Here is a 56252-nt window from a genome sequence, read left to right as displayed (position 1 = left end):
CCGTAAAAATGTTGGAACAACGCGGCTATCAAGTTCACGATGTTGAAGCCGATAGCCGTCGAGGTCAGCCTGTATTGGATATTGAGGCTTTTAAAGATGGCCGTGAGTACGACATTGTTTTGTCTTACCCTGATTTGAAAATTATTAAAGAACGCATCGATTATTAATATTTCGATATAAAGTGGATTGTCGTAGGGCTTTTGGTCCTGCGACAGTTTGCTATTTAGGCATTTAAAGAATGTAAACGGCATGTAAATTATCTAAAATAAATGAACTAAATATGTTTTTTATTTTCCATGTAGTTCAAAGTGTTTGATGTTGGGAGTCATAATATGAGTTTGAATGATTGGAAGGAAGATGGTCAGCCGAAGCAGATAGGCGACCAAGAACAACCTTTAAACGACGGCGCAGCTGCCGAATCCCAACAGGATGGTGATTTTTGGGATCACAATCAAAACAGTGTTGTTGAAAACGAAGTTGAGGTTGTGGCTGACGCGGTAGAAATTCAGGAAGCGGTAGAAGGTCAGGAAGTAGTTGAACATCCTGAGATGCCGTCTGAAAAAAACGAGAAGAAGGCCAAACGTAAAAAAGACAAGGCGAAGAAGAAAAAAGATAAAGCCGAGGATTTAAATGCGTCTGATCTGTTGGGTACGAATAAGGGCGTGGAAACCATGTTCCGCAACGCCGTACGCTCGGAGATGGAATTGTTGGCGCTGGCGGCAACTAAAGCGAACATTATGATTTCGCTGAATGGTTTTATTGTTTCTGCACTGATGATTTCGGGCGCGTTTATTTTTTCATCATCGCCCGAGTTTTTGATTCCGGCCAGTACGTTTATGATTACTGCCGCAGCGTCTATCGTGTTTGCATTGCTTTCTGCTTCGCCGGAACGTATCGGCAAAATGCAGGCGGCGCGTACATGGTTGAAGGATTTTGTCCGTGGACGTTCTAAGCTGCGGGATTTGAAAACCCGTCTCAGCAGTACCGAAACGCGCTTTTTTGGCGGCAGCCAACCCAATATTTTGATTTATGAAGACCGTGTAAAACTGCAAAAAGATCAATATTGGGAAATGATGCAGGAGATTATGGGCGACCGTAAACAAATCTATCAAAAGATGAGCGATCATCTTTATTGGCTTGGTTTGTTGGCAGATAAACAGTTTAAATACATTAACTTATCTTATGCGGTGTTCCGCTGGGGCTTGCTGGCTTCGTTGGCGGCATTTATCGGCGTGAAAACATTGCCGTCATTGCTGACGCCTCCGGCCAACAATGCGGCAGAGCTGCGTTCGCTGGGTATCAATATGTTTAACGGAGTATTTGAGCCTTCTGCCGTACAACAGCTCCCGGATGGTAAGTTGCTGATCGCGGAAGACGAACCCAACCATGCGTTCAGTATCATCAGCATTGATAAAACCGGCAGGTTTGTGGAAGACGAGGCATTGGATACACGCGTGATTACCGGTTTCAAACGTCGTCTCAGCGATTTGGAGGCTTTGGCTCGCGACGATGAAGGCTTTATCTACGCACTGACTTCACACTCGCGCACCCGTAAAGGCAACCGCTCGCCTGACCGCGAACACCTGATGCGCTTTAAAATCCAAGACGGCAACGTGTTGGGGCTGACCAGCTACGACAATCTGACGCAGGTTTTGGAAACCGATCACAAGCTGCATGATTTGATTCGCGAGCGAACCAAGGCAGAAGTTTCTTTTGAAGAAATCAATATTGAGGGCATGGCGTTTGATCCGGTGAAAAAACGTCTTGTTTTGGGATTCCGTGATCCTGAGTTCAACAACATGGCTTTGGTTGCGTTTATCAGCAATCCGAAAGATGTGTTTGAGCACAATGCCAAGCCTGAGTTTGATGAAGTGGCCGTGATTGATATTGATGGCGGCGGTATCCGTTCCCTCAACTATGATCCTGTGTTGAAAACTTACGTGATTGCCAATGAAGTGAAGGATGAGAATGGACAGAAATTCTCGCAACTGTGGACTTGGAGCGGTAATCCGACCGATGAACCGCAAAAAATCTCTCTGCCTAATCTGCAACACATCACCAACGTTGAGGCCGTCGATTCGATTACCGTTAACGGCAAGCCGCAGATGATTCTGATGGGCGATGAAGGCAATGCTTCGCAGAAAATTACTGCCAAGTATATGTTGGTAGATTACAGTCAACTGGGTAAACAGTAAGTTATCTTGGCTACTGGATAAAAGGCCGTCTGAAACCATAAACTTTATGGTTTCAGACGGCCTTTTTGTTTTCATTAAAACGAGGAGATGGGTTTAAATACTCTAATCAACGGTGATTAACCCAAGAATGCGGACAGGTTTCAGACGGCCTTCAAGCCATTGATGACACGTTTGTAACAGGTATAAACCAATGCCGCGCAGGCCAGCCACATAAGGATATAGAAAGTCGAATGGAAGCTACCGTCGATTGCATACCATACGGCCAATGCACCGATAAAGAATGCGCGGTCACTTTTGCCGAATGGCCCGTCATAACGACGGCCGTTGCCATGGACTTGTCCCAAAACGCCGCAAAACTCAGTCATTGCCGCCAGACAAATAAACAGGGCGATTTGCACGCCGCCGAAGGGAACGATAAAGGCAAAAGGCAGATACAAAGCAGCATCGGCGGCAATATCGGTGATTTCATTCAAATAACCGCCTAATGCCGATTGCTGGCCGAACTCCCGTGCCAGCATGCCGTCCATTGCATTCAGCGCCATGCGGACAAACAACCAAATCGGCAAAAGCCAGAATAATGTGGATACACCTGCAAACAATGCTAAAAGCAAACCAATCAAAATAGAAACGGCGCAGGCAAACAGAGTAACCTGATTGGCAGTAATGCCTTTTTGATAAAGTCGCTTAACAATGGGGCGCAAAAGGTTTTGGAATTTTGGTTTCAGGGCGTAGATGCTCATAATTATGCTATATAAAAGAAAATGAAGTGCCGTGATTATAGATGAAATCCGTTATAATCCGTCAATCTTCGAATCACGCGGTTCGCAAACCTCCCGCGTTAACAAAACTAGGAATTTACTATGGAAAAACAGCAGGCCCTCGTTATTTTTTCGGGCGGGCAGGATTCAACAACCTGCCTGATTCAGACAATTCAAACATATGGATGTGAAAATGTGCAGGCCATCACTTTTCAATATGGGCAACGCCACGCCATCGAATTGGAGCGAGCGCGTTGGATTGCCCAAGATTTGGGTGTGAAGCAGACGGTACTCGATTTGAGCCTGATGCAACAAATTACACACAATGCCTTGATGGATGATACGGCATACATTGAAACAGCTCCAGACGGCCTGCCCAATACATTTGTAGATGGACGCAATGCTTTGTTTTTGCTTTACGCCGCTATTTACGCCAAAGGGCAGGGAATACGCCATATCATTGCCGGCGTGTGCGAAACCGATTTTTCGGGTTATCCCGACTGTCGCGATGTGTTCGTCAAGTCGATGAATGTCACGCTGAATCTGGCCATGGATTACGCTTTTCAAATTCACACGCCCTTGATGTATTTAACCAAAGCGCAAACATGGGCATTGGCGGATGAAATGGGTGCGTTGGATTATATCTGCGAGCATACGCATACCTGTTATAACGGCGTGGTCGGTGGTTGTCATGAATGCCCAAGCTGTATTTTGCGCGAGCGCGGTTTGTCGGAATATTTGGAAAGTAAAAAGGCCGTCTGAATTAAGAGAGCATATATTTTCAATATCCAGTTGTACGAAAAGGCCGTCTGAAAAATTCATTTCAGACGGCCTTTGGCTATGTATTTTGTTCTGCTTAGAACAACAAATCTACCGGTTCGCTGCTTGCCGGAGCATCTTTCACAGGAGAAGAGGCTGGGGCAGTAGCCGGTTCGGAAGCGGCTTTAGGCGCGGAAGCAGGAGCATCGGCCGGAGTGGTTGCCGGTTTGGCAGCAGGTTTTGCCGGTTTCACCGGAGTCGGACGAACGCTTTGTTTCGGTTCGGATGCTGCCTTGTTTGTATCGTCGGTAGCATCGACTTCGATTTCAGTTCCTTGAGGCAATACCACATCTTTAGCAGGAGCCGGTTTCGGCATGACTTTAGGTTTGCTGTAAGCATCCGTGCCGCTGGTCCATGCCAAAGACTTCAAAGGCGATTTGAGTTTCACACCTTTGGCGCAGGTCAGACAGTTTGCTGCGCCGGTGCGTCCTTTCAGGATTGCATCCACACGTGCGGCAGGAATGGTTTTGCCGTGCGCTTTTGCCCAGGCGGCAATGCTTTTTTTCAGGGCAGCCGTATCAAGGTTTTTCTTGTCGTATGGGTCACGATAGGCAGCCAGCCACAAGTTTTGGTTGGCATCTTCGTTCAGGCTTGCCATTTGGTAGATAACGGAGGCAGGAGAACCTGTTGCGATGGTTTTGGCGAATTCCAATGCGTCAGGCGATTTCATGCGCACGCAACCATGGCTGCGGACGCCGGGTACGCTGGCAGGGGCATTGGTGCCGTGAATGCCAAGGCTTAATTTAGGGTCGCCAAGACGGACAAATACGGGGCCCAGCGGATTATTTGGACCAGCCGGTACGCTTTTTACGCCGTCATTGCGTTCTTTTTGAATGGATTTAGGGATATGCCAAACTGGGTTGTAGGCTTTTGCGCCGATTTTATGTTCGCCCAGATTGGTTTGGGTCATGGCTTTGCCGACGGCAACAGGATAAATTTTGCTCAGTTTGCCGTTGTCGTAGAGGAACAAACGCTGTTGCGTAATATTGATAACGACGTGTTGTCCGGAAGAGGCGGGGGAGACGTCTGGAATAAGCGTGTTTGCAGCAGCGGCTGAAGTTAAAAGGGCGGCTGTCAGGCCGAATAGTATTTTTTTCATGTCGTCTTTTTTTGTAGGGTTTGAAATGAAAGTTTTTGGCGCATGATACCTGAAACTCTGTGTTTTTGTGAGAAAATATGCGCTTTCGGTATTGGAAGACAGTTAAATGGTCGGGGAGCGGCTGAGTGACGGAAACGGTATGGGTGTGAAAGAACAGTATCAAGAAACGGAAGTTTTTTCTTTGGATTATGAGGGCAGGGGTGTTGCCAGAGTTGATGGGAAGGCCGTATTTATCGGCGGTGCGCTGCCTGGAGAGCGTGTAACGTTTGTCATACATAAAGAGAAAAAGCAGTTTGCCGAGGCTCAAGTTGAAAAGGTTTTGAAGGCTTCTTCCGAACGTGTCGAGCCCGCATGTTGCTATTTTGATACATGTGGTGGCTGTTCGCTTCAACATGTTTCTTTCGGAGCGCAAGTTGCATTAAAGCAACGGATTTTGGAAGAACAGTTGGAACGGATAGGTAAGGTCAAGCCGGAGATAATTTTACCTCCCTTATATGGTTACTCCTGGTATTATCGCGATAGAGCACGTTTAAGTGTTTCGGTGGATAAGCAAGGCCGTCTGAAACTCGGTTTTCAGGCCAAAAAAAGCCATGATGTCGTCAATATCCGCCATTGCCATATTTTGCCTAAGCATGTGTCCGATAGATTGCCTGATGTCCGCAATTTGCTGCAAAAGCTGCATGATGACGGTGTAAAAGTGAAATTTGTTGAGTTTTATTGCGGGAAAAATGTGACGGTACTCAACATTCGTTTCGTAAATCAACCGTTTGAACAAATATTAAGCGAATTGTGTAATTGGTTTGATAAGATATTGTCGGGTGCTGAAAAGGCATGGCAAATATGGTTGCAGGATCATGCCGAGTCCTTGCCGTTTTACCCTGAGAACGCGCCTGCCCTGAACTATACTTTTGCTCAATTTGATGTGGAAATGCCTTATAAGCCTGGTGATTTTACGCAGATTAATGCGCAGCTGAACGAAGTGATGGTGGCAAGGGCTGTCAGACTTTTAAACCCTCAAAAAGGGGAGCGGATTGCCGATCTGTTTTGCGGTTTGGGCAATTTCAGTTTGCCGCTGGCAAAAAGTGGCGCATCGGTTGTCGGTATTGAAGGTGCCGATTATCTGGTAGATAGGGCAAGGGAAAATACTCGTCTGAATCGTTGTGCCGAGAATATGACGTTTTCTGTTGCAGACTTATTCGATACCGATGAAAAGACTGTTGAGTCGTGGGGGCGATTTGACAAGATGTTGCTGGATCCGCCGAGAAACGGGGCTTATGCTGTTGTCAAATCGCTACACAAGCCGTTTTTGCCTCAGAAGATAGTGTATGTTTCGTGTAATCCATCAACATTTGCACGAGATGCCGGTGTCTTGGTTGATAAGGGCTATAAGTTTAAGGCGTCAGGAATCATGAATATGTTTGCGCAAACCTCGCATGTTGAATCCATCGGTGTGTTTGAGTTGTAAATTGGTATCAAGTCCTTTATGTGAGTAGGGTTTTTAATGTAAAAATGAGTGCATTCATGTTATCATCATTCGTTTGGGGAATTAATAACGTTGAAGTTGCGTGTAAAGCAACAGATGTTAATAAATGCAGTTTGCAGCACAAGACCGGGAGGTGTTCTTGAACTATCAACTTTTAACTATTTTTTTGCTGGTGCTTTTTTTGCTGGTGTTGGTTTTTGTTCGTCATAAACAAAGTAACAATTCAGATAAACAAAGCGCACATGCATCAAAAAGCGGCCGTACGTCTGCTGCTCATACAGCCTCCTCTGAGGATGGAAACGACTGGATTGAGAAAGTCAACCAGACAGTTTCCAATGCGGATAATCAAGACTGGGAATGGGGTGGAAGCGGCTCAAACGATGCAACAGCTTCTGTTTCCGCACAAGAAGTCGATCCGTTGACCGAATATCAGGTTTATAAACAGTTCGGCTATGAGAGCAAAGCAGCGGAGTCTTTGGCCGGTTATCTCAATACTTTGGAAGACGGTGCTCCGGAAAAGCTGGTTCATGAATTAATCGGTTTGAATCTGCGTGTCGGCAATATCGACATGCTGGCGGATACGCTTGAGCGTCATAGTGCCTCCCTTTCTGAAGACAGCATAGCCGAATACCTGAAAGCCGGTCTGGCTTTGGATTCTACTAACCTGCGCCTGCGTGTTTTTGCCGAGCATCATCTTGGTTGGAATATGCAGGAAGTGGACCGTCAAATTGGCGAACAAAGCGGTTTGGAAGTTGCTTCCGACGAGCATATTGCCTTTGAGAACGACTCGGTTGAGCGCATTGTCGTTCCAGGCATGGGCAAACGTGCGCCTATCGTATTAGGCAAGAAAGATTTTGGCGAAATCAGCCCTGAAGAGATGGGCGCGGTTATTGGTTTTGCCAAACCGGAGCGTAGTGCAAAAATCTTGAAAGACAAGATTAGCTACGAGACTGCTTTGCATCAATACAACAAAGCAATCCAAACTTCTGCGAAGCCCGCTGGTCTCATTATCGATGCCTTGCGTCTGGATTATCAGAATGAAGAAGTAGGGCAGTTTGCCAAGCATCTGTGGAAGCTTTACCACTCTTTGGGTCAATATGGCCGTCAAGTAAAAGAACGTATGCTTGGTTGGGGTTATAACCTTGGTTATCACGAAATTTTTGATGATTTGGAAAAAGGGCCGTCTGAACAGCAAATTAAAGAGATTGGCTTGAAACGCGGTTACATTCAGCCAAGTTCTTTGCAGATGAAAGCCAAATATCGTGAGTTGGTTCAAAAAGACTCTTCAGTTATCAGCGCCAGCTCTTCACCAGCTGATGAGGCTCTGAAAGAAGTGGAATCTTTGTTGGCTTATGGTCAATTGGATTTGGCCATCGGTACTTTGGAACAGGCTGTTTTGCAGTATCCTCAAGAATCGCAGTTGTACATTATCTTGTTTGATTTGTACGAACGCGTTGAAGATTGGGGACGTTTAGAACAATTTCTGCGCTTGTTGCGTGAGCGTGTTGTCAGCCTGCCTGAAGAGGTTGTCTTGGCAATGAGCCGTCTCTTGCAACGAATGAACCAATATTCAAAAAAATAAGATAATCGTAGAAAGTACGAGTGATGAATAATCATTTACCAAAAATTAAAACCATACGGGTTATGTTACAGGAGATGGGCGAGCAACAGCAGGCGGTATTCCGTATGGCATTTAAAATGCACAATACGACGAATTACGTCATCGTTTCCCCTGACTCTGATGAAAAACCGGATTTGGTATTGGTTGATACCGATACTCCGGCAGGTTTAGAAGCTTGGAAAGAGTCGAAGAAAACTTATCCGGAAGTACCTGTGGCTATGTTTTCTTCCGAGTTGCCGACAGTAACGACTCCTTATTTGGCTAAGCCGGTCAAATTCGATACCTTGTTTCCTGTTTTGCGCAGCCTGGCTCAAGGCGGCAATGTTTTTGAGCCGTCTGAACAACAAGCGGCTGAAGAGAATAAAAGACAATCAAATTCAGATGGCACAAGAAAAGCAACCATTCGCCGATTTAATCCAAATAAAGGCTTGTTGGGCGCGCTAAAATTTGCCAGTCAAGGACACCAAGATATTGCTGTCTTGCATGAAGGCAAGCCGATATTAATCGTGTTTCCTAGCATCCAGCGAGTACTGTTGACAGTCAGTGCCAACGAGTTGGAGAAATTGTGTAAGAACGATAACTTGGCTGTCGTGTGTAAGGCTGTTCCTGATAATCCTCAATGGAAAGAAAAAGCCAAAGTCACCATTATGTCATGCTTGTGGCAAATGGCTATTTGGACTGCATCAGGCCGTCTGATTTATCCGATGACGCCGCAAACTGTCTTTACACTCAAGCGGTGGCCAAACTTAACCCGTTTGGCACATGTTCCAGAATCTATGCGTTTGTCGGCATTTCTGACGAAAACGTCTGTTAATCTGAACATCCTCTATAAAGTCATGCCTTTAGAAATGCCTGATATTTTGAACTATTTATCGGCAACATATATGACAGGCTTTTTGGCGACAGATACAGAGTTTGCAACTGATGCGAACAATACGCCTTCATTGAACGAACAGATTGATGTGAATAGCAAAGACGTACCTGAAACAGCAATGAGCAAAGAGGCTCAAAAAATTGCCGGTCCGTCGAAAGAACAACCTCGCGGCCTGTTGCAACGCCTGATGCGTAAGTTGCTGGGTAAATCGTAAAGGACACGTCATGAAAGAAAATAAAATTATCTTTACCGGTCCTGTTGGCGTAGGTAAAACCACTGCAATTTCAGCTTTATCTGATGAACCTCCGGTTCAAACCGATGCATCCGCATCCGATATTACACTTGTCCGTAAGGGGTACACGACTGTGGCGATGGACTACGGTGTCATTCATTTGGATGAGGAAACTAAGGTTCACCTGTATGGTACACCTGGTCAGGAGCGTTTTAATTTCATGTGGGAAATTCTGAGCCAAGGCAGTATGGGCTTGGTGCTTCTTTTGGATAATACAAGAAGCAATCCATTGAAAGACTTGCAATTCTTCTTGGATGCATTCCGGGAGTTGCTGAAAAAAGCGCCTCTGGTTGTAGGGGTGACGAAGATGGATATCCGATCCTTACCAAGCGTGGATGTTTATCAAAAATATTTAGCACAGAATAATTTTAATGTACCGGTTTTTGAGATTGATGCGCGTCGAAAAGACGATGTAAGACAATTGGTTACTGCCATGTTGTTCTCAATTGACCCCGGATTAGAGGTATAAGATGGAAGCGACACTCTCTTTACAAGCAAATTTATATCCTAAGATTACACCGGCGGGTGCGTATTATGCTGTTTCAAGTGATACGCCCAGTGCCAGCAGAACTTTATTGTATGGTCTGTTGCGTGCAGAGCCGTCTGAAACCATCAGCAGCGAAAAAATCTTGGCGTGGGCGGATACCAGCGACATCAATACCGCTTTGAATCTGCTGTACCGTCTCCAACGCTTGGAATTCTTGTATGGTGATGAGGAAATCAGCACAGACGATATCCATTTGACTGACGAGCAATTGCCTACATTGTTGGAACAGTTGTCTAGTTCTGGCAAAGCTTTATTGGCTGATGAAAACGGTTTGTATTTTGCCAATGCCAATTTTCATCACGAGGCTGCGGAAGAGTTGGGCCTTTTGGCGAGCGAAGTGGCCAAAATGGAAGACAATCACCGTCTTTTGATTCGCAATAACCTGCATATCAATAATAGCGCATGGGGTATTTGTGATCCATCAGGCCAAAGTGAATTGACCTTTTTCCCTCTGTATATTGGCATGACCAAGCTGATTTTGGTAATTGGTGGAATGCCTGACTTAAATAAAGAGGCTTTTGTTACTTTGGTTAAAGTGCTGTACCACCGATACGGCAGCCGTTGATTTTTGCCTGACCGATATTTATTTTAGAATGGAGCGACTATGCAACAACTATTAATCTCTGTATTAAGCGATTTGAACAATACCTCTGCTGATATCACTGCTTCTGCAGTTATTTCTACAGACGGCCTGCCGATCGCAACCATGCTGCCTTCCCACCTGAATGCAGACCGTGTAGGCGCGATGTCGGCAACGCTTTTGGCATTGGGCAATCGTTCCGTGCGTGAGTTGGCTTGCGGTGAGTTGGATCAGGTAATGGTTAAAGGTAAAAACGGCTATATTCTGTTGAGCCAAGCAGGTGAAAATGCAGTGTTGGCATTGATGGCAAAAGAAAGCGGTAAATTGGGCTTGATTTTGTTAGATGCGAAACGTGCAGCCAAACAAATTGCTGAAATCTTATAAAAGTTTTATAAATTAAAAAGATATAAAAATAGGGGCTGTACTAGATAACTAGGGAAATCTAATTTTAGGTTAGAATAATCCCTATGAGAAGAAGCCGTTTAAGTCAGTACAAACAAAACAAACTGATTGAGCTGTTTATTGCAGGTGTTACCGCACGCACAGCAGCGCAATTAGTCAGTGTTAATAAAAACACATCAGCCTATTACTTTCATCGTTTACGTGTACTAATTTTTCATAACAGCCCGCATCTGGAAATGTTTGATGGCGAAGTAGAAGTTGATGAAAGCTATTTTGGCGGGCAGCGCAAAGGCAAACGCGGTCGCGGTGCAGCCGGCAAAGTGGCTGTATTCGGACTTCTGAAGCGCAACGGCAAGGTTTACACCGTTGCTGTGCCCAATACACAAACTGCCACTTTATTGCCGATGATACGTGAGCAAGTAAAGCCTGACAGTATTGTTTATACTGATTGTTACAAAAGCTATGACGTACTTGATGTGAGTGAGTTTAGCCACTTTCGCATTAATCACAGCACACATTTTGCTGATCGACAAAATCACATCAACGGAATTGAGAACTTTTGGAATCAGGCAAAACGCCACTTACGTAAGTTTAACGGCATTCCCAAAGAGCATTTTGAGCTGTATTTGAAGGAATGTGAATGGCGTTTTAACCATGGTGAAATAAAAGTTCAAATTTCTATTTTAAAACAATTAGTAAAGCAGAATTTATTCTGGTTATCTAGTACAGCCCCTAAAAATATTTTTGTTTTTATATAGATTGTTGCTTGACAGATTTCTGATATTTTCTATATAATTCCATCTTTAATTCCCCGATAGCTCAGTCGGTAGAGCGACGGACTGTTAATCCGCAGGTCCCTGGTTCGAGCCCAGGTCGGGGAGCCAAATTTTAAAACCACCATGTTGCATGGTGGTTTTTATTTTATCTATTTATTAGTATTTTTAACATATTGATAATGCGTGGTGAGATGGTTGTACTTAATGCTTCAATTTTCAGACGGCCTACCAGCATATTTAAATATCTCATTTATTTTTTAAGCTATACATAATATTTATAGAAAAATAATATCTTATTGTTATCTATGGAAAACTCACATACATTACATTCTTCATCACGCTTTCGGTTCGCATTAAAAAATGCGGCATGGCACTTGTTGATTAGTCTGATTTTGGCAGGATTGGCCGCTTTGTTGGTATTTGGAGTTTGGTATCCTTATCCGTATGCCGAGCTGACAGGTGGATTGGCTTTATATAAACTGGTCATTTCAGTAGATATTGTTTGCGGCCCGTTGCTGACTTTGATTCTTGCCAGTCCGAGCAAGAAACTTAAAGAAAGGATTGTTGATTTTTCCTTAATCGGCATGATTCAGCTGGCTGCTTTAATTTATGGTTTGTACAGTGTATCTTTGGCGCGTCCAGTGGTTGCCGCATTTGAAACCGATAGAATAAATGTGGTAACTGCTGCAGAAATTGATGTAAATGATTTGAGCCATGCCCCGAAGGATTTGCAGGATTTATCTTGGTTTGGCGCGCGTCGTGTTGGGTTGCGTGAAGCAACGGGTCCGGATGAAGCTAACCAAAGTCTTGATTTGTCTTTGAAAGGTGTTGAACCGAGTATGAGGCCTTCTTGGTGGTTGCCAGATTCGCAGCAGGAACGTGAGAAAATTCGTAAGGCAATGAAACCGTTATTTGTCTTGGCAAAAGCCCGTGGCATGAGTGAGGAGTCAATTTTTAAACAGGCTTCGCTGGAAAACGATGGAAAAGAATTGTATTTCTTGCCATTTACCAGTGCGCGCAGTAAAGAATGGGTTGTGATATTGAATGATCAGGCAGATTTCTTGGGTTATGCGCCGATTGATGGTTTTATCAAGTAAGAAAAGGCCGTCTGAAAGCTGGTAAGTGATGGTATAGGCTGTTTTTAAAAGAAAATATGCTGCCAGACTTTGCCTTTCTTTCGTCAAACTGATAAACTGTTTGCCATTATTTTTGACCGAGGCATAAATTTTTCATGAAAGACGCAGAGCAGAGTAGTTGTTATACCGCTTCTTTCCCTTTATTTATGTCCGAACTTTGGCAGTCTGTCCGTTTTAAGCGGAACGGCTGCCTTTTTGTATTTTAAAGGAACACAATCATTATGGATTTCAGTTGGTTGGCAGAGCCGCATACTTGGATAGGCTTTGCCACGCTTCTGGTTTTGGAAGTTGTTTTAGGTATTGATAACCTTGTTTTCGTAGCGATTTTGGCAAACAAGGTTAAATCGTCGCAACGTGATAGGGCGAGGATAACGGGCTTGGGTTTGGCCGTTGTTATTCGGATTTTCATGCTGGGCTTTATGGCGCACATCATGACGCTGACGCGTCCTTTGTTTGAGTTGGGCGGTCTGGAGATTTCCGGTAAAGACATGATTATGTTTGCCGGCGGTATTTTCCTGCTTTATAAAGCGACTACCGAGCTGCACGAACGACTTGAAGGACACAATCAATTTGCTGTTGCTGAAGGGCAGAAGAAGCATTCTGCTTTTTGGGGCGTTGTGGCGCAAATCTTGATTTTGGATGCGGTTTTCTCTATCGATTCTGTTATTACGGCAGTGGCGATGGTGGATCATATTGTGGTGGCAATGGGTGCGGTTGTTGTGGCGATGACGGTGATGATTTCTGCCAGCAAACCGTTGACTGCTTTTGTCGACAAGCATCCGACCGTCGTGATGTTGTGTTTGGGTTTCTTGTTGATGATTGGTTTCAGTCTGATTGCGGAAGCCTTCCATTTCCATATTCCGAAAGGCTATTTGTATGCGGCGATCGGTTTCTCAATTTTGATCGAACTGTTTAATCAGGTTTCGCAAAAGAATGCCCGCAAAAATGACTACATCAGCACTTCTTGGCGTAAGCGTACTGCTGAAAATGTGTTGGGCATGATGGGTATCCGCGAAAGCATTTTGGCAAAAGCAGGCGATAATGGCGGCGATGACGAGCATTTTGAAGAAAACGAAAAATCCATGATTCGCAGCGTGCTGACTTTGGCGGAGCGTCCGATTATGGGCGTGATGATTCCGCGTCGGGAAATTGAGAAATTGGATATTTCCCAAAGTCGGGAAGAACAAAATACGCAGTTGAAAAATACGCCGTATAGCCGTTTGTTGGTTGTCGGTAAGGCGGGTGTAGATGAGCCTTTGGGCTATATCAGTAAAAAAGATTTGCTGAACCAACTGCTTGAATCGGGTGAAATCAATATTCAGACGGCCTTGCGTCAACCATTGATTTTGCCGGACAGTACGACGGCGTTGAATGCGATTGAATTGTTCCGTCAAAGCAGCGCGGATTATGCGTTGGTGGTGGATGAATTTGGCGCGGTGTTGGGCATGGTGACCATGAAAGATTTGTTGGAAACCATCGCTGGTGAATTCCCCGAGGAATTCGAGCGTGAGGAAGAAGAAGCTGCTCCGGCCAGTCAGGATGAAACGCTGTCTGTGGATGGTGCATTGGAGTATGTGGAATTGGCTTCTCAGCTAAATCTGCCTGCTCAAGAGGAAGACGCGGACTTCCATACCGTTGCCGGTTTGATTATGGAAGAATTGCAAAGTATTCCTGATGTGGGCGACTTCATTGATTATCATGGCTGGCGTTTTGAAGTGGTTGAGAAGGACGGACAACGGATTGCCCGTGTAAAAATTAATCGTTTGCCGGAAGAAGAATAAGTAAAGGCTAATATAGTAAAGGCCGTCTGAAAATGTTCAGACGGCCTTTTTATTTGTTCAACTTTAGTTGCCGTAATGTCCTGAGCCTAAGATTCGGTGTGAATGTGCGCCAGTTGCATGGTGGGGATTACTTGGGACCTGATTACACCAACAGGCTGCAAGCCAGGCAAAAGCGGCTGCTTCAACCCATTGCGGGTCAAGATGGAGCTTGGCTGTGCTGTGCAATTTGGTGTCGGGAGAAAACAGGGTTTCCAAGTCTTGCATCAAAACCGGATTGCGGATGCCGCCGCCGCAGATATAAAGATTATGAATTGCTGGAGCAGCTTGTTTGGTCGCGTCAAAAATGGTTTGTGCGGTATAAAAGACCAATGTGCGTATCACATCTTCCGGCTTTTCATCACCTTTCAGACGGCCTTGAAGCCAGCTTAGGGAAAACAACTCTCGGCCTGTACTTTTGGGATAAGGACGGCTGAAGTAAGGATGGTCGAGCAGGGAAGCGAGCAGGTCAGGGAGGACTTCGCCTTGTGCGGCTTTTTCCCCGTTTTTGTCGTAAGGCTGCTGCCAAATATGTTGCATCCATGCATCCATTAGCATATTGCCGGGGCCGGTATCGAAGCCGAAAGAAGGGGTGTCGGGCGGGAGGATGCTGATATTGGAAATGCCGCCAATGTTGAGTACGGCACGGGTTTCATTCGCATCTTGAAACAGCGCTTCGTGAAAAGCTGGAACGAGGGGCGCACCTTGACCGTTGCAGGCAAGGTCACGGCTGCGGAAGTCGCCGACCGTGAAAATGCCGGTTAGTTCGGCCAATAGTGGGAGGTTGACCAGTTGAATGCTGTAACCGTGTTCAGGCGCATGGCGGATGGTTTGTCCGTGGCAGCCGATCGCGGCAATGTCTTTGGCCGACAGGTTTTGTTCTGCCAATAGTTGCTGGACGGTTTGGGCGTATAGGCGGCTGAGTGTTTGAGCCAGGATATTGCTTCTGTGCAATTCATTTTCGCCTATATTTTGCAGTGCCAACAATTCTTGGCGCAGGCCGTCTGAATAGGGTAGAAAGCTGTGGGCAACGGCGCGTTGCCATTGCTTGCCTTGCATTTGAATCAGTACGGCATCGGCGCCGTCCATGCTGGTTCCGGACATGATGCCGATATAGTATTGGGGTTGCATTTCGGTTACAGAAAGAGAAGGTAAAATGACATTTTAACGCCTTTTGACGTTTTTACGGGAATTTCGGCATTTAATGTAAATAGTTGGTGCAAGAAAGATTACAAAAAGGTTAAAATAACGCGACTCAACATGTTTTCCAAAAGGAAACTTTCCATGGCTCAAACTCAGTCGAGTGCGAACTTGAAGCTGATTAATACGGTTTTTGCCGCTATGCTTGTGAGCATGGTCGGCTATTTTATTTATTGGGGCTTGGGTTATACCCACTACAACCACTCCGGCCTGTTTATCCTTGCTACCTTTTTCGGCGTTTTCATGGCGTTTAATGTGGGTGGCAACGATATTGCCAACTCTTTCGGTACAAGTGTCGGCTCCGGCACTTTGACCATTCCGCAAGCCTTGTTGATTGCGGCAGTATTTGAAGTCAGCGGCGCAGTGATTGCTGGCGGCGAGGTAACAGATACTATCCGTAAGGGTATTGTCGATTTGAATGGCATGCATCTGGATCCGATGCAGTTTGTCTTCATTATGATGTCTGCGCTTTTGGCTGCGGCATTGTGGCTGCTTTTCGCATCGCACAAAGGTCTGCCGGTTTCCACTACACATGCCATTATCGGCGGTATCGTCGGTAGTGCTCTGTGTATGGCGGCATTGAACGGTGTGGATTCTGTTGCGTTGATTCAATGGGACAAGTTGGGCGAAATTGCCTTGTCTTGGATATTGTCTCCGGTTTTGGGCGGCATCGTTTCCTATCTGTTGTTTTCACGAATTAAGAAAAACGTTTTGGACTACAACTCTTGGGCCGATAATACGCTCAAAGGCATCAAGCTGGAGAAGAAAACCTATAAAGAAGAGCACCGCCTGTTTTTTGAAGCCTTGAGTGAATCTGAAAAAGTCGAATACGCCACCAAAATGGCGCATGATGCCCAAATCTATGATGAGCCGGACTTTGATCCTGAAGAATTGCAGTCTGAGTATTATCGCGGTCTGCACCGCTTTGACAGCCGTAAGGGTGAAGTAGATTCTTACAAAGCCCTGCATTCCTGGGTGCCGTTTATTGCTTCTGTCGGTGGCATGATGATTGCGGCAATGTTGATTTTCAAAGGTCTGAAAAATCTGCATTTGGGTATGAGCAACGTCAACAGCTTCCTGACCATTTTCATGATTGGCGCGGCTATTTGGATGGGTACGTTTGTATTTGCCAAAAGTTTGAAACGCAAAGATTTGGATAAATCGACTTTCCAAATGTTCTCATGGATGCAGGTATTTACCGCTTGCGGTTTCGCATTCAGCCATGGTGCGAACGATATTGCCAATGCGATTGGTCCGTTTGCCGCGATTATGGATGTGTTGCGTACCAACAGCATTACCGCTCAAAACGCCGTGCCGCCTATTGCCATGTTGACTTTTGGTATCGCATTGATCGTCGGCTTGTGGTTTGTCGGCAAAGAAGTGATTAAAACCGTTGGCACCAGCTTGGCAGAAATGCACCCCGCGTCAGGTTTTTCTGCTGAGCTTTCTGCTGCTGCCGTCGTGATGGCCGCATCATTTATGGGCTTGCCTGTTTCCAGTACCCATATCTTGGTGGGTGCAGTTTTGGGTATCGGCTTGGTTAACCGCAATGCCAACTGGAAATTGATGAAACCGATCGGCCTTGCTTGGGTTATTACCTTGCCTGCTGCTGCCATTTTGTCTGTTGTCAGCTATTTGATTTTGCAAGCAGTGTTTTAATTGATTATTTGATTTAAAAGGGCCGTCTGAAAGATCGATTTCAGACGGCCTTTGCTTATTTTTGTAAGGGGTAGATTTTAGTTTATTTTAACGATGCATAAATCATGTTGTTCAATGTTTGAACTGATACAAGAATAACCAAGGTAATAGAGAAATACCTTATTGGGAATAGCTTAGAAAAGATTTTGGTTTCAAAACTTGGCTTGGTGAGGATATAAACAAAGCTATTTTTAATCAGCCTACTATAAGGTTAAGGCAATAAAAAGCCCCAATCCATCGACGTTTAAGTGTCGTATTGAACTGGGGTTTTTTCTATTTAGTATGAGCCTTATCAGGCCGTCTGAACATTATTCAGCAGCTTCGTTGATCTCAGCTTGTGCAGGAGCCGCTTCTGCTTCAGTGGTAGCCTTGGCGGCTTGGCGTTCGGCTTGTGCAGCCAATGCCTGTTGAACGGCTGGGTGCTGTTGGGCGATGGTTTGTTCTTCTGCGCTGACTTCGCCTTTGAAGCGGTTGTTCAAGTCAAAACGTTTGCCGCCGCGAGCCAGGGCTTTCAGATAGCGTGGACGGCGGCAGTGGTTGGCCAGTACGCGTGCAATCAGTGCAGGGTCGTATTGGGGCAGGGCGGCAACCAAGTCTTGGTCGATACCAACGGCCAACGGTTTGAATCGTTTGAATACATCATATTTGCCGTAGATGTGGTCGGCAATCATGTCTGTCTGTTTTTTCTTGCTCATGGTTTGGACGGCAGATTTCAGCGCAGCGCCCAAAGCGGTTTCTTGTGCCATTGCGGTTGTATTCCTCTAATATAAATCCGTATTTTCGTCATACGGCAATAAGGTGCTATTGTAGTATAAAGACTGTGATTTGGCTAAATTTTTCTGAGAATATTCAGAAATAAACGGTTATTTCTTCAGTTTGGTAATGTCCGGTGTATTTACCTGAACGTCGGCATTTTGCGCACGATGGCGTAAAGCGTGATCAATCAATACCAAGGCCAGCATGGCTTCTGCAATCGGAGCGGCGCGTAGGCCAACGCAGGGGTCGTGGCGGCCGTGTGTGGCAAGTTCGACAGGGTTGCCCTCTATATCAATGCTGCGGCGCAGTGTGGCGATAGAGCTGGTAGGCTTGATGGCAATATTCACATGAATGTCTTGTCCGGTGCTGATGCCGCCCAAGATGCCGCCTGAGTGGTTGGATAGAAAGCCTTGTGGCGTGAGCTCGTCGCCATGCTCGCTGCCGCGTTGCGTTACGCTATCAAAACCTGCACCGATTTCCACGCCTTTGACAGCATTGATGCCCATCATGGCGTAGGCAATTTCTGCATCGAGGCGGTCAAAAACCGGTTCGCCCAAGCCGACAGGGACGTTGGCTGCTTCGATATGAAGTTTTGCGCCGACAGAATCCAATGATTTGCGCACGCTGTCCATATAGTTTTCCAAGTCCTCAATTTGGCTTTGGTTTGCTGCAAAAAAAGGATTTTGGGAAATATATTTGTAGCCTTCAAACTGGATTTCTTTTTCGCCGACTTGGGTAACGTAGGCGGTAATTTCCGTACCGAATTTTTCTTTCAGCCATTTTTTAGCGACTGCTCCGGCTGCAACGCGGGCAGCGGTTTCGCGAGCGGAACTTCTACCGCCGCCGCGATAGTCGCGTGTACCGTATTTGTGCCAGTAGGTGTAATCGGCATGTCCGGGGCGGAAACTGGTGGCGATATTGCCATAGTCTTTGCTGCGTTGGTCGGTATTGCGGATTAGGAGGGCGATGGGTGTGCCGGTGGTTTTGCCTTCGAATACGCCGGAGAGGATTTCGACTTGGTCGGCTTCGCGGCGTTGGGTAACGTGGCGGCTGGTGCCGGGTTTGCGGCGGTCAAGGTCAAATTGGATATCCGCTTCGCTCAATTCTAGTCCGGGCGGGCAGCCGTCAATGATGCAGCCCAAGCCTGCGCCGTGGCTTTCGCCGAAAGTGGTAACGGTAAAGATTTGTCCGAAGGTATTGCCTGCCATAGGGATACTCTTTTGAAATTGGGTTTGGAAATTTTTTGCTTGTTTGGATAATTCTCAGGCCGTCTGAACGGTGAAACGAGAATCTTTGATTTCGTTTTTACACTTGTTCAGACGGCCTTTTGAGATGACTGCTTAGTTCAATTTACCGTGGCACTGTTTGTATTTCAGGCCGCTGCCGCAAGGGCAAGGATCGTTGCGGTGAACAATCAGGCCGTTTTGTGCAAGCGCTTCAGGGCTGAAGTCTGTGCCGTCAGGGTCAAACGCTTCGGTAACCAAATCTGTTTGCGATTGGCCGAGCAATTCTTCCATATCAGGCGCATCGGAGTGGACGGTTTGAACATCGCTGACGCTTTGTGCGGCAGTGTGGTCGTATTCGCTGTTGCGCTCGATTTGAACGGCGGTCAGCAAAGCGGCAATGTTTTGTTTGATACTGCGCCACAGGTTTTCAAACATGGCGAAAGCTTCGCGTTTGTATTCCTGTTTTGGATTTTTCTGAGCATAGCTGCGCAGATGGATACCTTGGCGCAAGTAGTCCATAGCGGCGAGGTGTTCGCGCCATTGGTTGTCGATAACTTGCAGCATAACATTGCGTTCGAAGTCTGACATAGCCTGTTTGCCGACCAATTCGACTTTTTCGGCATATTCGTCTTCGATGCGCTTGATGAGGCGTTCTTTAATGTCTTGGTTGTCCAAAGTACTGTCTTCTTTCAGCCAGCCTTTAATATCGACATGCAGGCGGAAATCGGCGGCAAGTTGGTGCTCCAGTGCCGGAATGTCCCATTGTTCTTCCATGCTGTCAGGTGGGATATGGTAATCAACCAAGTCGCTGATAACGTCGGCGCGGATTTCGCGGGTCAAATCGCTGACGTCTTTGCTGGTCAGGATTTCGTTGCGTTGATGGTAAATCACTTTACGTTGGTCATTAGCGACGTCATCGTATTCCAAAACTTGTTTACGCATATCGAAGTTGCGGCCTTCGACTTTACGTTGTGCGCCTTCGATTTGACGGGTCAGCAGGCCGTGTTCGATGGCAACGCCGCGCTCAGGTGCCAGACGGTTGAGGATGGCGGCGGCACGGTCGAGCGCAAAGAGGCGCAACAATGGGTCTTCAAACGACAGATAGAAACGGCTGGAGCCGGGGTCGCCCTGACGGCCCGCACGACCACGCAATTGGTTGTCGATACGGCGGCTTTCATGGCGTTCTGTACCGATAATGTGCAAACCGCCTGCGGCCACAACTTGGTCGTGTTCGGCTTGCCAACCGCTTTCAAGGGCGGAAATTTGCGCTTGTTTTTGCTGTTCGCTCAAGGTTTCATCGGCACGGATGGCTTCGATTTGATGTTTGAGGTTGCCGCCCAAGACAATATCGGTACCGCGGCCGGCCATGTTGGTGGCAACGGTAATTGCGCCGACTTTACCGGCTTGGGCCACAATCAATGCCTCACGTTCGTGTTCTTTGGCATTCAGAACGTTATGCGGCAGACCTGCTTCGTGTAACAAGCGGGAAACCAGTTCGGAGTTTTCGATGCTGGTTGTACCAACCAAAACCGGTTGGCCGTTTTTGTGGCATTCGGCGATGTCTTTGACGACGGCTTCAAATTTTTCTTCGGCTGAACGGAAGATTTGGTCGTTGAAGTCTTTACGTTGTACAGGGCGGTTGGTCGGGATGATGACGGTTTCGAGGTTGTAAATGCTTTGGAACTCGAAGGCTTCGGTGTCGGCCGTACCGGTCATGCCGGACAGTTTGTTGTACAGGCGGAAGTAGTTTTGGAAGGTAATAGACGCGAGCGTTTGGTTTTCGCGTTTGATTTCTACGCCTTCTTTGGCTTCAACGGCTTGGTGCAAGCCTTCGGACCAGCGGCGGCCGGCCATCAGACGGCCTGTAAATTCGTCCACAATCACGATTTCGCCGTCTTGGATAACGTAGTGTTGGTCTTTGTGGAACAGGGTGTGTGCGCGCAATGCAGCCATGAGGTGGTGCATCAGGGAAATATTGGCGGCAGAGTAGAGCGAATCGTTTTCCTGCAATAAGCCCATTTGAGTCAGGATTTGCTCGGCGTGTTCGTGACCGGCTTCGCTCAGGATGACTTGGTGTGCTTTTTCATCTACCCAGTAATCGCCTTCGCCTTCTTCGGTTTCTTGGCGGATAAGGTGGGCAGGAACGGAGTTCATCACGCGGTAGAGCTGGATGTTGTCATCTGCCTGGCCGGAAATAATCAGCGGCGTACGTGCTTCGTCAATCAGAATGGAGTCCACTTCGTCGACTACGGCAAAGTTCAATTCGCGTTGAACTTTGTCGTATTGGTCGGTCACCATATTGTCGCGCAGGTAGTCGAAGCCGAATTCGTTGTTTGTACCGTAAGTAATGTCGGCACCGTAAGCAGTTTGGCGTTCGAAAGGTTGCAAATCGGCGACGATCACGCCGACGCTCAAGCCTAAGAAATTGTACAACGGCTCCATAATGCTTGCGTCACGGGAGGCGAGGTAGTCGTTGACGGTAACGACGTGTACGCCTTTTCCTGACAATGCATTCAGGTAAACGGCAAGGGTGGCCACCAGAGTTTTACCTTCACCGGTACGCATTTCGGCGATTTTGCCGTTGTGCAGGACCATACCGCCGATCAGCTGTACATCAAAGTGGCGCATGCCCAATACACGGCTCGATGCTTCGCGGCAGACAGCAAAGGCTTCGACCAAAATGTCGTCCAGGCTTTGTCCGTCGGCGAGACGTTGTTTGAATTCGGCTGTTTTAGCTTGCAATTCTGCATCGCTCAAGGCCTGCATTTGTTTCTCAAGCGCGTTGATTTTGGCAACGGATTTACGATATTGTTTCAGCAGGCGGTCGTTGCGGCTGCCGAAGATTTTCTTAGCAATGTTTGTCAGCATGAATAATTCCTGCGCCTTGATATAATAGTGGGCGAAACTGGGATTTTAACACAAGCGCCTATATAACGCGGTAATGCTGTTTGAAATAAAGGCGGTTTTGCTGTATTTCAATTGTAATTGTTTGGTTAATTCACTGAGAGGCCGTCTGAAACTATGGATTTAGCACAATTAGGCAAACGCGATCATTTATTGGCGGGCTTGTTGCAACAATCGCAACAATGGCGGAAATTGGATGCAAAAATCAAAACGGTTTTGCCGGCAAACCTGCATCCGCATTTTCAGACGGCCTGCGTAGAAGACGGAAGATTGGTCTTGCTTGCCGCCAACAATATGGCTGCTTCGCGTTTGAAAATGATCCTGCCTGCCATGTTGCCCAAGTTGCAAACATTGCATGCAGGCGTAAGGGAAGTGGTGGTCAGGGTAGTTCCCAAGCCTCCGACTCAACCGAAAACCAATAGTTTGCGATTGAGCGAGGCAGCTTTAAACAGTTTCGATGAGGCGGCAGCTAAATTGGAAGGCAAGCATCCCGAATTGGCGGCGGCATTGGCAGAATTGGTACGCAAGCATAGCCGTTAAAATTATGTTAGATGAGATTACAGTTAATAAATGTTAAAACTTATATCGTTCGGCTGATAGCATCTAATACTAAAGAAATACGACCTAGAAAGTATCTGTTTTCTTTTAGGTAAACTGATGTAAACTTGGCCTGAAACTTTGATTTCGTGTGAGGTTTGTAGCAAAATAACGCCTGAATTTCACATCACGCTATGCGGATAAATTTTAGTTTGGCGTTTGCCTTTTATTAATATATTCGTGTAGTGCTGTTAATAGAACTTAACAAAACTCTCATCATTAGGAGATACATCAATGAAAGCTTATCTGGCTCTGATTTCCGCTGCCGTTATCGGCTTGGCTGCATGCTCTCAAGAAGCTGCAAAACCTGCTGAAGCCCCTGCTGCTTCTGCCGCTTCCGAAGCTGCCCCTGCAGAAACTACTGCACCTGCTGATGCAGCTCCTGCTTCTGAAGCCGCTCCGGCCGACGCTGCCGCTGCTCCTGCTGCCGGCAACTGCGCGACTACTGTTGAAGCCAACGACGCTATGCAGTTCAACACTAAAGAAATCCAAGTAAGCAAAGCTTGTAAAGAATTCACCATCACCCTGAAACACACCGGTACCCAACCTAAAACCAGCATGGGTCACAACATTGTCATCGGTAAAGCTGAAGACATGGACGGTATTTTCAAAGATGGCGTTGGCGCAGCTGACACTGACTACGTTAAACCTGGTGATGCACGCGTTATTGCCCACACCAAACTGATCGGTGGCGGCGAAGAATCTTCTTTGACTCTGGATCCAGCCAAACTGGCTGACGGCGAATACAAATTCGCTTGCACCTTCCCAGGTCACGGCGCTTTGATGAACGGTAAAGTTACTTTGGTTGACTAATCCGCCTAAAGCTCGAAAACAGACAGCCTGCCTTGCGCAGGCTGTTTTGTTATAATCTGGAAACATTAATTTAAGAATAAATCCTATGAATCCGTTTGAAACCAAAAGCGTTACTTTTGCCGAACCTATTGAAATGCTGTACGCCTGCCACGGCAAAGTGCGCCGTTTCTGCAATCAGGTTGCCATGTTGTCGGACTATATCGCCGAAAACGGCTGCAATCAGGTTGTTTTGCAAACCATCCGCCAAATTGCCCAGTATTTCAACGTTGCCGCGCCGTTGCACCATGAAGATGAAGAAGAAAACTTCTTTCCGCTTTTGTTGCAATATGCGCCGCAAGCTCAAGAAAGCGTTGACGAGTTGTTGCGCCAACATGTCAGCCTGCATGGCAACTGGGACGGCGTAGCGGCTGAATTTGCCAAGCTTGAAGCGGACAATGCCTATATCCCTGATGCCGAAGCATTCAAACGTTTTGTCGCAGGATATGATGTTCATCTGGCGATTGAAGAGCCGCTGTTTGATATGGGTAAAACCTTTATCCCCAAAGAAAAATTGACCGAAATCGGTGAAATTATGGCCGCACGCCGCCGCAAATAAGGCCGTCTGAAACAATCGTCTCAAGGAATACACTATGCTGACCCCAAAAAGTTGTGATTTGTTCAATATCCCTTTTTTCCAGTTTTCCCAGCTTAAAAAATACCAGCCTGAAAGCATTCCGCAAATCAAGGCAGACTATAAAGAAAACTGGCAGGTATGGCAGCAGCTGATCCAGCAGGTTGCCGCCGAATTGGGTGCGCCGTTTGCGCCGCCGCATATCGAACGCTGGTGTAACGGCTGGCAGGTGCGCGCTCATTTCTTTGCCTATTTCAAATACGAACAATATAAAAATTCCGCAGCGATTTTATCGATTTTGCTGAATCGCCGCCGTTTGAGTGTCAGCTTGGACTGGCATTGCTATAAAGCCGATGTTTCCCCCATTGCGCTGCCTGATTACAACCGCTGGCTGGATAATTTTGATACTGAAAAATACGCTTCCTTCGATATGTGGCATGGTGCGGAAAGCGAATATGACGATTATCGTATCGTCGCCCAACAAAGCGACGGCGATAGAAAGCTTCGAGACGACAAAGATTTCTTCTGTATCGGGAAACACATCGAACGTGATGATTTGGGCAAGCAGGATGTCGCGAAATGGATAGCGGAAACAGTGGAAGACTTACTGCCGCTTTATGAAGCTTGTCATGGAAAATAACTCAGGACGTAGAAAGACAAATTGCCCATAATAAACTCAAGGCCGTCTGAAAATCATATTCAGAACGTTTCAGACGGCCTGTTTCTCAAAGTGAACAAACAAATATGACCGAAACTCAATCCTTAGAGCTTGCCAAAGAGCTGATTTCCCGCCCGTCCGTTACGCCGGATGACCAAAACTGCCAACAACTGCTGGCCGAACGCCTGCAAAAAATCGGTTTTGCCGTAGAAGAGCTTCATTTTGGCGACACCAAGAATGTTTGGTTGCGCCGAGGTACTCAGGCTCCGGTGTTCTGCTTTGCCGGACATACCGACGTCGTGCCGACAGGTCCTATTGAAAAATGGGATTCGCCTCCGTTTGAACCGACCGAGCGTGAAGGCCGTCTGTATGGTCGCGGCGCGGCGGATATGAAAACCAGCATTGCCTGCTTCGTTACCGCCTGCGAGCGTTTCGTTGCCGAAAATCCTGATCATCAAGGCAGTATCACGCTCCTGATTACTTCGGACGAAGAGGGCGATGCGCTGGACGGCACGACCAAAGTTGTCGATGTGTTGAAAGCGCGCGGCGAGTTGATTGATTACTGTATCGTCGGCGAACCGACCGCCGTGGATAAATTGGGCGATATGTTGAAAAACGGCCGCCGCGGCTCGCTGTCGGGCAACCTGACCGTCAAAGGCAAGCAAGGCCATATTGCCTATCCGCATTTGGCAATCAATCCCGTGCATACTTTTGCCCCGGCTTTGCTGGAACTGACACAGGAAGTCTGGGACGAGGGCAACGAATACTTCCCACCGACCAGTTTCCAAATTTCCAATATCAACGGCGGCACAGGTGCGACCAACGTTATTCCAGGCGAGCTGAACGTCAAATTCAATTTCCGTTTCTCTACCGAGTCCACCGAAGAAGGGTTGAAACAACGCGTTCACTCCATTTTGGACAAACACGGCGTGCAATACGATTTGCAGTGGTCTTGCTCAGGCCAACCTTTCCTGACTCAGGCTGGAAAACTGACCGACGTGGCACGTGAAGCCATTGCCGAGATTTGTGGCATTGAGGCCGAATTGTCCACTACCGGCGGTACTTCGGACGGACGCTTCATCAAGGCCATTGCCAAAGAACTCATCGAGTTAGGCCCGTCTAACGCGACCATCCACCAAATCAACGAAAACGTACGTTTGGAAGATATTCCGAAGCTGTCGGCAGTGTATGAAGGTATGTTGACGCGATTGTTGAAGTGAAAAAGGCCGTCTGAAAACGGCAGAAAGGGTATTGCCCCATCAAAATTGGCATACATTGGGGCAATGCTTTGACTGTCATTAATCGATTTCTTCACTAAAGGTTTCCCCATGCCGAAATTTATCTCTGCCCTTGTTGTATTGGGATTGTCATTGTCTTTGACAGGTTGTCTTGAGTCCGAGCCAAAGCCTCAAGCAGTTTCAATTAATCAAGGAAAAATTTTAGAAAAAAATGTACTGGTGGGATTGTGGCATATTGACGAGTTACCCATGGATGCGCCCAAAAACGCATATTATCTCAGTCGGGTAGAAACAGCCGGCTCTGACAATCACATTTATGGAACGCACATTGAGTTTGATAAAGACGGCAGGTTTAGCAGCAGTTATTCAGCAGAATGCGGTAATGAATGTTTTCCGCATTCAGAAGGTCTTTATCGATTTGTAAGTGATGACGAAGTGATTCTGCAAGCGACCAAGGTTGAGCAAAGAGGCGATTGTGGAGAAAACGGAGAGTTTAAAAAGAGCGGCGAGTGGGTCTTGGGAAAATTTAAGATAGAAAAAGACAAAGAGTTTGTTGTTTTAAAGAAAATTCTATAATTCCAATTTTTGGATTTTATAAATTTTTGGGGCGAGTTTCATTGATAGGGTAGGTGGAAACTTCCAGCCAACCTGCACATAAGTTTTAAAGCCGCCGTACCGGATGGTGGATTTTATGATCCGTCGGGTAATCGTTTGGGGGTTTGTTGATTATCGGGAGTAAATGCAGATGATTACTCTGCCTTCTTTAAATGCGCTTCCATCAAAGTGGAATGACATCCGCGAACAGTTGGAAACTGACTTTCCTGCCGACCTCGAAGTCTTGCTGCACGAGCGTCTTACTGAACACGAAACTAAGCAGTTTGAGCAGGATTTTATTGACTGTATCGGTTATACGCCTGAAGAATATGTCCGTATCCACCGAGCTGTCCGACTGTTGGAAACGCGTTATCCGGATAGTCCGCACGAACTGACTGCGGCCGCGGTTGCCACGCCCTTGGGCGAGATGTTGGCGGTGTTCGGCAGTAAGGGTTTGTGTCTGCTGGAATTTATCGGGCAGAAACATATGGAACAGGAAATCATGGCTGTCCAAAAAGCTTTGCGCGGGCAGTTTATTTTCCAAGAAAATGAGCAAACGCAACTTTTGCGTCAAGAATTGGATTTATACTTTCAAGGCCGTCTGAAAGTTTTTGCGACGCCTTTGGAAACGATAGGTACAGTTTTTCAGCAGCAGGTGTGGAATGCGCTGCTGACCATTCCTTACGGCGAAACGCGCAGCTACAAGGAGCAGGCGCAGCAGTTGGGTAATCCTAAAGCCATTCGTGCCGTTGCCGCTGCAAACGGACAGAATAAGGTGTCTATCCTGATTCCCTGCCACCGCGTTATTGGCAGCGACGGTAAACTGACCGGCTACGCAGGCGGCTTGAACCGCAAACAGTCGTTGCTTGCCTTGGAGCGAGGCGAAGTTCAGACGGCCTTGTTCTGAGTTTTGATAGAGGATAAGGGGCCGCGCTTCGGGCAGGCTTCGCACGTTAAAAAATTGAGTAGCAGAAGGTCGGGGAAGCCCGGAAAAATCTGCATGGAGAAAAATGTTGGGCAACGCCCACGCTAGAAAAAGAGAAATAAGACATGAGCCTGAAAAACCGCCATTTTCTAAAACTTTTGGATTTTACGCCGGAAGAAATTACCACCTATCTCGACCTTGCCGCCGAATTGAAAGCTGCTAAACAAGCAGGGCGCGAAGTGCAGCGGATGAAGGGAAAAAACATTGCCCTGATTTTCGAGAAAACATCAACCCGCACCCGTTGCGCGTTTGAAGTGGCCGCACGCGACCAAGGCGCAGGGGTAACTTATCTGGAGCCTTCTGCCAGCCAAATCGGGCATAAGGAAAGCATTAAGGATACGGCGCGTGTTTTAGGGCGGATGTTTGACGGTATCGAATATCGCGGTTTTGGACAGGATGTAGTGGAAGAGCTGGCCAAGTATGCAGGCGTGCCTGTGTTCAATGGTTTGACCAACGAGTTTCACCCGACTCAAATGCTCGCCGATGCGCTGACGATGCGCGAACATAGCGACAAGCCTTTGAACCAAATTGCGTTTGCCTATGTCGGCGATGCGCGTTACAACATGGCCAATTCGTTGCTGGTGTTGGCTGCGAAACTGGGCATGGACGTGCGTATCGGTGCACCGAAAAGTTTGTGGCCGTCTGAAAACATTATCGAAACGGTGCAGGCTGTTGCCAAAGAGACCGGCGGACGGATTCTGTTGACGGAGAATGCGCAGAAAGCCATGAAAGGCGTGGATTTTATCCATACCGATGTGTGGGTCAGCATGGGCGAGCCTAAAGAGGCTTGGCAAGAGCGTATCGATTTGCTGAAAGATTACCGCGTTACCCCCGAATTGATGGCGGTGGCGGAAAATCCGCAAGTCAAGTTTATGCATTGCCTGCCTGCTTTCCATAATCGCGAAACCAAGGTCGGCGAATGGATTTATGAGACATTCGGCCTGAATGGTGTGGAAGTAACGGAAGAAGTCTTTGAAAGCGAAGCCAGCATTGTGTTTGATCAGGCAGAAAACCGGATGCATACGATTAAAGCGGTGATGGTAGCGGCATTAGGCGATTGATTGTTACGCTCAACATTGCTTACTGCTTCATTTAATAGAGATTAAATAAAGGCCGTCTGAAAGAAAGACTTTCAGACGGCCTTGTTGTTTGATTGGGATTTATTGCCAAATCAGGACTTTGGGTTCGGGCGTTACTTGATAGCCTTCTTGACGCAATAGTTCGATTAAGCCTTTTTCGCTGGGTAAATGGGCAATGCCGACGGCAAAGAGGGTGCTTTGTTTGGCGGATTGCTTGCGGATTTCAGGCAGCCATGCCAAGTTACGCCGAATCAGGAGGTCGTTTTTCAGCCAATCGGACATGGCTTTGGCGTATTTGGTATCAACAAGTTTGAGGGTGCGTTGTTCGGTTTCTTCCAAAAGTGGGATGAGTTCTTCAAAGCGGCCGTCTGAATAGGCTTGATGGAGTTTTTTGATATCTTCGGTTTCTTCTTTATTGGTTTTAATACTGGCTTTCAGAAAGTTGAGCATGGTTTCTTCAGGCTGGGCTTTGAAGATCGCGGTAACATCATCCAAACTTTCTAATGAACCACGCGGCTTATTGATGTCGGCGGCTGCGTTGGTCAGCAACATATCTGCACCGGTTTCTGAGCTATACCCTTTGGGAAATGTACTGCCGGCAAAAATGAATGCCGCCCATGGATGGAGTTTGTCGGCAATTTGGGCGATGGGTCGGCTTTCTTCATTTTGTGAATAGATTTCTTGTAAAAGACGGAAATCTGTTTTGCCGAGCTTGCGGCTGAGCGGTTCGGTACTCATGACTTCTTTGAAGTATTTTTGATACATTTTTTTCGTTTCCGGACTGCTGTCCGGCAATGGGTCAACTTCTGTGGTCAGTTGGTCGGTGGATTGCAATAGTTTGACTGCATCGGAAGACAGGGTTTGATGGGTTCGTCCCATGTGGATGGTGCCGAGCAGGTAGGAATCAGGTTGGCCTTCTTTGCTGATTTTCCAAACATTGCTGGTCAGTTTAGGCTGCTGCCAGTTAAGTTCGGCAGGTTTGCTTTCGGGTGAAGTTGCGGCGGGTTTGCAGGCACCCAAGGCAAGGGCGGTCAATGGCACAAGCAGGCAGGCGAGCAGTTTTTTCATGTTTTTCCTTATTGTGGTGTGCGGTAGGCAAGGGCGATTTAGAAATCGAGCAGGTTTTGAACCGGATGTTCACCCGTTTCGGGTTTTTCCATTTTGCGGTTGCGGATTTTGGCCTTCCTGAGGGACAGGAGGTGCATGACTTGATGCTTTTGGCTGTCGGTCATCTGGAGCCAGTACAAGCGCTCTTCCCGACTGCGCAGACAGCCTTTGCAATAACCTTTGGCATTGGCTTCGCAGACACCTATACAGGGACTGGGGATGGGGAAAAAATCGGGTTGTTCCATATTTTAAAAGCGTTTGAGATAAGAGACCGGACAAACCGAAATTTCAGACTGCATTCGTATTTGTCTAAACACGGCAAGTGTATCCGGTAGGATTTCTACCAATATCCAATTGAGTTGGTCATTTCAATAAGTTTATATCTGCCACCCTAGGCATAAAAACCCTAAGAGAAACCATAAATATATCGCAGATTATATCTTGTACTGCAATGGTATCGTATCGATTCCAAACGAGGGAGCAAAGTGTACAGTAAGGTCTTCAAGAACAATTACGGTATGTTTGGCAGAATCATGTTTTAATACAAATCTGGAGTTCCTCTATATTTTGATTTTCAGACGACCTTATGCCTAGCTCCAACTATTTGCACTTTATGACTTAATCAGTTTGCGTAAAGACTGGTTGTTGTATTTGATATCGGCAATCATTCGGTCGTATTGATGCATTCTACGGAGTGAGCGGGTAATCAGATAGACCGAGAAAATAATCAAACTGATGTTCATCAGACTGACCAGTGAGAGCAAAGGCCAAACATCGACGGCTTCGTACCATTTCGATGTCGCAATCAGCGCACTGAAAATAGACAAAGGGAGTGCGAAAACGGCAATGCCCGTACGCATGATAGCAAGTGCCGTGCGTTTTTCAGCAAGGAGAAGCTGCACTTGATTGATGCTGAGGATATCGTTTTGCTGCTCGGTAATCATAGGATACGCGCCTATACAAATTAACTTTGAATCCTGATAAAGCGGAAAATATGGTTTTATGTTACCCGAAAGTATTGAAAATAAAAACAAAGGTCGTCTGAGAATTTTCAGACGACCTTGTCCATTCCTGTTTACACAGTTTGCGAGTATTTGGCTTTGGTTTCTTTATGGCGCAGATGGTAGTCGAACACCATGGCGATGTTGCGGATCAGGAAACGGCCCTTCGGCGTAACAGTCAGACTGTGTGGTTTGAGACGGACCAAGCCGAGGGTTTCCAGTTGCTTCATATCTTCCAGTTCGGCTGCAAAATAGCGGCTAAACGGAATGCCGAACACGCTTTCATAAATTTGATAATCAAGCGAGAAGCGGCACATTAAATCCTGAATGATGTTGCGGCGCAGGATGTCGTCTTGATTGAGCTGGTAGCCGCGCATAATCGGCAGATGTCCGGCATCGAGTGCGGCGTAATAGGCATCGATGTCGCGCTCGTTTTGGGAGTAGGTGCTGCCGATTTTGCCGATAGAGGACACGCCGATCGCTACCAAATCGCAGTCGGCATAGGTTGAATAGCCTTGGAAGTTGCGTTGCAGGAAGCCTTCCTTGAGGGCGATGGAGAGTTCGTCGTCAGGTTTGGCAAAGTGGTCCATACCGATGAAGACGTAGCCGCGCTCGGTCAGGGTTTGAACGCAATATTGCAGCATATCGAGTTTTTCTTCGCTGCCGGGGACAACATTGGTGTCGATACGGCGTTGCGGTTTGAAGATATGTGGCAGGTGGGCGTAGTGGTAGAGAGCAAGGCGGTCGGGATCGAGGGATAAGACCGTATCGATGGTGGTTTTGATGCTTTCGGTGTTTTGGTGCGGCAGGCCGTAAATTAAATCGACGCTGACTGATTTAAATCCGGCTTCACGCGCGGCATCAATCACTTCTTTGGTTTCTTCGTAGCTTTGAATACGGTTGACGGCTTCCTGCACTTTAGGGTCAAAGTCTTGAATACCGACACTCATGCGGTTGAAACCGAGTTTGCCCAATTTGAGGACGGTTTCGCGGCTGACTTTGCGCGGGTCGATTTCGATGGAGTATTCGCCGTTGGGAATCAGCTGGAAGTATTTACGAATCATGTCGAAGACGCGTTCGAGTTGGTCGTCGCTCAGGAATGTGGGCGTGCCGCCACCGAAGTGCAGCTGCGCGAGCTGGTGTCTTCCGCCCAAATGCGGTGCCAGCAATTCCATTTCTTTTTCCAGATACTGGATATAGGCATCGGCACGGCTTTTGTCCTTGGTAATGATTTTGTTGCAGCCGCAGTAGTAGCAGATGGTATTGCAGAAAGGGATGTGGATGTAGAGCGAAAGGGGTTTGTTGAGCGCGCCCATGTTGCGCAGGCTTAAAGCTTGGATATATTCGGCTTCTTTAAAGCCTTCATGGAAGCGGTCGGCAGTCGGATAGGATGTATAACGGGGACCGCTTGATGGCAAACTGGCAATCAAGTCACGATCGAATTCCGGTAATTCGTTGTTTGTGTTGGTGTTATTTGAGATGGGGATGATTTTCATGGTCGGGCTTGTAGTATAAAGTAGGGAAATTAGGGAAAATTTTAGTCAAAATTTCGATAGTTTGGTAGAATGCCTCATAATGATATGCCGACTTTGACATGGGTCAATAGTTATTCGGCTTCATCAGGGATTTATAGAACTATGCAGATTAAGGGTGCGTTATGGCCACACACAATGCAACACATCAAATGAAAACCTTGTGTTCCACATGTTCTTTACGCGAGCTGTGTTTGCCTGTCGGACTGATGCCTAACGAATTTTCACAACTGGACGCGGTTATTCGTCAAAGCCGCCGTCTGAAAAAAGGTGAATACCTGTTCCGTGCCGGCGAGCCGTTTACCTCTTTGTTTGCCATCCGTGCAGGCTTCTTTAAGACAACAGTCGCCAGCCAAGATGGACGCGATCAGGTAACCGGCTTTTTTATGTCGGGCGAACTGGTCGGTATGGATGGGATTTGTTCCCATATTCACAGCTGTGATGCTGTGGCTTTGGAAGACAGCGAGGTATGCGAGCTTCCGTTTACACATATTGAAGAACTCGGTCAGGATATTCCCAGCCTTCGTTCTCACTTTTTCCGCTTGATGAGCCGCGAAATTGTCCGAGATCAGGGCGTTATGCTGCTTTTAGGCAATATGCGCGCCGAAGAGCGATTGGCAGCATTCTTGCTTAACCTGTCTCAGCGTCTCTATTCACGAGGTTTTGCCGCCAATGATTTTATCTTACGGATGTCGCGTGAGGAAATCGGCAGCTATTTGGGGCTGAAACTGGAAACAGTCAGCCGCACCTTGTCTAAATTCCATCATGAAGGCTTGATTTCGGTTGAACACAAGCACATCAAAATCTTAGATGCGACAACCTTGAAGAAAATGGTTTCCGGTTGTTCGCACGCTATCTGAATCTTAGGCCGTCTGAAATATTTCAGACGGCCTTTTTAACAAGAATTAAAGAATAATTGTTAAGTTACGAAAGTGATAGTCAGATATTAAATTGAAAAATCTTCAACAACCGGTGTGTACAGAATACGGTCGACTACTTCTCTGGTCAGTTTTGGTGCAAACATCTGGATAAAGTCATACGCGTAGCCGCGCAGGTAGGTATCAGTGCGTAAGGCTATCCATGTAGGCGACGGTTCAAATAAGTGTGCCGCATCAATAAGTTGTAAATCTTGATCGACAATGGGATCGTACGCCATTTTAGCCATCAAACCAACGCCCAAGCCTAAGCGGACATACGTCTTCAGTACATCCGTATCGGCAGCCGATAAGGCAACATCAGGTTGCTCAATATGCGCTTTATTAAATGTACGCGCGATACTGCTGCCGGAATTAAAAGCAAATTCGTAAGTAACCAGCGGAAAAGAAGCCAAATCTTCAAGGCTTAAAGGATTGCGGCAGTCCAAAAGAGGGTGGTCGTGCGGAACAATGACGGCATGGTTCCATTCATAGCAGGGCAGTTTTCCCAACTCAGGATGATCGTCAATGCGTTCAGTAATAATTGCCAAATCAGCTTCGCCGCTGCTGACCATTTGCGCAATGGCAGAAGGGCTGCCTTGTTTGATGGTCAAATTGACTTTAGGGTAGTTTTTGACAAACTCCGCAACGATTTTTGGCAAAGCATAACGCGCCTGGGTATGCGTTGTCGCGATGGTCAGCGAGCCGCTGTCATGATCGGTAAATTCGCTGCCGATATTTTTAATGTTTTGTACATCACGCAAAATCCGTTCCGAAATCTCTAATACGGCTTTGCCCGGTTGCGAAACGGAAACCACACGTTTGCCGCTGCGGATAAAAATTTGAATACCCAATTCTTCTTCAAGCAGGCGGATTTGTTTGGAAATGCCGGGCTGGGATGTGAAAAGCGCATCGGCGGCTTCTGAGACATTCAGATTGTGTCGGTAAACCTCAAGGGCATAACGTAATTGTTGCAGTTTCATGGTAGCAGTACCGGATACGTTGTTAATGTGGATTTTGTGCGACAAACGGCATGTAATTTAACATATTTTGCCCAGTTTTGCCCCGAGTTTTGAAAACGGTTGTTTTTAATGGAAATATCTTTTAACGATATGAAAACGGGAAATTCAGGAAAGAAGAGGGAAAGGGGTTTTGTTGTTTTTGTACAACTTAAGGTGGATGAATTGTCTGATTTTGCCCTAAATTAATGACACAAGATTGATTTTTCGGCATGATTAACTACTAGGAAGCAGGCACTTCATGATTGTTTGAAGGCATCGAGTATTGACAGTTTGCCTTGCGCTTCTTTATAGTGCAACCTGATATATCCGATTTGTCGCTGTTTTGATACTGCGGCCTGTATATTGGTACTTTGCAGCGGTTGCTTTCCTAGTCCGCCGCATAACAATTTAATGAGGGAATAAAATGACCAAACAGCTGAAATTAAGCGCACTGTTCGTTGCCTTGGTTGCCTCCGGCACCGCTATGGCCAGCGAAGCGCACACCAAACACGGCTACGTCGTAAGCAGCCAATCTCAAGAAGTTGTCCGCAACAACTATGGCGAATGCTGGAAAACCAGCTATTTTGACAAAGAGACCCAAGGTCGTGTCGAATGTGGTGATCGTGAAGCAGTTGCTCCCGTACAACAAGCTCCTGAGTATGTTGACGAGACTGTTTCCCTGTCTACTAAAACTCTGTTCGGCTTCGACAAAGATAACCTGCGTCCTGAAGCTCAAGAAAAACTGGACGCTTTGGCTCAACGCTTGAGCAACGAAAGCGTACAAACTGTACGTGTTGAAGGTCACACTGACTTCATGGGTTCTGAAGAATACAACCAAGCTCTGTCTGAGCGTCGTGCTAACGTAGTTGCTAACTACTTGGTAGGCCGTGGCGTTGCTTCTAGCAAAATCTCTGCAGTAGGTCTGGGCGAATCTCAAGCTCAAATGACTGCTACTTGTGAAGCTGAAGTTGCTAAACTGGGTAAAAAAGTTTCTAAAGCTAAGAAACGTGCTGCTCTTATCGCTTGTATCGAACCTGACCGTCGCGTTGATGTTAAAATCCGCAGCGTTGTTACTCGTCAAGTTGCTCCAGGCCAAACTATCGAAGGTCAAGGCGAATTGCCTGCTACTGATGAAGGTTGGATCCCAGCTCCTTACAATGGTGTTCACGGTTACGCTAAACCTTAATCGGTTTGTGAAAAATGCCCTGCAATATGCAGGGCATTTTTTTATGGTTTATATTTGAAGAGTCGGGGAATTTATGATTCAAAATAAAAGGCCGTCTGAAAGGTTTATTTTCAGACGGCCTTTTATTAAGACAGATTAGTTTGGCCTCGGCCATTTCCATACGCAGATGGCTGCCAGTATCGTACAAATCAAAAAGAGGATACTGGACAAGCCGTGCCAAACACCGAATGTTCCTCCAACTAGGGACAGCAGCCAGTTATCCAGCCCGTACTTGTGTGCCTCGATAACCGGCGTAACCAAAAGATGGTTGCAGGCTAAGAGTAGCCAAAGTACCAAGATCCACCAAGAAAGTGAGGCCAGTTGCTTTCTGAAAAAGGCATAGGCTGCGCCAAAAATAACTAAGCCACATATCGCTGTAATAGCAAACAAAATGCCGGCAATTTCTCCTGACTGCATTTTGGGCAGGAGGCGGAACAGGATAGGGGCAGTAACATAGCCTGCGGTCAGCTGCATACCAAGCCACATGGCGGCAGCGGTTTGGATAATTTTGTACAGTAGATTCATTATGTTTCTCCTGGGAAGATTTCACTTTCTTTGATTATGGTGTTTTTAGATACAGCAAAAGGCCGTCTGAAAATGTTTTCAGACGGCCTTTTGTTTATTTAGATATATTGCACGGCAATGATGTCATATTCACGTACGCCGCCGGGTGCTTGAACTTCTGCAACGTCGCCTTCTTCTTTGCCGATTAAGGCGCGGGCAATTGGAGAGCCAACGTAGATTTTGCGTTCTTTGATGTCTGCTTCATCTTCACCGACGATTTGGTAGGTAACTTGTTCTTCAGTTTCCAAATCTTCCAGTGTTACAGTTGTGCCGAACACGATTTTGCCTTCTGCATGGATTTCGGCAGGGTTGATGATGTGCGCCATAGAGAGTTTGTGTTCCAACTCGGCGATGCGGCCTTCGATAAAGCCTTGACGCTCTTTGGCGGCTTCGTATTCTGCGTTTTCAGACAAGTCGCCGTGCGAACGTGCTTCGGCGATGGCTTCGATAACTTCTGGGCGTGCTACGCTTTTGAGGTGTTGAAGTTCTTGTTTCAACAATTCTGCACCACGGACGGTCAAAGGGATTTTTTGCATTGAGTTCTCCATGAAAGCATGATGATGCTTTTAAAATTTTATCCGGCCACGCGCGGTAGCCGGATTGGAAATAAAAATACAAGCCGCCAAAGCTTGGCGGCTTGATGAATAAATAAGTAATGTCTGTATTCTACCAAATTCTGCCGAAACCGCAATGATTAAAACGGATTTTCAGTAAAGTGTTGTTTTCTGTCTATTTTGTTTTTTCAGACGGCCTAAAAACTAAATATTGAAGTATTTCAAAGCTGCATTGGAAAAACGGTTTCTTAAATGAATGTTTTTGATTAAAATACCTGTTGCTAATTCGTAGTAATTAGTCTGCTTTAACTATATGAAGAGAAAATATGGAAACAAAACCAACTTCCCAAAATGAACAACAGGCTAACCGCCGTTATTTGACTGTTTGGCGATGGCATTTTTATGCCGGACTTTTGGTTGCGCCGTTTTTAACCCTGCTGGCTGTTACAGGGTTGGGAATGCTGCTATTCGCCAATATTACCGGTAAAGAAGGCGAACGCATACATATTACGCCGCAGGCAGTGGTGCAGCCTTTGTCGGCTCAGGCTGAGGCCGCCAGACAGTTTGTGAATCCGGAAACTGCTTCTGTAGTGCAATATATTGCGCCGCGCGCAGATGATATGGTTGCCGTATTCCGCGTGAACAATGATGATAAAGCTACTATGGTTGCCGTTGATCCCTATACGGCAAAAGTTGTGAATACGATGCCGCGCGGTCAAGGCTGGTATCACACGATGGACGAAATCCACGGCGATATGATGATCGGCCCGGTGGGTGACTATCTGCTGGAAACTTCCGCGTCGCTGACCATCCTGATGATAATCACGGGGATTTATTTGTGGTGGGCGAAACAGCGCAGCCTAAAATCCATGCTTGTGCCGAAAGCAGGCAAAGGACGCACATGGTGGCGTAGCATGCACGGCGCATTCGGCACTTGGGTTTCTTTGATTTTGTTGCTGTTCTGTTTGTCAGGTATTGCTTGGGCAGGTATTTGGGGCGGTAAAGCGGTTCAGGCATGGAGCTAGTTTCCTGCGGGTAAATGGGGTGTGGAGCCTAATCCGGTATCTTCCGTGCCAACCCATGGTGATGTGCTGAATGACGGTAAATCTAAAGAAGTGCCATGGATTTTGGAGCTGACGCCTATGCCGGTTTCCGGTACGACAATAGGCGAAAACGGTATTAATCCAAGTGAGCCGATGACTTTGGAGACGGTTGACCGCTTTGCACGTGAAATTGGCTTTAAAGGCCGTTATCAGCTCAATTTACCCAAAGGTGAGACCGGTGTATGGACGTTGTCGCAAGACTCAATGAGTTACGATATGATTAGTCCGACCGCTGACCGCACGGTACACATCGATCAATACAGTGGTAAAATTCTGGCTGATATTCATTTCGACGATTACAACTGGTTTGGTAAATTCATGGCGGCAAGCATTGCTTTGCATATGGGTACATTGGGCTGGTGGAGCGTATTGGCAAATGTCTTGTTCTGTCTGGCGATTATCTTTATTTGTGTCAGCGGCTGTGTAATGTGGTGGAAACGCCGTCCTTCGGAAGCACGTGGTTTGGTTCCTCCGGCGCAGAAAATCAAATTGCCGGTATGGTGGGCAATGGCTGTGCCGCTTTTGATTTTGGCTGTGATTTTCCCAACAGCCATTGCCGCAATCGCTGTTATTTGGATTTTGGATACACTGTTGTTGTCGCGTATCCCGGCATTGGCAAGATGGTTTAAATAACCGCCCGATGTGATTAAAGGCCGTCTGAATCTTTTGTTTCAGACGGCCTTTTGTATAAAGGTTAAAAGAGGTAGGGAAGTTATGATTCTGTTTAAGTTTATGCGTGAGGTGTTTATTGTGATTAGCTTGCAGGATTGTGTAAGAAAGACAAGGAGTTTTTGTATAAAAACAAAAAACCCACTTCATAGAAGTGGGTTTTTGATGAAAGCTATTAGCCTTTGCGAGCAGGCAATTTTTCTTTAATGCGAGCTGCTTTACCGGTCAGGCCGCGCAGGTAGTACAGTTTGGCGCGACGTACGTCACCACGGCGTTTAACTTCGATTTTTTCTACGGTAGGAGAGTACAGTTGGAAAGTACGTTCTACACCTTCGCCGCTAGAGATTTTGCGAACGATGAAGTTGCTGTTCAGGCCACGGTTGCGGCGAGCGATAACAACACCTTCGTATGCTTGCAGACGGCTGCGAGAACCCTCAACCACGCGTACAGATACGACAACGGTGTCACCTGGAGCGAATTCAGGGATTTCTTTGTTCAAGCGAGCGATTTCTTCTTGCTCTAATTGTTGAATCAAGTTCATTTATTTTTCCTAAGTTATGATTGGATTTCCTGTTGCTCTTGCAAGATTTCTTTTAAGAGGCGGGATTCCTTTGGGATTAAACTGCGCTTTTCCAATAAATCAGGTCGGCGCTCTAAAGTGCGTCGCAGCGATTGTTTCAATCGCCACTCGGCAATCAAGCCATGATTTCCTGAGCGTAAGACGTCGGGAACTATCATGCCTTGGAATTCTACGGGTTTGGTGTAATGAGGACAGTCTAAAAGGCCGTCTGAAAACGAGTCTTGTTCGGCTGACTGTATATCGCCCAATACACCCGGAACCAATCTTAAGACGGCATCCATCAACATCATGGCGGGTAATTCACCGCCCGAGACGACAAAGTCGCCAATGCTGATTTCTTCGTCCACACTGCTTTGCAGCAGTCTTTCATCTATGCCTTCATAGCGTCCGCATAGAAGAACAAGATGGGGCAGTTCGGCAAGTTCTGCAGCTTTTTTATGTGTCAGCGGCTGACCTTGCGGACTGAGATAAATTACTTTGGCAGGTTTTTGCGAGTTTGCTTTGGCTTCTTCGATTGCCGCTTGAAGCGGTGGCGCCATCATAATCATTCCCGGACCGCCTCCGAAGGGGCGATCATCGATATAGCCAAGTTTGTTATCGGCAAATTTTCGGGGATTGATGGCTTGAAACTGCCAAAGATTTTGTTTTCTTGCTCTGCCTGTAACGCCATATTCGACAATGCTGTCGAACATCTCCGGGAAAATGGTGATGGCTTGAATCAGCATCAGTAGTCCAAACCCCAGTCGGCGATAACGGTTTTGCTGTCGGTATCGACAGATTCGATATAGTTGGAGACAAAGGGAATTAGGATTTGTCCGTGTTTGCCTTTAATCATCAAAACATCATTTGCACCGGTTTCCATCAGGTTGCTGACTTTACCGAGGACGATGTTTTCTTTGTTGATGACGGTCATGCCGACTAAATCTGCCCAGTAGTATTCGTCTTCCTCAGTAGGGGCGAATGACTCTCTTGGGATTTCGATGGTATAGCCGCGCAAGGCAAATGCTTGGTCGCGATCGTCTATACTTTCAAATTTAACCTGAAGTTCGCCATTGACAATTTTACCTGCCTCAAGCACAACATTCAGGGTTTTGCCATCCTTGCACAACTGCCACTCGGGGTAGTCCAGCAGGCTGTCGGTATATTCGGTATTGGCAGCAATTTTAAGCCAACCTTTAATGCCGAATACGCCTTTAATGTAGCCCATGGCTACCCGTTTTTGAGTGTCTGTCATGGTCGTTTCGGCTGATTAAGCAGCGATTTTTTGCTCTTTAATCAGTTTGGCAACTGCGTCGCTAACTTTCGCGCCTTGAGCAACCCAGTGGTTGATGCGGTCTGCGTCAAAACGTACGCGTTCTTGTTTTTCATTGGCAACGGGGTTGTAGAAACCTACGCGCTCGATGAAGCGGCCGTCACGACGGTTGCGAGAGTCAGTTACGACTACGTTGTAGAAAGGGCGGTGTTTTGAGCCGCCGCGAGCCAAACGGATAACTACCATTTTGAGTCCTTTTGAAAAATGCGGATATATAGAAACCGCTAATTTTAGGATATTTCACACGGGTTATGCAAGTTTTTATTTGTTTTTGTTGCTGTTTTGCCATTCGTTCAAATCGAGGCTGGCTTGATACAGGCCGCGGTCGGTTTCCGATGGGGTGACGGTAAATCCTGATTTTTCAGCGAGTTTGAGCATCGGTGTGTTTTCTTTGAGGATTTCCGCATTCATGGTTTGGTAACCTTGCTGTGTGGCAGTTTGGATAATCAGGCTCATCATTTTGCCGGCCAAGCCGGTTTTACGTGCTTCAGGTGCCAAAGTAATGCCGAACTCGCACTCATTACGATTGATGCGGCTGTAACGGCTGACTGCGACGATATGGCCGTCTGAAGTGAAGGCTGCCCATGCGCATTCGGTATGGAAATCGGGACGGGTCAGCCGTGCAAGTGTGGGCAGCGGCAACTCGTTGGTATGGGTCATGAAGCGCGTATAGCGGTCGGCCGCGGGTAATTGGCGGACAAATTTTTGTTTGGCTTCGGCATCTTCAGGCTCTAGTGCGCGGATGTGAAGTGTGTTGCCGTCGGGCAGGGTAAAGGTATCGGTTTGGTTCGGGTAGGGTGCGAGTACGTTTTGTATCTCGGGCGTTTCGGTTTTAGGGTGCAGCAGTTCGGAAGCGGCTTCGCCGGTGTTGCGTAGGAATTCGGCTGCGGCCGGATTTTTTTGTTGGAGATAGGCGGCGGCGCTTTGCATTTTGGCGGCGGCCTGTTCCAAGGTTTGGACGGCTTTTTTAGGAATTTTGGTTGTTGGTGCAACAGGTTTTTCTACGATTTCGGGAATGATGGTGCTGTTGTATTGGCTGCCGTTGTAGTTGAGGATAATGTCGCCGATATGCTGGTTGTTGTGGATAAGCGTGTTTAGGGAATGCAGGAATTGATTGAGAACGGACGTGTTGTCGAGTTCTGTAAACTGGCTTAAACGCTGGATATCGAGTGTGGTAAAGGGAGGTAATGCGGCTTCGGTTTGGCCGTTGTAATGGGCGGTAAGGATATTGCCGTAAATGGCATGGCGGCTGAATCGAAATTGGACGGCATGGTGTTTTTGGATTTGGCACGGAGGCAGGTATAGGGCTTCCGCCATCAGTTCGGTTTGGCCGGATGCAATGGCTTTATCGATATTTTTGCTTTTAGGTGTTTTCAGACGGCCTGTTTTGGCTTGGGCAGGGGTATTTTGCACTTGTTGCAAATAGGCTGTTTGATTGCGGAAATAAAGTGTCAGTAAGGCTTCTTCCGGCGTGTTAAACCATGTCAGGCCGTCTGAAAAACGATAGCTGACGAGAATGGGCTTACTGGTTTTTTGTGCCAAATTATCCAGAGTTTGATGAATGCTGTACGCATCCGGCGTATCTGGCGAAATAATGCCGAGCAGGGCTTGAGTATGCGGATTTTGTAATTGTTCGAGCGCCAGACGGTGGATGCGTGCAGGCGTGGGGTTGTTGCCGATGCAGCCTTGTCGGATGAATGGTACTTCGGTTGGGAGGTCGAGGGTCAATTCGCAGGCATCGGCGGTAGTGCGCAGCCATTCTATCGGCGTGTCGGACAGAATGGTGGGGTTGGTAATGACGGGAATGCCGGATAGGTGGGCTTTTAGGGCTGCTTCCAGTTCGGCGGTATTGAATACCGGTTGGAAATTGCAATGGCGGCTGAGGCTGCGCAGGATGGCTTTGTCTGTGTTGTCGGTGTAGTGTGTGGACAACAGGATAAGCGGAGTGTGGCGTGTAAAGTGGCGGATGGCACTGAACAGCTCGCGTTGGTTTTCAGCTGGATTGTAGTGGATAACGGCAACTTTGGTATGGCGGTTGTGGCCGAAGCGGTTGAGCCAGTCGGCGGATGTGGTGGGGCTTAGGTCATAGTTGAGGCTGATGTGGCGCGATACGCCTTGATGTAGCGTGTTTAGCAGGTGGTTGATGTTGCGGCTGACGGTGCTGTGGCCGGTCAGTAATGCGATATGGCCGGCCGGATAGTCGGTTTGGGTGCCGATGTTGAGGTTGAGTGAGGGGAGTTGGATGCCTGCGCTGTTGCACACGGTGATATTCAATTCGTCGCCGTGATATTTTTGAATAATGGAACGGGCGTTTTTGCAGGATTCGGGCGGTAGGTTTTCCCAATCTTGAATCAGGATAATGTGGCGCAGGTCTTTTTTACGGCAGGCTTTGAACAGCGAGTCGTAATGGTCGGGCGGGATAACGGCAACAACCAAATCGGCTTGGCCCGGGATTTTGCTGAGGCTGGAGTAGGAGGGAATGCCTGCGACACTGCTGTGTCGAAGATTGACGGGGGTAATTTTGCCTTGATATGAGGAACTGAGCAGGTGGCTGAAAATGCGTTCGCCAAGGCTGTGCGGACGTTCGCTGGCGCCGACGAGGATGATGTGTTCAGGCATGAAGAAGTAGCCGGTTTGGACGGTTGCACTCATGATGGTTCCTTATTTGTGTTTTTGGCCGTCTGAAAAGTTTCAGACGGCCTTATTTTTAGACTTCTTTTTTGTCTCCGGCTTTCTTTTTGGGAAGGATAAAGCGCATCCTCAGGCCGTTGGGTTTGACATTTTCAGCAATGATTTTACCGCAGTGCTGTTTCATAATATGCTGCGTCAAGGCAAGCCCTAAACCTGTACCGGGCTTGTGTGCGCTGGAGTCGGCGCGATAAAAGGCAGTGAAAATATGCGGAAGCTGCATTTCATCTACGCCAGGCCCGTTGTCGGTAACATCGATAATCCAGTTTTTGCCGTCTTGTCCGATATGGGTTTGAATGGTACTGCCTTCAGGACTGTAATTGATGGCATTGCGGATTACGTTGTCAAAGGCGCGGTATAGATAGCCTTCGTTGGCGCTGACCACGGCATTTTCAGGGATTTTTGGGTCAATGCTCAGGGTAACGCTTTGGTTGTTTTGGTGGGCAATGCTTTGGTTGTCCTCAATCAAGTTGGTTAAGAACGGAACGAGTTTGAGGTTTTCTTTTTCCAAAGGAATATTGGAAGTTTCCAGGCGGGAGAGGGTCAACAATTCGCCGACCAAAGTATCCATGCGCACCAGTTCGCCTTCAAGTCGCTTGAGGTATTGCTCTTGTTTCTGCGGCTGAGATTGAATCAGGCCGACAATCGCCTGCATACGCGCCAGCGGCGAACGCATTTCATGCGAAACGTGGTGAAGTAGATGGCGCTCTTTGGCAACAAGTTTTTCAAGCTTTTCGGCCATTTTGTCGAACTGTACGGCAAGGTGGGACAATTCGTCGTCACGGTCGTCAACTTGTTGGGAAATGCGGGTTTCGAGTTCGCCGTTGGCTACTCTGTCCATGCCGCCGCCAAGAATTTTAATGGGCTTGGTGATGTTGTTGGCAAGGATGTATGCCATCAAGAGCCCCACAACGATGATAAAAGACAGAATGATAAATTCGTGCCAAATAGGCGAAAGCGGCAGGCCGGGAATGAAGAGCGGGCTAGGTAGGCGTTGGGCTTGATGATTGTCCCAGCCTTTAATGAAGAAGAGGTATTCTTCGCCGAAACGGTCGTATTCGATGTGTGCCAAATCAGATTCGGGGTTGTTGATGGCAAAGATACGGGCACGCTCAATGGAGAGGCTGTCGATGTTTCGGCCTAAAATATCTTTTTTATCGTCGCCGGTAATGACATAAACGGCATTGGAAACCGGATTGTTTTTCCATTCGGAAAGAATTTCGCGCGCACCGCTGTCTCCGCGTGAGTTGAAGGCGGAAACGATGCTGCTCATCAATGTGGTTTCGATGGTACGGCGTTGGTTAAATTGGTTTTCGGCAAGGGTGTTTTGTACCAGCCAAAATGAAAAACTCGCCACAAAGATTGCGCAGACGATGACTGCGCAAAATGTGGCGAAGATGCGTTGAAACAGTTTCATTGATTGTTTAATCTTTAATTTTTAACAAACAGGTAGCCTAAGCCGCGTACAGTTTGAATCAGGGAAGCATCGCCCAATTTGTGGCGGATGCTGGAGATGTGTACGTCGATGCTGCGGTCAAATTTAGCCAGTTTGCGGTCGAGTGCCTCGATAGACAGGGTCTCTTTGCTGACAACTTGTCCGGCATGGCGCATCAAAACTTCGAGCAGATTGAACTCAGTGCTGGTCAATTCAAGCGGAGTGTCTTTGATGCTGGCTTGGCGTTTGGCAGGGTAGAGGACAACGTCGCTGACAGAAATGCTGTTAGGCGCGTTGTTTTGTTCGTTGCTGTGTTGCGCACGACGCAAGATGGCGTTGATACGCGCCAAGAGTTCGCGCGGTGTGCATGGTTTCGGTACATAATCGTCCGCACCCATTTCCAAACCGATAATGCGGTCGATGTCGTCACCTTTTGCAGTCAGCATGATGATGGGCACAGTGCTTTGGGTGCGTACGTTTTTCAATACGTCCAAACCGTTCATTTTAGGCATCATGGAGTCTAATACGATGACATCGTATTGTCCGGTCAGAATTTCTTGAACGCCGGCTTCGCCGTCAGAAACGCTGTGGACGTTGAGGCCTTCGGCAGTCAGGTATTCGGTCAGTAATTCGGTCAAGAGGGCATCGTCATCTACGAGTAATACGCGACTCATGGAATTTCCTTTTCGTGATTGTATGCGCCGTGGCACTAAATAGGCGGTGCGGCGATTAAAATAGAGTTGTATTCAATCTTAACATGCAATCTGCTTTTGTTGATAGCGTAATTTTCTGTGCTTTTGCGCTTTTTTGCATAGAAACTTGTCGCTCTTTACATTTTCAGACGGCCTGTAAGGACAAACTGACAATTGAGTGTGTTTTGTTTAGGGTTTGTCACATGATTTGGCAGTTTGGTGTTTCGGTGCATTGATGAAATCTTTGCAATCGGACAAAAGTTTGGGCAGCAGGGGGGCGAATACCGGATGGCTGCGTATTTTGTCGGCGTAGAAATACATCATATAGGGGTAATAATATTGCACTGCCTGCATCCATTGCGCACCTTCTTCTTTCTTGCCTTGTCGGTAGAGGTAGAGGCCGACTTGATAGGCACTGGAGTAGGGGCGGTAGGTCAGGGCTTTGAGTGCGGCTTCTTCTGCCCACGGGCGGATGTAGGCATCGGTCGGGTCTGCACGTTTGCTCAAACTTAAATCGGCGTAATAGGCAAGCATAGGGCTTTCTTTGGAGAGCTGCTGCAAGCCGTTGATTTTATTTTGAACTGTTTGCGGATCGTCGGTTTTCCCTACACGGCTATATTGGGTCAGATTTTGATATTCCCAGCTGAGGTTTGCCATGCCGATTAAAATCGATAAAGCGGCTATACCGCCTGCCCACTGTCTGATTCGGGTAGATAAAGGGCCGTCTGAAACATCTTTTGGATAAGAAGGTGTCAGCGACAGAATCAGGCTGAATACGGTGAGAAAATAAATATACCAAAGCGGATATTCGAGCATGCTGTGGCAGAGGCTGACGGCGGCGGCGGTCAGTAAAAACAGGGAAGCCGGTGTTTGGTTGCGGCCCAACAGTCGCCATACGGCTGCAAGCAGGGTTAAGGTTGCAAGCAAGGTGCCGGCAATGCCCATTTCAGACAATAACTGCATGACGATATTGTGCGAATGGGTAAACAGTACGCCGAGAATATTGTTGGGGAAATATTGTTGTTGGGCATTGATCAGGAAGGTTTGCTGGGCAAAGCTGTTCCAGCCATGTCCGAACCAAGGTGCGGATTGAAAGGCAATCCATGCCTTGCTCCATTCGATTTGGCGCATGGAGCCTTCAAAACCGCTGGTGCCTGCGCGTTCGACAGCGGTTTCGTATTTGATGTTGCCAAACAAATCTAACAGGCTGCCCATGCCGAATTGGAAAGCGGCGGCCAGGATGGCGGTCAGAAGGAAAATGCACAGTGCGCGTTTGTGTTGGAAACGGGTACGCCAAAACCATAACGGCGTAATCAGGAATAGGGTGGCAATGTAACCTAAGATGGTGCGCGAGTTGACAAGGCCGAGGGTCGCAGTCAATGCCAATACGAACAGAAAACCTGCTGCATTGGACATTTTGCGCACCGTCCATAAATAGGATACCGCCAAAATGCCCCACATTAAATAATGTCCTAAATGGTTGCGCTGGCCGAGTTGGCCGTTTACGGTGCCGCTGCTTCGGGCGATGATGCCGTTCAACCACTCTACGTTGGACCAACCTTTAAATTGCAACCAAACGATGGCAGCCTGTATGGTTGCACCTATCAATAAAGACCAAGCAAAGATGCTGACGACGCGCTCCTGTCCGTAAGCTGCTATCCAGCCCCACACCGACCATGCGCCCAGTGCCAAAATGACAAAGGTCCAGGCAGTAATATCGCTCATGCCGGGGTAGGTGGAATGCATGAGGCGCGCTTGGAGCGACCAAAATGCGGCCATAGCAAACAAGCCGATACTGAGTGCAGGAAGGCGGATATTCAGCAGGCCTTTGTGTGCGCTAATCAATGTCAGTACCAATGAGCCGCTCAGTGAGATGGCTTCCAAATAAAAGCTGGGCAGAGGGCCGACTCGGTAGAGTGAGAGAAAAGGGATGGCGCAAATCCAAAGAAAACTGAGCCATAAAGGCCAAAAGGTTTTCACTGAAGATTCAGTCAGGCCGTCTGAAAGTGTGTGGTAGGTCATTTTGATGTGTGTTTTTGTTGTTTGATAAATGCAAGGCAGCCGAGGAAAAAGGTAATGCACAATAATACGGAAACGGCGGCGCAAATCCGGCTGGCGACGGCTGTGTCAGCCAGGCGCATACAGGCTTCGGCAAAGTAAATCAGAATCAGCATGGAGCTGTATTGATAAGTGTAGATGTGTTTTTTCAAAATACCGGTCAACGGCAGGCACAGCGGCAGGGCTTTCAGTGCCAGCCATGAGCCGCCTTCGCGCAATGGTGCGATCCACAATTCCCATGACAAGGAAAGCAGAATCAGCAGGATAAGGCTTATGGAAGTTGTAAGATAAGGTAATGGGGAGCGGGTATTGTTCACAATATTGAGGGCGTAAAGCCGTACTGGGAAACTTAAAATTATACCGCTAAAAAGGCGGGGGAAGCCAAGAATATTGCTTAAAGATGCTGAAGAAAGGATTTATTGTTTTTTCTTCAAACGAATGAAACTTTATCTTGTTTTATAGTCTTATCAATATATATATATCTAGTAAAGATTGTGCTACTATTATAAACACTTTATCTCAGGAGGATAGAAAACCATGAATCGCGTTGCTGATGTTATCCGTGATGACATTAAAGTAATGACAGCCTATCAGGTTGCCGATTTGCCGGAAGGTTTTATTAAGTTGGACGCCATGGAGTGTCCGCATCATCCTTTCGCCGGGTATGAATCTTTATTGTCAGAATGGGCGGATTTGGCAAAGCAGGCACCGATTCATTTGTATCCCCATGCTGCCAAGAGCGGTATTTATGAAGAATTGAGGGAGGTTTTCGGTATTCCCGATAAGGCGGAAATCGCGTTAGGCAACGGCTCCGACGAGCTTATCCAATTTTTGACTATGCTGGTTGCCAAACCAAATGCGCGTGTATTGAGTATTGAGCCAAGTTTCGTTATGTATCGTCATAATGCCGCGCTTTATGGCATGGAATATGTCGGCGTTCCCTTAAATCCAGATTTTTCTTTAAATCTCCCTGCCGTTTTGACCGCTATCGAGCAACATCAGCCATCATTAATTTTTATTGCCTATCCCAATAACCCTACTGGTGTGTGCTTTAAGCGGGAAGAAGTAGAGGCAATCATTCGCGCGGCTACCGGCATTGTGGTTGTCGATGAGGCATATGGTGCGTTTCATCATGACAGTTTCCTTCCGTGGGCGGGCGAAGTCAAAAATCTGGTCGTAATGCGCACCATCAGTAAAATCGGCTTTGCCGGCTTGCGGATGGGGTATGCGGCGGCAAGTCCAAGCATTATGGGTGAACTGGCCAAAATCCTTCCGCCTTACAATATGAATCAATTAAGCTTGGCGGCGGCAAAATTCTCATTGAGACATCATAAAATCATTCAGCAAAACATTGATACATTAAAAAATGAGCGTTCGCGCGTGATGAATGAATTGTTGAAATTAAACCGTTTGCAAGTTTTCCCGAGCGAAGCCAACTTTATTACCGTTCGTGTTCCTGATGCGAACGGGCTGTTTGAAACATTGAAGCAAAACCGCATACTGATTAAAAAACTGCATGGCAGTCATCCGCTTTTGAAACAGTGTGTCCGCATAACCATAGGCTCGGCAGCGCAAAATGATGCCGTTTTGGCCGTTATTAAAAACCTTTACCCTAATCTTTGATTCCAAGGAAACTACCATTATGAATAAAGCTCAATTGCATTTGACCAATTTTCTGTTACTGGTTGAAGAAGCCGGCTCATTAACCAAGCTTGCACGCGCATGCGGTTATGAAAACTCCGCCTCTTTGTCTCAGCTCAAACGCCGTTTGGAACAACAAGCAGGCGATGAGTCTGCTCGCGGCATTCGTCCGAGCCTGGCTGCGAAGTTGGAATCCGGCATGCACAAACGCAAAGGCTGGTTGAACCGTGATCACAGCAAAGACCAAGAAAAAGCAGCAGCGGTTGAAGCGGCGCGTTTGGAAAAACAAACTGTCGAAGCAGCCGAAGCTGGTGTTTCAACCGAAGGCCGTTTTGTTACCGTTACCCGTAATACCAGCGAAACCCAAATCACCGTCAGCCTCAATCTTGACGGTACCGGCAAATACCGCTTGGATACCGGCGTTCCTTTCCTTGAACACATGCTTGCTCAAGTGGCGCGCCATGGTTTGATTGACTTGGATATTACCTGCAAAGGCGATTTGCACATTGACGACCATCACACGGTTGAAGACATCGGTATCGTATTGGGTCAGGCTCTGAAACAAGCGCTTGGCAATAAAGTCGGCATTACTCGTTATGGCCATGCCTATGTTCCGCTGGATGAAGCGTTGAGCCGTGTAGTCATCGACCTTTCCGGCCGCCCTGGCTTGGTGTACAACATCGACTTTACCCGCGCCCTAATCGGCCGTTTTGATGTCGATTTATTTGAAGAATTTTTCCACGGCCTTGTGAACCACAGCATGATGACTTTGCACATCGATAACTTGAGCGGCCGTAATGCACATCATCAAGCCGAGACCGTTTTCAAAGCCTTCGGCCGCGCCCTGCGCATGGCGGTCGAATACGATTCGCGCATGATGGGTCAAACGCCTTCTACCAAAGGCACGCTGAGCGAAGAATCTGTCCAAGAAGAAGCAGAAGCTGCATCTGAAGAATAAGGCATCGTGTGAATGAATAAAGGCCGTCTGAAACCGATTGGGATTTCAGACGGCCTTTTATTATTTGTCTTGTATATCGGCAATATTTTGTTTTAAACCATCTTTTGCTACAATCATTCTTATTATTATATTAATCATTAAATGTTTTCAGACGGCCTGAGGAGAAGCAATGAAAGTAGCGATTGTTGATTATGGAATGGGAAACCTGCACTCAGTATTGAAATCTGTTCAGGCGGCGCAGGTCTTGTCCAATCAAAATGCCGAGGTTTATCTGACTTCTTGGCCTGAAGAAGTGATGGCGGCGGATAAGGTAATCTTTCCGGGGCAGGGTGCCATGCCGGATTGTATGTCGGCGCTGAAGGCAAGCGGTTTGGGTGAGGCGGTTTCAGACGGCCTGAAAAACAAGCCGTTTTTTGGCATTTGCGTAGGTGCGCAATTATTGTTTGAACACAGCGAAGAAGGCGATACAGATGGTTTGGGTTGGTTTGAAGGGCAAGTAAAACGGTTTTTACCCAATCAAACCGATGCACAGGGAGGCCGTCTGAAAGTACCGCATATGGGGTGGAATACAGTGCGTCAAACCCGTCCTCACCCTTTATTTCAAGACATTGGGCAGAACGAGTATTTTTATTTTGTTCACAGCTATTATTTTGCGCCGAAAAATGAAGAGGTTGTTTTAGGCGTCAGCGAATATCCGAATGAATTTGCCTGCATTGTCGGTAAGGACAATGTGTTTGCCACACAGTTCCATACGGAAAAAAGCCATCAGGCAGGATTGCTGCTGCTGCGTAATTTTTTAAATTGGCAGATTTGAGGCTTTTTAACATAAATCTACTAAAAATCGCTAATTTGTGTAAAATATACTGAAATTGAGTAGAGGAGAAGAAAATGCTGTTGATACCTGCCATTGATTTGAAAGAAGGACGCTGTGTTCGCTTAAAACAAGGCTTGATGGAGCAGGCGACGGTGTTTTCCGATTCGCCGGCAGAGATGGCTTTGCATTGGCGCAATCAAGGCGCACGCCGTTTGCATTTGGTTGATTTGAACGGTGCATTCGCAGGCGTTCCTCAAAATTTTCCGGCAATTAAAGAAATTTTGGCCGCCGTAGCTAAAGATATTCCGGTACAGCTTGGCGGCGGTATCCGTGATTTGGGCACCATTGAAAAGTATTTGGATTTGGGTCTGACCGATGTGATTATCGGTACGGCCGCGGTGAAAAATCCTGAATTTGTGCGCGAAGCATGTAAGGTATTTCCGGGGCAGATTATCGTCGGCTTGGATGCCAAAGACGGTATGGTGGCGATAGACGGTTGGGCAACGGTAACGGAGCATCATGTCGTCGATTTGGCCAAGCGTTTTGAAGACGATGGGGTCAACAGCATTATTTATACTGATATTGGTCGCGACGGCATGATGAGCGGCGTGAATATCGAAGCTACCGTCAAATTGGCCCAATCAGTGAATATCCCGATTATCGCTTCCGGCGGCTTGACGAATTTGGACGATATCCACGCATTGTGTGCCGTTGAAAAAGAGGGTGTGAGCGGTGCGATTACCGGCCGCGCAATTTATGAGGGAAGTATTGATTTCGCACAGGCTCAAAAACTGGCCGATTCTTTGGCTTGATCTAAGTGCGTTTAATTATGCAGATTAGGGCTTTGCAAGGTGTAACAGCGCAGGAGTTGGCGTATAGCTGAAAATACCTTCAAAAGCGGCATTTTGCAAAGTCCTTAGACTTAAAATCTGTCTGAAATAATTATAAAAAACAACTCACTCAATATCTTATTTTATTAAGGGATTGGTATGCTTGAAGCGTTTGTTTTGGGTTTTTGGATTATCTGGTCATCCGATCGCGAAGTGTATCCGCTAAGCGAAAGTTTGTGGTTTACACTGATTGCAGTGATACTGCGACAGCTGACGGCGTTTGATTTGCCGATTATTGATACCTATTGGATGATTTTCAATGGGATAGTGTGGGCATTTGCCGGTTTGATTTTTTCCATTGTCGGCCGCATCGACAGCAATTTCATCATCTCCTGCATTTTGGCAATGATAGCGGGGATTGGTTATTTTCAGCTGTTGCAACATTTGCCAGATTGGTTGAGCAAATTTTTGGCCTGACGGTTTCAGACGGCCTGATAACGGATAAGAGGTATTGAGTATGGCATTGTCAAAACGAATAATTCCTTGTCTGGATGTAAAAGACGGTCGCGTGGTAAAAGGTGTCAACTTTTTGGGTTTGCGCGATGCAGGCAATCCGGTTGACGTTGCCAAACGCTACAACGATGAAGGCGCGGATGAGTTGACCTTTTTGGATATTACTGCTTCCAGCGACAATCGCGACACTATTTTGCACGTTATTGAGGCAGTCGCTTCACAAGTTTTTATTCCATTGACTGTCGGAGGTGGTGTGCGCACAGTTGCCGATATCCGTCGTCTGCTTAATGCCGGTGCTGATAAGGCCAGCATCAATACGGCCGCTGTAACCAATCCTGATTTGGTAAACGAAGCGGCCGGTTTTTTTGGTTCGCAAGCGATTGTTGTTGCCGTGGATGCCAAAGCGGTCAACCCTGAAAACACCCGTTGGGAAATCTTTACCCACGGCGGACGTAATCCGACCGGTTTGGATGCGGTGGAATGGGCTGTTGAAATGCAGCGACGCGGTGCGGGCGAGATTTTGCTGACCAGTATGGACCGGGACGGTACCAAGCAAGGTTTCAACCTGCCTTTGACGCGTGCGGTCAGCGAAGCGGTCGATATTCCGGTCATTGCTTCCGGCGGCGTCGGTTCGGTACAACACTTGGTGGATGGCATTAAAGAAGGAAAGGCAGATGCGGTATTGGCCGCCAGTATTTTCCACTTTGGCGAAGCGAGTATCCGCGAAGCGAAACTGGCCATGCGTGAAGCAGGAATTGAAGTGCGTTTGTGATTGCTATCCAAAGGCCGTCTGAAAAATATGGGAGAAAGACGCGAATGTCGAATATAAACGAAACGCTGCTGAATGCCGTAAAATTTGACGAAAAAGGTTTGGTTTGCGCGATTGCCCAAGATTGGCAGACACGCCGTGTGCTGATGGTTGCCTGGATGAACGCCGAAGCCCTGCAAAAAACTATAGAAACCGGTTTTGCCCACTATTACAGCCGTTCCCGCCAGAAACAATGGGTGAAGGGCGAAGAGTCTGGACATACGCAAAAAGTACATGAATTGCGCCTGGATTGCGATGGCGACGCGGTGGTCATGCTGGTTGAACAAAACGGTGGCATTGCCTGCCATACAGGGCGCGAAAGCTGTTTTTACAAAGTTTGGCAAGACGGCGCATGGCAGACAGTCGATGCTGTGTTGAAAGACGAAGAGGCGATTTACGGACATAAACATCCTTAAGGCCGTCTGAAAGAAAATAAGAGAAACCGACCATGACCAATACTATCCTTACCCAAATTCAAAACGTCATCGATTCGCGCAAAGGCGGCGATCCCGATGCTTCTTATGTCGCCCAACTGCTGCACAAAGGCGAAGACAAGATTCTGAAAAAAGTCATCGAGGAAGCGGGTGAAACCTTGATGGCCTCTAAAGATGGCGGTGGCGAGCATTTGGTTTACGAAGTGGCGGATTTGTGGTTTCATACCATGGTTTTATTGGCGCATCACGGATTGCGTGCCGAAGATGTGGTCAACGAGCTTGCGCGCCGTCAAGGTTTGTCGGGATTAGTGGAAAAAGCTTCTCGCAAAGAATCTTGAATTTATATTACAATCCCGTATTTGACCTGTTTCGGAATCCGTCTCTTGGGGCAAAAACGATTTCCCTTTTTTGGTTGAACCCCGTTATGCCCGTTTTTAGACAGCCATTGGAGCCATTATGGATAATTGTATTTTCTGCAAAATCGCAACCAAAGATATTCCGGCACAAACCGTTTACGAAGACGACGAGATGCTTTGTTTCAAAGACATCCGTCCTGCCGCGCCGGTGCATCTGCTGCTGATTCCGAAAGTGCACTTTGATTCACTGGCACACGCAACTGCCGAACATCAAACCCTGTTGGGCAAAATGATGTTGAAAGTTCCTCAAATCGCCCATGAGGCAGGTTTGACCGACGGTTTCAAAACCCTGATCAACACAGGCAAAGGCGGCGGACAAGAAGTCTTCCACCTGCATATCCATATCATGGGTACGCCTGCATAATTATTATCTATTTTTAACAAATTCAAGGATTTATCATGGGTAGCTTCTCTCTCTGGCACTGGATTATCGTACTGATTATCGTCGTTTTGGTATTCGGTACCAAAAAATTGCGCAACGTCGGCAAAGACCTCGGCGGTGCAGTACATGACTTCAAACAAGGCCTGAACGAAGGTACAGATGGCAAAGATGCCAAAAAAGACGAAGTCATCGAACACAAAAAAGACGAAGACAAAGCATAATCCATGTTTGATTTCGGTTTGGGCGAATTGCTGCTGGTTGGCGTTGTCGCCCTGATAGTGCTTGGCCCCGAACGTCTGCCGCAAGCCGCGCGCACGGCCGGGCGTTTGGTCGGCAAATTGCAAGGATTCGTCAACAACGTCAAGCAGGAGCTCAACACTCAGGCTGAGTTGGACGAATTGCGCAAGGTGAAGCAGGAATTTGAAACCGCCGCATCTGAGTTTCGCGACGGTATCAAAGACTTGGGCAACGATGCACAAAAAAATCTGAGCGATATTTCAGACGGCCTCAAGCCGTGGGAACGCCTGCCCGAACAGAAAACGCCTGCCGATTTCGGTGTGGATGAGTTTGGCAATCCTTTGCCTGATATGGCTTCAAACGGCACTGAGAATGAAACTGCAACCCAAGCTTCTGAGCAGGGTGGGGCAGTGCAAACCCAAGAGCTTGTTGAGGCTGAAAATGCCGAGTCCGAGCAAGACCGCGCTTGGCGTGAGTATTTGACGGCTTCGGTTTCACCTACTCCTGTGGTAGAAGTCAGCTATGTCGAATCTCCTGTTGCCGATGTTCCTCCGCCGCATACGACTTCTTTGCGTAAGCAGGCGATGAGCCGCAAACGCGATATGCGCCCGAAATTCCACGCCAAGCCCAAACTGCGCGTCCGTAAGTAAAAAGTGAGTCAACCGGTGTCCGAATCTCAACACGAACAACCCGTCCAACCGCTTATCGAGCATCTTCTCGAGCTGCGCCGCCGCATGATGTGGATCGTCATCGGTATCGTCGTCTGCTTTTTGGGCATGATGCCGTTTGCTCAGCAGCTCTATACCTTTGTTGCCGAACCATTAATGGCCAATCTGCCTAAAGATACCAGCATGATTGCAACTGATGTGATCGCGCCGTTTTTTGTGCCGGTCAAGGTTACTCTGATGGCGGCATTTCTACTGTCGTTGCCGCACACGCTGTATCAAGTTTGGGCGTTTGTTGCCCCTGCCTTATACCAAAACGAAAAACGCTTGATTACGCCGCTAGTGTTGTCCAGCGTGACGCTCTTCTTCGTTGGGATGGCGTTTGCCTATTTTTTGGTATTTCCCGTGATTTTCAAATTCTTGGCCGGTGTAACCCCTGTCGGCGTCAATATGGCGACCGATATCGACAAATACCTGTCCTTTATTTTGGGCATGTTTGTCGCATTCGGTACGACGTTTGAAGTGCCCGTCGTTGTGGTGTTGCTTGCAAAAATGGGCATTGTTTCGACTGCACAGCTTAAGAATGCGCGTCCGTATGTGATTGTCGGTGCGTTTGTCGTGGCCGCAATCATCACGCCGCCTGACGTAATTTCTCAAACCCTGCTTGCTGTCCCACTGATTCTGCTCTACGAAGCAGGCATTTGGTTCAGTCGTTTTGCCAAAGTGAAAACGCAGCAGGAAGATGAAGATACACCGCAACCACCGGCAGAAGTTTAAGAATTAAGGCCGTCTGAAGAATTTTTCAGACGGCCTTTGTATCATGGCACTTTCAGAGTTTTTAAGAAAAAGTATGATGGATGTTCAGGAGTCGTATAAAAACGCTATCGCCTCAAATTCTTTTGATGTGACTAAAAATTTCGATCGAGAATTTTGCCGAAATCGAAGCAGTAATGCGTAACAGTTTCTCATGCGTCTGGCTGGGCAATTTGCGTGACTGGATGACGGAGCAGGCAAAAAATGGGGAAAAATATTCCATCGTTACTTGTTCCGCACTCAAACGCCAATACCGCGATATTCTGCGTGGTGCGGAAGGGAAGGTGGCTTTTATCCATCTGACTCCGCCTCAAGCAATCAATCTCGAGCGTATGCTGTCGCGTCAGGGGCATTATATGAAAGCCGGAATGCTGAATTCGCAGCTGGAGATTTTGGAAGAGCTGGGTGCTGATGAGTACGGTGTCAAAATCGACAATCCGGGTTCGCCTGAAGCCGTTGAGGCAGATATTGTGAACTGGGTGAAAGCGCAAGGCTTGATTTAGTAATGATCAGAAATGGAAAGGCCGTCTGAAATATTTCAGACGGCCT

The 56252-nt window shown here is 47.2% G+C and carries 57 protein-coding genes, 1 tRNA gene, 2 pseudogenes and 1 riboswitch (1 of these 61 running past the window's edge); of the genes and pseudogenes, 38 read left to right on the top strand and 22 right to left on the bottom strand.

The window, feature by feature from the left end; genetic code table 11:
* Both HMPREF3052_RS07500 and HMPREF3052_RS07495 read left to right on the top strand, forming a co-directional pair.
* Nucleotides 1-167, top strand: partial view of a PepSY domain-containing protein gene (locus HMPREF3052_RS07500; protein ID WP_003684382.1) — the 3' portion only. Its footprint begins 118 nt before the window's first position; the window shows 167 of its 285 coding nt (coding positions 119-285); its start codon lies off the left edge, out of view; its stop codon occupies nucleotides 165-167.
* A 165-nt stretch (nucleotides 168-332) separates the two neighbouring features.
* Nucleotides 333-2195, top strand: a complete 1863-nt coding sequence (locus HMPREF3052_RS07495) for a Pycsar system effector family protein (protein WP_070749374.1) — start codon at nucleotides 333-335, stop codon at nucleotides 2193-2195.
* A gap of 140 nt (nucleotides 2196-2335) precedes the next feature.
* Here the strand turns inward: HMPREF3052_RS07495 and HMPREF3052_RS07490 are convergent, their stop codons facing one another.
* Complete coding sequence (locus HMPREF3052_RS07490) at nucleotides 2336-2935, bottom strand: CDP-alcohol phosphatidyltransferase family protein (RefSeq protein ID WP_070749373.1); 600 nt, start codon at nucleotides 2933-2935, stop codon at nucleotides 2336-2338.
* A 71-nt stretch (nucleotides 2936-3006) separates the two neighbouring features.
* A riboswitch (PreQ1 riboswitch) is annotated at nucleotides 3007-3052 on the top strand.
* Between the two features lie 3 nt (nucleotides 3053-3055).
* Here HMPREF3052_RS07490 and queC point away from each other — a divergent pair.
* Nucleotides 3056-3715 (top strand): 7-cyano-7-deazaguanine synthase QueC, encoded by a 660-nt coding sequence (queC, locus tag HMPREF3052_RS07485; RefSeq protein ID WP_070749372.1) that lies wholly within the window; start codon nucleotides 3056-3058, stop codon nucleotides 3713-3715.
* A 94-nt stretch (nucleotides 3716-3809) separates the two neighbouring features.
* Here queC and HMPREF3052_RS07480 read toward each other — a convergent pair whose 3' ends face one another.
* Nucleotides 3810-4871, bottom strand: a complete 1062-nt coding sequence (locus tag HMPREF3052_RS07480) for a L,D-transpeptidase (protein ID WP_070749371.1) — start codon at nucleotides 4869-4871, stop codon at nucleotides 3810-3812.
* A gap of 139 nt (nucleotides 4872-5010) precedes the next feature.
* Here HMPREF3052_RS07480 and rlmD point away from each other — a divergent pair, with 139 nt between their 5' ends.
* The 10 genes from rlmD to HMPREF3052_RS07430 all read left to right on the top strand — a co-directional run bounded on the left by rlmD (nucleotide 5011) and on the right by HMPREF3052_RS07430 (nucleotide 14363).
* A complete protein-coding gene (rlmD, locus tag HMPREF3052_RS07475; RefSeq protein WP_070749370.1) occupies nucleotides 5011-6336 on the top strand; it encodes a 23S rRNA (uracil(1939)-C(5))-methyltransferase RlmD in 1326 nt (441 codons plus the stop codon).
* Nucleotides 6337-6460: 124 nt separating this feature from the next.
* The gene (locus tag HMPREF3052_RS07470; protein WP_070632597.1) at nucleotides 6461-7936 is read left to right on the top strand and encodes a 23S rRNA methyltransferase; all 1476 of its coding nucleotides are present in this window, start codon (nucleotides 6461-6463) and stop codon (nucleotides 7934-7936) included.
* Nucleotides 7937-7959: 23 nt separating this feature from the next.
* Nucleotides 7960-9063, top strand: coding sequence for a response regulator (locus HMPREF3052_RS07465; RefSeq protein ID WP_003684312.1), 1104 nt, complete (start codon nucleotides 7960-7962; stop codon nucleotides 9061-9063).
* A 10-nt stretch (nucleotides 9064-9073) separates the two neighbouring features.
* Entirely contained in the window at nucleotides 9074-9610 is a 537-nt protein-coding gene (locus HMPREF3052_RS07460; RefSeq protein WP_003684400.1) for a GTP-binding protein, read from the top strand.
* Between the two features lies 1 nt (nucleotide 9611).
* Complete coding sequence (locus HMPREF3052_RS07455) at nucleotides 9612-10253, top strand: peptidase M23 (RefSeq protein ID WP_070632596.1); 642 nt, start codon at nucleotides 9612-9614, stop codon at nucleotides 10251-10253.
* Nucleotides 10254-10292: 39 nt separating this feature from the next.
* Nucleotides 10293-10652 carry a roadblock/LC7 domain-containing protein gene (locus HMPREF3052_RS07450; RefSeq protein WP_070632593.1) on the top strand — a complete coding sequence of 120 codons (360 nt, stop codon included), beginning with the start codon at nucleotides 10293-10295 and terminating at the stop codon, nucleotides 10650-10652.
* An 83-nt stretch (nucleotides 10653-10735) separates the two neighbouring features.
* A complete protein-coding gene (locus HMPREF3052_RS07445; protein WP_070749369.1) occupies nucleotides 10736-11428 on the top strand; it encodes an IS1595-like element ISNesp1 family transposase in 693 nt (230 codons plus the stop codon).
* 50 nt (nucleotides 11429-11478) lie between these two features.
* Nucleotides 11479-11554, top strand: a tRNA-Asn gene (locus HMPREF3052_RS07440).
* Nucleotides 11555-11751: 197 nt separating this feature from the next.
* The gene (locus tag HMPREF3052_RS07435) at nucleotides 11752-12543 is read left to right on the top strand and encodes a hypothetical protein (RefSeq protein ID WP_036472651.1); all 792 of its coding nucleotides are present in this window, start codon (nucleotides 11752-11754) and stop codon (nucleotides 12541-12543) included.
* Between the two features lie 260 nt (nucleotides 12544-12803).
* On the top strand, nucleotides 12804-14363 hold the full coding sequence (locus HMPREF3052_RS07430; protein WP_070749368.1) for a TerC family protein: 1560 nt from the start codon (nucleotides 12804-12806) through the stop codon (nucleotides 14361-14363).
* A 63-nt stretch (nucleotides 14364-14426) separates the two neighbouring features.
* Here HMPREF3052_RS07430 and HMPREF3052_RS07425 read toward each other — a convergent pair whose 3' ends face one another.
* A complete protein-coding gene (locus HMPREF3052_RS07425; protein WP_070749367.1) occupies nucleotides 14427-15530 on the bottom strand; it encodes an anhydro-N-acetylmuramic acid kinase in 1104 nt (367 codons plus the stop codon).
* Between the two features lie 153 nt (nucleotides 15531-15683).
* Here HMPREF3052_RS07425 and HMPREF3052_RS07420 point away from each other — a divergent pair, with 153 nt between their 5' ends.
* Nucleotides 15684-17258, top strand: coding sequence for an inorganic phosphate transporter (locus HMPREF3052_RS07420; protein ID WP_003684438.1), 1575 nt, complete (start codon nucleotides 15684-15686; stop codon nucleotides 17256-17258).
* A 347-nt stretch (nucleotides 17259-17605) separates the two neighbouring features.
* On the opposite strand, the gene HMPREF3052_RS07415 is transcribed toward HMPREF3052_RS07420, so the two are convergent.
* From HMPREF3052_RS07415 to secA, 3 genes are all read right to left on the bottom strand, one after another.
* On the bottom strand, nucleotides 17606-18043 hold the full coding sequence (locus tag HMPREF3052_RS07415) for a ProQ/FINO family protein (RefSeq protein WP_070749366.1): 438 nt from the start codon (nucleotides 18041-18043) through the stop codon (nucleotides 17606-17608).
* Between the two features lie 117 nt (nucleotides 18044-18160).
* Entirely contained in the window at nucleotides 18161-19261 is a 1101-nt protein-coding gene (aroC, locus tag HMPREF3052_RS07410) for a chorismate synthase (RefSeq protein ID WP_070749365.1), read from the bottom strand.
* Between the two features lie 132 nt (nucleotides 19262-19393).
* The gene (gene secA, locus HMPREF3052_RS07405; protein WP_070749364.1) at nucleotides 19394-22147 is read right to left on the bottom strand and encodes a preprotein translocase subunit SecA; all 2754 of its coding nucleotides are present in this window, start codon (nucleotides 22145-22147) and stop codon (nucleotides 19394-19396) included.
* A gap of 153 nt (nucleotides 22148-22300) precedes the next feature.
* Here secA and HMPREF3052_RS07400 point away from each other — a divergent pair, with 153 nt between their 5' ends.
* The 8 genes from HMPREF3052_RS07400 (at nucleotide 22301) to argF (ending at nucleotide 28739) form a co-directional block, all read left to right on the top strand.
* The gene (locus tag HMPREF3052_RS07400; protein ID WP_070749363.1) at nucleotides 22301-22723 is read left to right on the top strand and encodes a DciA family protein; all 423 of its coding nucleotides are present in this window, start codon (nucleotides 22301-22303) and stop codon (nucleotides 22721-22723) included.
* 291 nt (nucleotides 22724-23014) lie between these two features.
* Entirely contained in the window at nucleotides 23015-23593 is a 579-nt protein-coding gene (azu, locus tag HMPREF3052_RS07395; RefSeq protein ID WP_070749362.1) for an azurin, read from the top strand.
* An 85-nt stretch (nucleotides 23594-23678) separates the two neighbouring features.
* Entirely contained in the window at nucleotides 23679-24188 is a 510-nt protein-coding gene (locus HMPREF3052_RS07390; protein WP_063075615.1) for a hemerythrin domain-containing protein, read from the top strand.
* A gap of 34 nt (nucleotides 24189-24222) precedes the next feature.
* Nucleotides 24223-24843, top strand: coding sequence for a glucose-6-phosphate 1-dehydrogenase family protein (locus HMPREF3052_RS07385; protein WP_049329512.1), 621 nt, complete (start codon nucleotides 24223-24225; stop codon nucleotides 24841-24843).
* Between the two features lie 104 nt (nucleotides 24844-24947).
* The gene (gene dapE, locus HMPREF3052_RS07380) at nucleotides 24948-26081 is read left to right on the top strand and encodes a succinyl-diaminopimelate desuccinylase (protein ID WP_070749361.1); all 1134 of its coding nucleotides are present in this window, start codon (nucleotides 24948-24950) and stop codon (nucleotides 26079-26081) included.
* 108 nt (nucleotides 26082-26189) lie between these two features.
* Nucleotides 26190-26675 carry a hypothetical protein gene (locus HMPREF3052_RS07375; RefSeq protein WP_070749360.1) on the top strand — a complete coding sequence of 162 codons (486 nt, stop codon included), beginning with the start codon at nucleotides 26190-26192 and terminating at the stop codon, nucleotides 26673-26675.
* 169 nt (nucleotides 26676-26844) lie between these two features.
* The gene (locus HMPREF3052_RS07370; protein ID WP_070749530.1) at nucleotides 26845-27600 is read left to right on the top strand and encodes a methylated-DNA--[protein]-cysteine S-methyltransferase; all 756 of its coding nucleotides are present in this window, start codon (nucleotides 26845-26847) and stop codon (nucleotides 27598-27600) included.
* 143 nt (nucleotides 27601-27743) lie between these two features.
* Nucleotides 27744-28739, top strand: a complete 996-nt coding sequence (gene argF, locus HMPREF3052_RS07365; protein WP_070749359.1) for an ornithine carbamoyltransferase — start codon at nucleotides 27744-27746, stop codon at nucleotides 28737-28739.
* Between the two features lie 99 nt (nucleotides 28740-28838).
* Here the strand turns inward: argF and HMPREF3052_RS07360 are convergent, their stop codons facing one another.
* From HMPREF3052_RS07360 to hemN, 4 genes are all read right to left on the bottom strand, one after another.
* The gene (locus HMPREF3052_RS07360) at nucleotides 28839-29825 is read right to left on the bottom strand and encodes a TraB/GumN family protein (protein WP_070749358.1); all 987 of its coding nucleotides are present in this window, start codon (nucleotides 29823-29825) and stop codon (nucleotides 28839-28841) included.
* 38 nt (nucleotides 29826-29863) lie between these two features.
* A complete protein-coding gene (locus tag HMPREF3052_RS07355; RefSeq protein ID WP_049329517.1) occupies nucleotides 29864-30109 on the bottom strand; it encodes a DUF1289 domain-containing protein in 246 nt (81 codons plus the stop codon).
* Nucleotides 30110-30475: 366 nt separating this feature from the next.
* On the bottom strand, nucleotides 30476-30808 hold the full coding sequence (locus tag HMPREF3052_RS07350) for a hypothetical protein (protein ID WP_070749357.1): 333 nt from the start codon (nucleotides 30806-30808) through the stop codon (nucleotides 30476-30478).
* A 131-nt stretch (nucleotides 30809-30939) separates the two neighbouring features.
* Complete coding sequence (hemN, locus tag HMPREF3052_RS07345; protein WP_070749356.1) at nucleotides 30940-32361, bottom strand: oxygen-independent coproporphyrinogen III oxidase; 1422 nt, start codon at nucleotides 32359-32361, stop codon at nucleotides 30940-30942.
* A 161-nt stretch (nucleotides 32362-32522) separates the two neighbouring features.
* Here hemN and fnr point away from each other — a divergent pair, with 161 nt between their 5' ends.
* Nucleotides 32523-33257, top strand: coding sequence for a fumarate/nitrate reduction transcriptional regulator Fnr (gene fnr / locus HMPREF3052_RS07340; RefSeq protein ID WP_003684408.1), 735 nt, complete (start codon nucleotides 32523-32525; stop codon nucleotides 33255-33257).
* Between the two features lie 86 nt (nucleotides 33258-33343).
* Here fnr and HMPREF3052_RS07335 read toward each other — a convergent pair whose 3' ends face one another.
* Entirely contained in the window at nucleotides 33344-34294 is a 951-nt protein-coding gene (locus HMPREF3052_RS07335) for a CysB family HTH-type transcriptional regulator (RefSeq protein WP_036472646.1), read from the bottom strand.
* A 442-nt stretch (nucleotides 34295-34736) separates the two neighbouring features.
* On the opposite strand from HMPREF3052_RS07335, the gene HMPREF3052_RS07330 reads away from it, so the two are divergent.
* Nucleotides 34737-35498: an OmpA family protein gene (locus HMPREF3052_RS07330; RefSeq protein WP_070749355.1), complete on the top strand. Its 762-nt coding sequence runs from the start codon at nucleotides 34737-34739 to the stop codon at nucleotides 35496-35498.
* Between the two features lie 135 nt (nucleotides 35499-35633).
* On the opposite strand, the gene HMPREF3052_RS07325 is transcribed toward HMPREF3052_RS07330, so the two are convergent.
* On the bottom strand, nucleotides 35634-36062 hold the full coding sequence (locus HMPREF3052_RS07325; RefSeq protein ID WP_070749354.1) for a DUF4149 domain-containing protein: 429 nt from the start codon (nucleotides 36060-36062) through the stop codon (nucleotides 35634-35636).
* 98 nt (nucleotides 36063-36160) lie between these two features.
* On the bottom strand, nucleotides 36161-36637 hold the full coding sequence (gene greA / locus HMPREF3052_RS07320) for a transcription elongation factor GreA (protein ID WP_003684304.1): 477 nt from the start codon (nucleotides 36635-36637) through the stop codon (nucleotides 36161-36163).
* 344 nt (nucleotides 36638-36981) lie between these two features.
* Between greA and HMPREF3052_RS07315 the strand changes: the two are divergent.
* Nucleotides 36982-38391 (top strand): annotated as a pseudogene (locus HMPREF3052_RS07315) (PepSY domain-containing protein).
* 211 nt (nucleotides 38392-38602) lie between these two features.
* On the opposite strand, the gene rplS reads toward HMPREF3052_RS07315, so the two are convergent.
* The 9 genes from rplS to HMPREF3052_RS07270 all read right to left on the bottom strand — a co-directional run bounded on the left by rplS (nucleotide 38603) and on the right by HMPREF3052_RS07270 (nucleotide 47509).
* On the bottom strand, nucleotides 38603-38968 hold the full coding sequence (rplS, locus tag HMPREF3052_RS07310) for a 50S ribosomal protein L19 (protein ID WP_003679470.1): 366 nt from the start codon (nucleotides 38966-38968) through the stop codon (nucleotides 38603-38605).
* Between the two features lie 14 nt (nucleotides 38969-38982).
* Nucleotides 38983-39732, bottom strand: coding sequence for a tRNA (guanosine(37)-N1)-methyltransferase TrmD (gene trmD, locus HMPREF3052_RS07305; RefSeq protein ID WP_070749353.1), 750 nt, complete (start codon nucleotides 39730-39732; stop codon nucleotides 38983-38985).
* The gene (rimM, locus tag HMPREF3052_RS07300) at nucleotides 39732-40241 is read right to left on the bottom strand and encodes a ribosome maturation factor RimM (protein WP_070749352.1); all 510 of its coding nucleotides are present in this window, start codon (nucleotides 40239-40241) and stop codon (nucleotides 39732-39734) included. Before rimM ends, trmD begins: the two co-directional genes overlap by 1 nt.
* Nucleotides 40242-40256: 15 nt before the next feature.
* Nucleotides 40257-40505: a 30S ribosomal protein S16 gene (rpsP, locus tag HMPREF3052_RS07295; RefSeq protein ID WP_003679465.1), complete on the bottom strand. Its 249-nt coding sequence runs from the start codon at nucleotides 40503-40505 to the stop codon at nucleotides 40257-40259.
* 75 nt (nucleotides 40506-40580) lie between these two features.
* Nucleotides 40581-42971 carry a bifunctional acetate--CoA ligase family protein/GNAT family N-acetyltransferase gene (locus tag HMPREF3052_RS07290; protein ID WP_070749351.1) on the bottom strand — a complete coding sequence of 797 codons (2391 nt, stop codon included), beginning with the start codon at nucleotides 42969-42971 and terminating at the stop codon, nucleotides 40581-40583.
* A 55-nt stretch (nucleotides 42972-43026) separates the two neighbouring features.
* On the bottom strand, nucleotides 43027-44424 hold the full coding sequence (locus HMPREF3052_RS07285) for a HAMP domain-containing sensor histidine kinase (RefSeq protein WP_070749350.1): 1398 nt from the start codon (nucleotides 44422-44424) through the stop codon (nucleotides 43027-43029).
* Between the two features lie 14 nt (nucleotides 44425-44438).
* The gene (gene misR / locus HMPREF3052_RS07280; protein ID WP_070749349.1) at nucleotides 44439-45116 is read right to left on the bottom strand and encodes a two-component system response regulator MisR; all 678 of its coding nucleotides are present in this window, start codon (nucleotides 45114-45116) and stop codon (nucleotides 44439-44441) included.
* Nucleotides 45117-45323: 207 nt separating this feature from the next.
* Nucleotides 45324-47156, bottom strand: coding sequence for a PglL family O-oligosaccharyltransferase (locus tag HMPREF3052_RS07275; protein ID WP_070749348.1), 1833 nt, complete (start codon nucleotides 47154-47156; stop codon nucleotides 45324-45326).
* A complete protein-coding gene (locus tag HMPREF3052_RS07270) occupies nucleotides 47153-47509 on the bottom strand; it encodes a DUF2069 domain-containing protein (protein WP_070749347.1) in 357 nt (118 codons plus the stop codon). Before HMPREF3052_RS07270 ends, HMPREF3052_RS07275 begins: the two co-directional genes overlap by 4 nt.
* A 220-nt stretch (nucleotides 47510-47729) precedes the next feature.
* Between HMPREF3052_RS07270 and hisC the strand changes: the two genes are divergently transcribed.
* From hisC to HMPREF3052_RS07205, 13 genes and pseudogenes are all read left to right on the top strand, one after another.
* Entirely contained in the window at nucleotides 47730-48815 is a 1086-nt protein-coding gene (gene hisC, locus HMPREF3052_RS07265; protein ID WP_070749346.1) for a histidinol-phosphate transaminase, read from the top strand.
* Nucleotides 48816-48834: 19 nt separating this feature from the next.
* A complete protein-coding gene (gene hisB / locus HMPREF3052_RS07260) occupies nucleotides 48835-49791 on the top strand; it encodes an imidazoleglycerol-phosphate dehydratase HisB (protein WP_070749345.1) in 957 nt (318 codons plus the stop codon).
* 169 nt (nucleotides 49792-49960) lie between these two features.
* Nucleotides 49961-50605: an imidazole glycerol phosphate synthase subunit HisH gene (gene hisH, locus HMPREF3052_RS07255; RefSeq protein WP_003684405.1), complete on the top strand. Its 645-nt coding sequence runs from the start codon at nucleotides 49961-49963 to the stop codon at nucleotides 50603-50605.
* A 74-nt stretch (nucleotides 50606-50679) separates the two neighbouring features.
* A complete protein-coding gene (gene hisA / locus HMPREF3052_RS07250) occupies nucleotides 50680-51417 on the top strand; it encodes a 1-(5-phosphoribosyl)-5-[(5-phosphoribosylamino)methylideneamino]imidazole-4-carboxamide isomerase (RefSeq protein WP_070749344.1) in 738 nt (245 codons plus the stop codon).
* Nucleotides 51418-51594: 177 nt separating this feature from the next.
* Nucleotides 51595-51912 (top strand): hypothetical protein, encoded by a 318-nt coding sequence (locus tag HMPREF3052_RS07245; protein WP_003684447.1) that lies wholly within the window; start codon nucleotides 51595-51597, stop codon nucleotides 51910-51912.
* 40 nt (nucleotides 51913-51952) lie between these two features.
* Nucleotides 51953-52720, top strand: a complete 768-nt coding sequence (gene hisF, locus HMPREF3052_RS07240) for an imidazole glycerol phosphate synthase subunit HisF (protein WP_036472644.1) — start codon at nucleotides 51953-51955, stop codon at nucleotides 52718-52720.
* Nucleotides 52721-52773: 53 nt separating this feature from the next.
* The gene (gene hisI / locus HMPREF3052_RS07235; RefSeq protein WP_141756626.1) at nucleotides 52774-53172 is read left to right on the top strand and encodes a phosphoribosyl-AMP cyclohydrolase; all 399 of its coding nucleotides are present in this window, start codon (nucleotides 52774-52776) and stop codon (nucleotides 53170-53172) included.
* A gap of 32 nt (nucleotides 53173-53204) precedes the next feature.
* Nucleotides 53205-53528, top strand: a complete 324-nt coding sequence (locus HMPREF3052_RS07230) for a phosphoribosyl-ATP diphosphatase (protein ID WP_070749342.1) — start codon at nucleotides 53205-53207, stop codon at nucleotides 53526-53528.
* Nucleotides 53529-53646: 118 nt separating this feature from the next.
* On the top strand, nucleotides 53647-53970 hold the full coding sequence (locus tag HMPREF3052_RS07225; protein ID WP_049329536.1) for a histidine triad nucleotide-binding protein: 324 nt from the start codon (nucleotides 53647-53649) through the stop codon (nucleotides 53968-53970).
* A gap of 35 nt (nucleotides 53971-54005) precedes the next feature.
* Nucleotides 54006-54209 carry a Sec-independent protein translocase subunit TatA gene (gene tatA, locus HMPREF3052_RS07220; protein ID WP_003679438.1) on the top strand — a complete coding sequence of 68 codons (204 nt, stop codon included), beginning with the start codon at nucleotides 54006-54008 and terminating at the stop codon, nucleotides 54207-54209.
* A 3-nt stretch (nucleotides 54210-54212) separates the two neighbouring features.
* Nucleotides 54213-54875: a Sec-independent protein translocase protein TatB gene (tatB, locus tag HMPREF3052_RS07215; RefSeq protein ID WP_070749341.1), complete on the top strand. Its 663-nt coding sequence runs from the start codon at nucleotides 54213-54215 to the stop codon at nucleotides 54873-54875.
* A 15-nt stretch (nucleotides 54876-54890) separates the two neighbouring features.
* Nucleotides 54891-55667, top strand: a complete 777-nt coding sequence (tatC, locus tag HMPREF3052_RS07210; protein ID WP_070749340.1) for a twin-arginine translocase subunit TatC — start codon at nucleotides 54891-54893, stop codon at nucleotides 55665-55667.
* A gap of 197 nt (nucleotides 55668-55864) precedes the next feature.
* A pseudogene (locus HMPREF3052_RS07205) lies at nucleotides 55865-56206 on the top strand (gluconokinase, GntK/IdnK-type); the annotation flags it as partial.
* Nucleotides 56207-56252: the final 46 nt, after the last annotated feature.

Source organism: Neisseria sp. HMSC056A03, from assembly GCF_001815685.1.
GTDB lineage: Bacteria > Pseudomonadota > Gammaproteobacteria > Burkholderiales > Neisseriaceae > Neisseria > Neisseria subflava.
Note: the sequence above shows the minus strand (reverse complement) of the source record. Positions and strands in the feature narration are given on the sequence as shown.

Bases quoted from the DNA above. Each gene is read 5' to 3' on its own strand.
- hemN (WP_070749356.1), bottom strand. From the start codon at position 32,361: ATGAAAATCATCCCCATCTCAAATAACACCAACACAAACAACGAATTA.
- HMPREF3052_RS07460 (WP_003684400.1), top strand. From the start codon at position 9,074: ATGAAAGAAAATAAAATTATCTTTACCGGTCCTGTTGGCGTAGGTAAA.
- hisH (WP_003684405.1), top strand. From the start codon at position 49,961: ATGAAAGTAGCGATTGTTGATTATGGAATGGGAAACCTGCACTCAGTA.
- HMPREF3052_RS07495 (WP_070749374.1), top strand. From the start codon at position 333: ATGAGTTTGAATGATTGGAAGGAAGATGGTCAGCCGAAGCAGATAGGC.
- HMPREF3052_RS07435 (WP_036472651.1), top strand. From the start codon at position 11,752: ATGGAAAACTCACATACATTACATTCTTCATCACGCTTTCGGTTCGCA.
- HMPREF3052_RS07465 (WP_003684312.1), top strand. From the start codon at position 7,960: ATGAATAATCATTTACCAAAAATTAAAACCATACGGGTTATGTTACAG.
- HMPREF3052_RS07355 (WP_049329517.1), bottom strand. From the start codon at position 30,109: ATGGAACAACCCGATTTTTTCCCCATCCCCAGTCCCTGTATAGGTGTC.
- HMPREF3052_RS07350 (WP_070749357.1), bottom strand. From the start codon at position 30,808: ATGATTACCGAGCAGCAAAACGATATCCTCAGCATCAATCAAGTGCAG.
- HMPREF3052_RS07290 (WP_070749351.1), bottom strand. From the start codon at position 42,971: ATGAGTGCAACCGTCCAAACCGGCTACTTCTTCATGCCTGAACACATC.
- HMPREF3052_RS07385 (WP_049329512.1), top strand. From the start codon at position 24,223: ATGCTGACCCCAAAAAGTTGTGATTTGTTCAATATCCCTTTTTTCCAG.
- hisC (WP_070749346.1), top strand. From the start codon at position 47,730: ATGAATCGCGTTGCTGATGTTATCCGTGATGACATTAAAGTAATGACA.
- fnr (WP_003684408.1), top strand. From the start codon at position 32,523: ATGGCCACACACAATGCAACACATCAAATGAAAACCTTGTGTTCCACA.
- HMPREF3052_RS07285 (WP_070749350.1), bottom strand. From the start codon at position 44,424: ATGAAACTGTTTCAACGCATCTTCGCCACATTTTGCGCAGTCATCGTC.
- HMPREF3052_RS07390 (WP_063075615.1), top strand. From the start codon at position 23,679: ATGAATCCGTTTGAAACCAAAAGCGTTACTTTTGCCGAACCTATTGAA.
- HMPREF3052_RS07450 (WP_070632593.1), top strand. From the start codon at position 10,293: ATGCAACAACTATTAATCTCTGTATTAAGCGATTTGAACAATACCTCT.
- tatA (WP_003679438.1), top strand. From the start codon at position 54,006: ATGGGTAGCTTCTCTCTCTGGCACTGGATTATCGTACTGATTATCGTC.
- trmD (WP_070749353.1), bottom strand. From the start codon at position 39,732: ATGCTGATTCAAGCCATCACCATTTTCCCGGAGATGTTCGACAGCATT.
- HMPREF3052_RS07455 (WP_070632596.1), top strand. From the start codon at position 9,612: ATGGAAGCGACACTCTCTTTACAAGCAAATTTATATCCTAAGATTACA.
- HMPREF3052_RS07480 (WP_070749371.1), bottom strand. From the start codon at position 4,871: ATGAAAAAAATACTATTCGGCCTGACAGCCGCCCTTTTAACTTCAGCC.
- HMPREF3052_RS07445 (WP_070749369.1), top strand. From the start codon at position 10,736: ATGAGAAGAAGCCGTTTAAGTCAGTACAAACAAAACAAACTGATTGAG.
- HMPREF3052_RS07335 (WP_036472646.1), bottom strand. From the start codon at position 34,294: ATGAAACTGCAACAATTACGTTATGCCCTTGAGGTTTACCGACACAAT.
- hisA (WP_070749344.1), top strand. From the start codon at position 50,680: ATGCTGTTGATACCTGCCATTGATTTGAAAGAAGGACGCTGTGTTCGC.
- argF (WP_070749359.1), top strand. From the start codon at position 27,744: ATGAGCCTGAAAAACCGCCATTTTCTAAAACTTTTGGATTTTACGCCG.
- dapE (WP_070749361.1), top strand. From the start codon at position 24,948: ATGACCGAAACTCAATCCTTAGAGCTTGCCAAAGAGCTGATTTCCCGC.
- HMPREF3052_RS07420 (WP_003684438.1), top strand. From the start codon at position 15,684: ATGGCTCAAACTCAGTCGAGTGCGAACTTGAAGCTGATTAATACGGTT.
- misR (WP_070749349.1), bottom strand. From the start codon at position 45,116: ATGAGTCGCGTATTACTCGTAGATGACGATGCCCTCTTGACCGAATTA.
- HMPREF3052_RS07425 (WP_070749367.1), bottom strand. From the start codon at position 15,530: ATGCAACCCCAATACTATATCGGCATCATGTCCGGAACCAGCATGGAC.
- azu (WP_070749362.1), top strand. From the start codon at position 23,015: ATGAAAGCTTATCTGGCTCTGATTTCCGCTGCCGTTATCGGCTTGGCT.
- greA (WP_003684304.1), bottom strand. From the start codon at position 36,637: ATGCAAAAAATCCCTTTGACCGTCCGTGGTGCAGAATTGTTGAAACAA.
- HMPREF3052_RS07275 (WP_070749348.1), bottom strand. From the start codon at position 47,156: ATGACCTACCACACACTTTCAGACGGCCTGACTGAATCTTCAGTGAAA.
- HMPREF3052_RS07325 (WP_070749354.1), bottom strand. From the start codon at position 36,062: ATGAATCTACTGTACAAAATTATCCAAACCGCTGCCGCCATGTGGCTT.
- HMPREF3052_RS07330 (WP_070749355.1), top strand. From the start codon at position 34,737: ATGACCAAACAGCTGAAATTAAGCGCACTGTTCGTTGCCTTGGTTGCC.
- rimM (WP_070749352.1), bottom strand. From the start codon at position 40,241: ATGACAGACACTCAAAAACGGGTAGCCATGGGCTACATTAAAGGCGTA.
- HMPREF3052_RS07400 (WP_070749363.1), top strand. From the start codon at position 22,301: ATGGATTTAGCACAATTAGGCAAACGCGATCATTTATTGGCGGGCTTG.
- HMPREF3052_RS07230 (WP_070749342.1), top strand. From the start codon at position 53,205: ATGACCAATACTATCCTTACCCAAATTCAAAACGTCATCGATTCGCGC.
- tatB (WP_070749341.1), top strand. From the start codon at position 54,213: ATGTTTGATTTCGGTTTGGGCGAATTGCTGCTGGTTGGCGTTGTCGCC.
- rlmD (WP_070749370.1), top strand. From the start codon at position 5,011: ATGGGTGTGAAAGAACAGTATCAAGAAACGGAAGTTTTTTCTTTGGAT.
- HMPREF3052_RS07375 (WP_070749360.1), top strand. From the start codon at position 26,190: ATGCCGAAATTTATCTCTGCCCTTGTTGTATTGGGATTGTCATTGTCT.
- HMPREF3052_RS07430 (WP_070749368.1), top strand. From the start codon at position 12,804: ATGGATTTCAGTTGGTTGGCAGAGCCGCATACTTGGATAGGCTTTGCC.
- hisF (WP_036472644.1), top strand. From the start codon at position 51,953: ATGGCATTGTCAAAACGAATAATTCCTTGTCTGGATGTAAAAGACGGT.
- HMPREF3052_RS07490 (WP_070749373.1), bottom strand. From the start codon at position 2,935: ATGAGCATCTACGCCCTGAAACCAAAATTCCAAAACCTTTTGCGCCCC.
- HMPREF3052_RS07470 (WP_070632597.1), top strand. From the start codon at position 6,461: ATGCAGTTTGCAGCACAAGACCGGGAGGTGTTCTTGAACTATCAACTT.
- HMPREF3052_RS07225 (WP_049329536.1), top strand. From the start codon at position 53,647: ATGGATAATTGTATTTTCTGCAAAATCGCAACCAAAGATATTCCGGCA.
- HMPREF3052_RS07360 (WP_070749358.1), bottom strand. From the start codon at position 29,825: ATGAAAAAACTGCTCGCCTGCCTGCTTGTGCCATTGACCGCCCTTGCC.
- rpsP (WP_003679465.1), bottom strand. From the start codon at position 40,505: ATGGTAGTTATCCGTTTGGCTCGCGGCGGCTCAAAACACCGCCCTTTC.
- queC (WP_070749372.1), top strand. From the start codon at position 3,056: ATGGAAAAACAGCAGGCCCTCGTTATTTTTTCGGGCGGGCAGGATTCA.
- secA (WP_070749364.1), bottom strand. From the start codon at position 22,147: ATGCTGACAAACATTGCTAAGAAAATCTTCGGCAGCCGCAACGACCGC.
- rplS (WP_003679470.1), bottom strand. From the start codon at position 38,968: ATGAACTTGATTCAACAATTAGAGCAAGAAGAAATCGCTCGCTTGAAC.
- HMPREF3052_RS07245 (WP_003684447.1), top strand. From the start codon at position 51,595: ATGCTTGAAGCGTTTGTTTTGGGTTTTTGGATTATCTGGTCATCCGAT.
- HMPREF3052_RS07370 (WP_070749530.1), top strand. From the start codon at position 26,845: ATGATTACTCTGCCTTCTTTAAATGCGCTTCCATCAAAGTGGAATGAC.
- hisB (WP_070749345.1), top strand. From the start codon at position 48,835: ATGAATAAAGCTCAATTGCATTTGACCAATTTTCTGTTACTGGTTGAA.
- aroC (WP_070749365.1), bottom strand. From the start codon at position 19,261: ATGGCAGGCAATACCTTCGGACAAATCTTTACCGTTACCACTTTCGGC.
- HMPREF3052_RS07415 (WP_070749366.1), bottom strand. From the start codon at position 18,043: ATGGCACAAGAAACCGCTTTGGGCGCTGCGCTGAAATCTGCCGTCCAA.